The 55,957-nt window shown below is 73.2% G+C and carries 52 protein-coding genes, 1 tRNA gene and 1 riboswitch (1 of these 54 cut by a window edge); of the genes, 28 read left to right on the top strand and 25 right to left on the bottom strand.

From position 1 onward, the window contains the following. Nucleotides 1-114: 114 nt before the first annotated feature. From ACIQU6_RS09730 to ACIQU6_RS09745, 4 genes are all read right to left on the bottom strand, one after another. Nucleotides 115-705, bottom strand: a complete 591-nt coding sequence (locus tag ACIQU6_RS09730) for a hypothetical protein (RefSeq protein ID WP_403481233.1) — start codon at nt 703-705, stop codon at nt 115-117. A gap of 166 nt (nt 706-871) precedes the next feature. Further along, nucleotides 872-1,942 carry a prenyltransferase gene (locus tag ACIQU6_RS09735; protein ID WP_403481103.1) on the bottom strand — a complete coding sequence of 357 codons (1,071 nt, stop codon included), beginning with the start codon at nt 1,940-1,942 and terminating at the stop codon, nt 872-874. After that, nucleotides 1,939-2,766, bottom strand: a complete 828-nt coding sequence (locus ACIQU6_RS09740) for a class I SAM-dependent methyltransferase (RefSeq protein ID WP_403481104.1) — start codon at nt 2,764-2,766, stop codon at nt 1,939-1,941. Before ACIQU6_RS09740 ends, ACIQU6_RS09735 begins: the two co-directional genes overlap by 4 nt. Nucleotides 2,767-2,841: 75 nt before the next feature. Next, on the bottom strand, nt 2,842-4,260 hold the full coding sequence (locus ACIQU6_RS09745; protein ID WP_403481105.1) for a glycosyltransferase family 4 protein: 1,419 nt from the start codon (nt 4,258-4,260) through the stop codon (nt 2,842-2,844). A gap of 238 nt (nt 4,261-4,498) precedes the next feature. Here ACIQU6_RS09745 and ACIQU6_RS09750 point away from each other — a divergent pair, with 238 nt between their 5' ends. Next, nucleotides 4,499-5,122, top strand: coding sequence for a TetR family transcriptional regulator (locus tag ACIQU6_RS09750; protein WP_403481106.1), 624 nt, complete (start codon nt 4,499-4,501; stop codon nt 5,120-5,122). Nucleotides 5,123-5,222: 100 nt separating this feature from the next. Here ACIQU6_RS09750 and ACIQU6_RS09755 read toward each other — a convergent pair whose 3' ends face one another. Together ACIQU6_RS09755 and ACIQU6_RS09760 are read right to left on the bottom strand one after the other, a co-directional pair. After that, nucleotides 5,223-5,456 carry a ferredoxin gene (locus ACIQU6_RS09755; protein ID WP_403481107.1) on the bottom strand — a complete coding sequence of 78 codons (234 nt, stop codon included), beginning with the start codon at nt 5,454-5,456 and terminating at the stop codon, nt 5,223-5,225. Next, nucleotides 5,456-6,907: an aldehyde dehydrogenase gene (locus ACIQU6_RS09760; protein WP_403481108.1), complete on the bottom strand. Its 1,452-nt coding sequence runs from the start codon at nt 6,905-6,907 to the stop codon at nt 5,456-5,458. The genes ACIQU6_RS09755 and ACIQU6_RS09760 overlap by 1 nt, the downstream gene beginning before the upstream one ends. 340 nt (nt 6,908-7,247) lie before the next feature. Between ACIQU6_RS09760 and ACIQU6_RS09765 the strand changes: the two genes are divergently transcribed. The 6 genes from ACIQU6_RS09765 (at nt 7,248) to ACIQU6_RS09790 (ending at nt 14,793) form a co-directional block, all read left to right on the top strand. Continuing rightward, nucleotides 7,248-8,327, top strand: coding sequence for an MBL fold metallo-hydrolase (locus tag ACIQU6_RS09765; protein WP_403481109.1), 1,080 nt, complete (start codon nt 7,248-7,250; stop codon nt 8,325-8,327). 347 nt (nt 8,328-8,674) lie between these two features. Further along, nucleotides 8,675-8,759: riboswitch (cobalamin riboswitch) on the top strand. A gap of 196 nt (nt 8,760-8,955) precedes the next feature. Then, nucleotides 8,956-10,305, top strand: coding sequence for a prenyltransferase/squalene oxidase repeat-containing protein (locus tag ACIQU6_RS09770; RefSeq protein WP_403481110.1), 1,350 nt, complete (start codon nt 8,956-8,958; stop codon nt 10,303-10,305). Then, complete coding sequence (locus ACIQU6_RS09775; protein WP_403481111.1) at nt 10,305-10,970, top strand: SCO2322 family protein; 666 nt, start codon at nt 10,305-10,307, stop codon at nt 10,968-10,970. Before ACIQU6_RS09770 ends, ACIQU6_RS09775 begins: the two co-directional genes overlap by 1 nt. After that, complete coding sequence (locus ACIQU6_RS09780; RefSeq protein ID WP_403481112.1) at nt 10,967-12,127, top strand: CbiQ family ECF transporter T component; 1,161 nt, start codon at nt 10,967-10,969, stop codon at nt 12,125-12,127. Before ACIQU6_RS09775 ends, ACIQU6_RS09780 begins: the two co-directional genes overlap by 4 nt. Before the next feature lie 96 nt (nt 12,128-12,223). Beyond that, nucleotides 12,224-13,852, top strand: coding sequence for an ABC transporter ATP-binding protein (locus ACIQU6_RS09785; RefSeq protein ID WP_403481113.1), 1,629 nt, complete (start codon nt 12,224-12,226; stop codon nt 13,850-13,852). Further along, on the top strand, nt 13,849-14,793 hold the full coding sequence (locus ACIQU6_RS09790) for an ECF transporter S component (RefSeq protein WP_403481114.1): 945 nt from the start codon (nt 13,849-13,851) through the stop codon (nt 14,791-14,793). The genes ACIQU6_RS09785 and ACIQU6_RS09790 overlap by 4 nt, the downstream gene beginning before the upstream one ends. Here the strand turns inward: ACIQU6_RS09790 and ACIQU6_RS09795 are convergent. Then, nucleotides 14,777-15,946 (bottom strand): steroid 3-ketoacyl-CoA thiolase, encoded by a 1,170-nt coding sequence (locus ACIQU6_RS09795; protein ID WP_403481115.1) that lies wholly within the window; start codon nt 15,944-15,946, stop codon nt 14,777-14,779. The genes ACIQU6_RS09790 and ACIQU6_RS09795 overlap by 17 nt on opposite strands. Before the next feature lie 275 nt (nt 15,947-16,221). On the opposite strand from ACIQU6_RS09795, the gene ACIQU6_RS09800 reads away from it, so the two are divergent. Continuing rightward, nucleotides 16,222-17,454 carry a cytochrome P450 gene (locus ACIQU6_RS09800; RefSeq protein ID WP_403481116.1) on the top strand — a complete coding sequence of 411 codons (1,233 nt, stop codon included), beginning with the start codon at nt 16,222-16,224 and terminating at the stop codon, nt 17,452-17,454. On the opposite strand, the gene ACIQU6_RS09805 is transcribed toward ACIQU6_RS09800, so the two are convergent. Further along, a complete protein-coding gene (locus ACIQU6_RS09805; RefSeq protein WP_403481117.1) occupies nt 17,426-17,800 on the bottom strand; it encodes a hypothetical protein in 375 nt (124 codons plus the stop codon). The two genes, ACIQU6_RS09800 and ACIQU6_RS09805, sit on opposite strands and share 29 nt — an antisense overlap. An 8-nt stretch (nt 17,801-17,808) precedes the next feature. Further along, a complete protein-coding gene (gene ctaD, locus ACIQU6_RS09810) occupies nt 17,809-19,482 on the bottom strand; it encodes a cytochrome c oxidase subunit I (protein WP_403481118.1) in 1,674 nt (557 codons plus the stop codon). Between the two features lie 127 nt (nt 19,483-19,609). Between ctaD and ACIQU6_RS09815 the strand changes: the two genes are divergently transcribed. The 5 genes from ACIQU6_RS09815 (at nt 19,610) to ACIQU6_RS09835 (ending at nt 24,321) form a co-directional block, all read left to right on the top strand. After that, nucleotides 19,610-20,149 carry an RNA polymerase sigma factor gene (locus ACIQU6_RS09815; protein WP_403481119.1) on the top strand — a complete coding sequence of 180 codons (540 nt, stop codon included), beginning with the start codon at nt 19,610-19,612 and terminating at the stop codon, nt 20,147-20,149. Continuing rightward, nucleotides 20,142-21,182: a CU044_5270 family protein gene (locus ACIQU6_RS09820; RefSeq protein ID WP_403481120.1), complete on the top strand. Its 1,041-nt coding sequence runs from the start codon at nt 20,142-20,144 to the stop codon at nt 21,180-21,182. The genes ACIQU6_RS09815 and ACIQU6_RS09820 overlap by 8 nt, the downstream gene beginning before the upstream one ends. A gap of 420 nt (nt 21,183-21,602) precedes the next feature. Further along, the gene (proP, locus tag ACIQU6_RS09825; protein WP_403481121.1) at nt 21,603-23,081 is read left to right on the top strand and encodes a glycine betaine/L-proline transporter ProP; all 1,479 of its coding nucleotides are present in this window, start codon (nt 21,603-21,605) and stop codon (nt 23,079-23,081) included. Between the two features lie 199 nt (nt 23,082-23,280). Further along, nucleotides 23,281-23,610 carry an antibiotic biosynthesis monooxygenase gene (locus ACIQU6_RS09830; protein ID WP_274915910.1) on the top strand — a complete coding sequence of 110 codons (330 nt, stop codon included), beginning with the start codon at nt 23,281-23,283 and terminating at the stop codon, nt 23,608-23,610. Nucleotides 23,611-23,757: 147 nt separating this feature from the next. Beyond that, entirely contained in the window at nt 23,758-24,321 is a 564-nt protein-coding gene (locus ACIQU6_RS09835) for a GNAT family N-acetyltransferase (protein WP_403481122.1), read from the top strand. Here the strand turns inward: ACIQU6_RS09835 and ACIQU6_RS09840 are convergent. Next, nucleotides 24,311-26,398, bottom strand: a complete 2,088-nt coding sequence (locus tag ACIQU6_RS09840) for an MFS transporter (protein WP_403481123.1) — start codon at nt 26,396-26,398, stop codon at nt 24,311-24,313. The genes ACIQU6_RS09835 and ACIQU6_RS09840 overlap by 11 nt on opposite strands. A 329-nt stretch (nt 26,399-26,727) precedes the next feature. On the opposite strand from ACIQU6_RS09840, the gene ACIQU6_RS09845 reads away from it, so the two are divergent. Then, nucleotides 26,728-27,702 (top strand): peptidoglycan-binding protein, encoded by a 975-nt coding sequence (locus ACIQU6_RS09845; RefSeq protein ID WP_403481124.1) that lies wholly within the window; start codon nt 26,728-26,730, stop codon nt 27,700-27,702. Nucleotides 27,703-27,975: 273 nt separating this feature from the next. Continuing rightward, nucleotides 27,976-28,638, top strand: coding sequence for an HAD-IA family hydrolase (locus ACIQU6_RS09850; protein WP_403481125.1), 663 nt, complete (start codon nt 27,976-27,978; stop codon nt 28,636-28,638). 38 nt (nt 28,639-28,676) lie between these two features. Here the strand turns inward: ACIQU6_RS09850 and ACIQU6_RS09855 are convergent, their stop codons facing one another. After that, a complete protein-coding gene (locus ACIQU6_RS09855; protein ID WP_403481126.1) occupies nt 28,677-29,423 on the bottom strand; it encodes an ABC transporter permease in 747 nt (248 codons plus the stop codon). A 302-nt stretch (nt 29,424-29,725) separates the two neighbouring features. Between ACIQU6_RS09855 and ACIQU6_RS09860 the strand changes: the two genes are divergently transcribed. Beyond that, entirely contained in the window at nt 29,726-30,190 is a 465-nt protein-coding gene (locus ACIQU6_RS09860; protein ID WP_403481127.1) for a DoxX family protein, read from the top strand. Nucleotides 30,191-30,341: 151 nt separating this feature from the next. Continuing rightward, nucleotides 30,342-30,974 (top strand): DedA family protein, encoded by a 633-nt coding sequence (locus tag ACIQU6_RS09865; protein ID WP_403481128.1) that lies wholly within the window; start codon nt 30,342-30,344, stop codon nt 30,972-30,974. A gap of 27 nt (nt 30,975-31,001) precedes the next feature. Here ACIQU6_RS09865 and ACIQU6_RS09870 read toward each other — a convergent pair whose 3' ends face one another. Further along, nucleotides 31,002-31,937, bottom strand: a complete 936-nt coding sequence (locus ACIQU6_RS09870; protein ID WP_403481129.1) for a universal stress protein — start codon at nt 31,935-31,937, stop codon at nt 31,002-31,004. Between the two features lie 255 nt (nt 31,938-32,192). Between ACIQU6_RS09870 and ACIQU6_RS09875 the strand changes: the two genes are divergently transcribed. The 4 genes from ACIQU6_RS09875 to ACIQU6_RS09890 all read left to right on the top strand — a co-directional run bounded on the left by ACIQU6_RS09875 (nt 32,193) and on the right by ACIQU6_RS09890 (nt 35,893). Beyond that, nucleotides 32,193-33,356, top strand: coding sequence for a methyltransferase (locus ACIQU6_RS09875; RefSeq protein ID WP_403481130.1), 1,164 nt, complete (start codon nt 32,193-32,195; stop codon nt 33,354-33,356). Nucleotides 33,357-33,557: 201 nt separating this feature from the next. After that, on the top strand, nt 33,558-34,214 hold the full coding sequence (locus ACIQU6_RS09880) for a nucleoside/nucleotide kinase family protein (RefSeq protein WP_403481131.1): 657 nt from the start codon (nt 33,558-33,560) through the stop codon (nt 34,212-34,214). Between the two features lie 156 nt (nt 34,215-34,370). Then, nucleotides 34,371-35,048: a MarR family winged helix-turn-helix transcriptional regulator gene (locus ACIQU6_RS09885; protein WP_403481132.1), complete on the top strand. Its 678-nt coding sequence runs from the start codon at nt 34,371-34,373 to the stop codon at nt 35,046-35,048. Next, nucleotides 35,045-35,893, top strand: a complete 849-nt coding sequence (locus ACIQU6_RS09890; protein WP_403481133.1) for an alpha/beta fold hydrolase — start codon at nt 35,045-35,047, stop codon at nt 35,891-35,893. Before ACIQU6_RS09885 ends, ACIQU6_RS09890 begins: the two co-directional genes overlap by 4 nt. A gap of 545 nt (nt 35,894-36,438) precedes the next feature. Here the strand turns inward: ACIQU6_RS09890 and ACIQU6_RS09895 are convergent. The 3 genes from ACIQU6_RS09895 to ACIQU6_RS09905 all read right to left on the bottom strand — a co-directional run bounded on the left by ACIQU6_RS09895 (nt 36,439) and on the right by ACIQU6_RS09905 (nt 38,147). Next, complete coding sequence (locus ACIQU6_RS09895) at nt 36,439-36,942, bottom strand: VOC family protein (protein ID WP_403481134.1); 504 nt, start codon at nt 36,940-36,942, stop codon at nt 36,439-36,441. A gap of 83 nt (nt 36,943-37,025) precedes the next feature. After that, nucleotides 37,026-37,577, bottom strand: coding sequence for a DoxX family protein (locus ACIQU6_RS09900; RefSeq protein ID WP_403481135.1), 552 nt, complete (start codon nt 37,575-37,577; stop codon nt 37,026-37,028). Nucleotides 37,578-38,072: 495 nt separating this feature from the next. Further along, a tRNA-Val gene (locus ACIQU6_RS09905) sits at nt 38,073-38,147 on the bottom strand. 161 nt (nt 38,148-38,308) lie between these two features. On the opposite strand from ACIQU6_RS09905, the gene ACIQU6_RS09910 reads away from it, so the two are divergent. The 6 genes from ACIQU6_RS09910 (at nt 38,309) to ACIQU6_RS09935 (ending at nt 44,626) form a co-directional block, all read left to right on the top strand. Then, complete coding sequence (locus ACIQU6_RS09910; protein WP_403481136.1) at nt 38,309-39,721, top strand: hypothetical protein; 1,413 nt, start codon at nt 38,309-38,311, stop codon at nt 39,719-39,721. 211 nt (nt 39,722-39,932) lie between these two features. After that, entirely contained in the window at nt 39,933-40,742 is an 810-nt protein-coding gene (locus tag ACIQU6_RS09915) for a DUF4383 domain-containing protein (RefSeq protein ID WP_403481137.1), read from the top strand. A gap of 264 nt (nt 40,743-41,006) precedes the next feature. Then, complete coding sequence (locus ACIQU6_RS09920; RefSeq protein ID WP_403481138.1) at nt 41,007-41,711, top strand: FadR/GntR family transcriptional regulator; 705 nt, start codon at nt 41,007-41,009, stop codon at nt 41,709-41,711. 193 nt (nt 41,712-41,904) lie between these two features. Next, nucleotides 41,905-43,053, top strand: coding sequence for a galactonate dehydratase (gene dgoD, locus ACIQU6_RS09925; protein WP_403481234.1), 1,149 nt, complete (start codon nt 41,905-41,907; stop codon nt 43,051-43,053). Between the two features lie 315 nt (nt 43,054-43,368). Next, a complete protein-coding gene (locus ACIQU6_RS09930; protein WP_403481139.1) occupies nt 43,369-44,316 on the top strand; it encodes a sugar kinase in 948 nt (315 codons plus the stop codon). 88 nt (nt 44,317-44,404) lie between these two features. Next, nucleotides 44,405-44,626, top strand: a complete 222-nt coding sequence (locus ACIQU6_RS09935; RefSeq protein ID WP_274915893.1) for a zinc ribbon domain-containing protein — start codon at nt 44,405-44,407, stop codon at nt 44,624-44,626. 60 nt (nt 44,627-44,686) lie between these two features. Here ACIQU6_RS09935 and ACIQU6_RS09940 read toward each other — a convergent pair whose 3' ends face one another. From ACIQU6_RS09940 to ACIQU6_RS09955, 4 genes are all read right to left on the bottom strand, one after another. Beyond that, entirely contained in the window at nt 44,687-45,346 is a 660-nt protein-coding gene (locus ACIQU6_RS09940) for an O-methyltransferase (protein WP_403481140.1), read from the bottom strand. Nucleotides 45,347-45,461: 115 nt separating this feature from the next. Continuing rightward, nucleotides 45,462-46,280, bottom strand: coding sequence for an HAD family hydrolase (locus ACIQU6_RS09945; RefSeq protein WP_403481141.1), 819 nt, complete (start codon nt 46,278-46,280; stop codon nt 45,462-45,464). Further along, complete coding sequence (locus ACIQU6_RS09950; RefSeq protein ID WP_403481142.1) at nt 46,277-48,733, bottom strand: phosphoribosyltransferase; 2,457 nt, start codon at nt 48,731-48,733, stop codon at nt 46,277-46,279. The genes ACIQU6_RS09945 and ACIQU6_RS09950 overlap by 4 nt, the downstream gene beginning before the upstream one ends. A gap of 38 nt (nt 48,734-48,771) precedes the next feature. Then, complete coding sequence (locus ACIQU6_RS09955; protein ID WP_403481143.1) at nt 48,772-49,944, bottom strand: HpcH/HpaI aldolase/citrate lyase family protein; 1,173 nt, start codon at nt 49,942-49,944, stop codon at nt 48,772-48,774. A 206-nt stretch (nt 49,945-50,150) separates the two neighbouring features. On the opposite strand from ACIQU6_RS09955, the gene ACIQU6_RS09960 reads away from it, so the two are divergent. Further along, a complete protein-coding gene (locus ACIQU6_RS09960) occupies nt 50,151-51,245 on the top strand; it encodes a TerD family protein (RefSeq protein WP_403481144.1) in 1,095 nt (364 codons plus the stop codon). A gap of 106 nt (nt 51,246-51,351) precedes the next feature. Here ACIQU6_RS09960 and ACIQU6_RS09965 read toward each other — a convergent pair whose 3' ends face one another. From ACIQU6_RS09965 to ACIQU6_RS09990, 6 genes are all read right to left on the bottom strand, one after another. Beyond that, nucleotides 51,352-52,116, bottom strand: coding sequence for a Tellurium resistance (locus tag ACIQU6_RS09965; RefSeq protein ID WP_403481145.1), 765 nt, complete (start codon nt 52,114-52,116; stop codon nt 51,352-51,354). Between the two features lie 73 nt (nt 52,117-52,189). Next, nucleotides 52,190-53,323, bottom strand: coding sequence for a DUF475 domain-containing protein (locus ACIQU6_RS09970; RefSeq protein WP_403481146.1), 1,134 nt, complete (start codon nt 53,321-53,323; stop codon nt 52,190-52,192). A gap of 209 nt (nt 53,324-53,532) precedes the next feature. Next, the gene (locus tag ACIQU6_RS09975; RefSeq protein ID WP_403481147.1) at nt 53,533-54,108 is read right to left on the bottom strand and encodes a TerD family protein; all 576 of its coding nucleotides are present in this window, start codon (nt 54,106-54,108) and stop codon (nt 53,533-53,535) included. A gap of 116 nt (nt 54,109-54,224) precedes the next feature. Then, nucleotides 54,225-54,800, bottom strand: coding sequence for a TerD family protein (locus ACIQU6_RS09980; RefSeq protein WP_383416086.1), 576 nt, complete (start codon nt 54,798-54,800; stop codon nt 54,225-54,227). Between the two features lie 156 nt (nt 54,801-54,956). Then, nucleotides 54,957-55,415: a peroxiredoxin gene (locus ACIQU6_RS09985; protein ID WP_403481148.1), complete on the bottom strand. Its 459-nt coding sequence runs from the start codon at nt 55,413-55,415 to the stop codon at nt 54,957-54,959. Nucleotides 55,416-55,562: 147 nt separating this feature from the next. Continuing rightward, on the bottom strand, nt 55,563-55,957 hold the 3' portion of the coding sequence (locus ACIQU6_RS09990; protein ID WP_274915884.1) for a DUF3052 domain-containing protein. 28 nt of this gene lie beyond the right edge of the window; the window shows 395 of its 423 coding nt (coding positions 29-423); its start codon lies beyond the right edge, outside the window; it ends in the stop codon at nt 55,563-55,565.

Raw genomic sequence — 55,957 nt, forward strand, 5'->3', positions numbered from 1 at the left:
GGCTCGCCCCGCGCAGCGGACCGGCCCCGCGCCGCCGGGCGCAAAGACAGCAACCCGCACGGCGGGACAGACGGCAACGTGGGAACCAACCGGCGCCAGCCGACAACGTGGGAGTTACCCGCCGAGCTGCGAGGCGCTCGGCACTTGGTCGGTCACCGTAGCCCCGTTCTTCTTCCCCGCGTCCTTGACGTTGCCGATGACGTTCTGGAACTTGCCGACGTCGTCGGGGCTGGCCTCGCCCTTGCGGAGCTTCGTGCCGAGGTCCTTGAGGGAGTCGATGCCGCCGTTGATCGGGGCGAGGGCCTTGGAGAGCGTCGGGTCGCCCTGGGCGTTGCGGACCGCGGCCTTGAGGCGGTTGTAGGTGAAGACGCCGGCGAGGCCGGCCTTGATCAGCGTCCGCTTGCGGTGGTCGGCGCCCTTCTTGAAGTCGCCTTCCTTGTACGGCTTGATGATCCACTTGTAGGTGGCGCCGGCCGCCAGGCCCGCGTTGGTGACGAAGCGGGTCTTGGCGAACTTCTGCTTCTCGAAGGAACTGCTGGGGCTGGGCGAGCCGCTGGCGCCGCCCTCGTCCTTCTTCGAGCCGCCGCAGGCGACGGCGCCCAGGGTCAGCGTGCAGGCCAACAGCAGGGCGACGACGGCCCGGCGGAGGGCCGCACGGTCGCGGGACGGGGCGGGGTGGTGGGCGGGGGACTGCGGATCGGTCACGGCACGCGGAACGGACACGGCACGCCTCCGGCGGGCATCTCGGCGGGGAACATCGTCCGCAGCCTGACCCGCCCGTCGGTGGGCCGCCACCGGTAAACGGCCAACCGGGGGTGGCCGGATCCCGCGCCCCGCGCTGGCTCACGCGGGGCGCGCTACGGGGGCGCCGTCAACGGCAGCAGTCGGGCGCCAGCCCGGAAGGCAGCCGTTCGCCGCCGAACACCGAGGTGGTGGCCTCGTCACCGCCGAGGGCGGCGACCGCCAACAGCAGTGATCCGGCCGTCCAGGAGGTCAGCTCCCGTGGCCATATCGCCTCGTCCTCGAAGACGTAGCCGGTCCAGTACATGCCGTTCTCGGCGCGCAGGTGCTGGATCCAGCCGAGGATCGACACCGCCCGGTCGGACTCGCCCATCGCCCAGAGCGCCAGGGCCAGTTCGGCGCTCTCGCCGCCGGTGACCCAGGGGTTGGGCGACACACAGCGCACGCCGAGGCCGGGGACGACGAAGCGGTCCCACTCGGCGTCGATCCGGGCCCGGGCCGCCGCGCCGCGCACCGCGCCGCCCAGCACCGGGTAGTACCAGTCCATGGAGTAGCGGGACTTGTCGAGGAACCGCTCGGGGTGGTGGCGTATCGCGTGGCCGAGCCGGCCGAGGGCCAACTCCCAGTCGGGCTGCGGCTCCTCGCGCTGCTCGGCCAGCGCCAGCGCGCAGCGCAGCGCCTGGTAGACGGAGGACGAGCCGGTCAGCAGCGCGTCGCGGACCGGCGTGCCGTCGTCCTCGCGCTTCCAGCCGATCTCCCCACCGGGCTGCTGGAGTTCCAGCACGTACTCGATCGACGCGTAGACCGCCGGCCACATCCGGTCCAGGAAGGTCTCGTCGCCGGTGGAGAGGAAGTGGTGCCAGACGCCGACCGCGAGGTAGGCGCAGAAGTTGGTCTCCCGGCCGCGGTCGGTGGGGGCGCCGGCGTCCCCGTCGGCGTAGGCGGCGTACCAGGAGCCGTCGGGGTTCTGGTGCCGGACCAGCCAGTCGTAGGCGGCCTCGGCTCGCTCGTGTTCGCCGGCCGCGTCCAGCGCCATGGCGGCCTCGGTGTGGTCCCACGGGTCGAGGTGGTGGCCGCGGAACCAGGGGATGGCGCCGTCCGTGCGCTGGGTCGCCAGGATGCCCGCGACCGTGCGGGCGGCCTGGTCGGCGGTGAGCACCCCCGGCAGGACGAGCCGTTCGGTGCGCCCGGGGCTCGTCACGTGGCGGCCCCGCGGGTGGCGGCGGGCTTGGTGGACCGGGTGCGCCGGGCGGCGGGCTCCGCCGCGGGCCGCGCGGCCGCCTCGGGCTCGGGCTCGGCCGCCGCCTCGGGCAGGTGCGGCTTGGTGGCGTAGGCGACGAAGCTCTTGCCGATGAGGGGGTTGAGGGCCTGCTCGGCGAGCCGGGTGGCCAGCGGCTTCTTCATGATGTCCCAGACCAGCAGCTTGTGGTACGCCTTCACCGGCAGCGCACCGTCGTTGTCCACGCCGAAGGCGCACTTGAGCCACCAGTAGGGGCTGTGCAGTCCGTGGGCGTGGTGCGTCCCGTACGGTTCGAGGCCGGCCTGGCGCATCTTGTCGAGGAGTTCGTCGCCGCGGTAGATGCGGATGTGGCCGCCCTCGACCTCGTGGTAGGCGTCGGAGAGCGCCCAGCAGATCTTCTCCGGGCCGTAGCGCGGCACGGTGACCGCGATCCGGCCGCCGGGGCGCAGCACCCGGACCATCTCGGCGAGTACCCCCTTGTCGTCCGGGATGTGCTCCATCACCTCGGAGATGATCACGACGTCGAAGCTGGCGTCGGGGAACGGCAGCGCCAGCGCGTCGCCCTCCATGGCGGTGGCGGTGGCGCCCGCCGGGGCCTCACCGGCCTCCTCCATCGCCGCGAACCACTTGGCGACCTCGCGGATCTCCTCGCCGTTCTGGTCCAGGGCGACGACCTGCGCGCCCCGCCGGTAGCACTCGAAGGCGTGCCGGCCCGCGCCGCACCCCAGGTCCAGGACGCGGTCGCCCGGGGCGAGCGGGAATCGGGAAAAGTCGACGGTCAGCACGGCGTTCGCTTTCGTCCGGCGGTCAGGGGCGGGGAGAGGTACGGCGGTGGCGGCGGGCGGTCGGCGCGGCGCGGTTCATCGGCGACCGGTGAACCGGGGGGCGGCGCCGGCCCGTTGGCGGTCCATGGCCTCGCGGTAGCGGTCGGCGGTGCCGATGGCGGCCTGCCGCCAGGTGAAGCGGGCCAGCACCCGCTCCCGGCCGGCCGCGCCCAGGCGGCGGCGCAGCGGCTCGTCGCCCAACAGCCGCAGCAGGCCGCTGGCGAGCGCCCCGGCGTCGCCCGGCGGCACCGCGAGGCAGGTCTCGCCGTCCGGCCCGGCGACCTCGGGGATGGCGCCGCCGGTGGTGGCCAGCAGCGGGGTGCCGGTGGCCATCGCCTCGGCGGCGGGCAGCGAGAAGCCCTCGTAGAGGGAGGGCACGCAGGCGACTTGGGCGCCGCGCACCAGGTCGACGAGTTCGGCGTCGGTGATGCCCTTGACGAACTCGACGGCGCTGGACAGGCCGAGCCGTTCGATGGCGGCCGCGACTGGCCCGCCGTCGGCGCGCTTGCCGACCACGACGAGGTGCGCGTCGGGGTGCTCGGTGCGGACCTTGGCCAGCGCCTCGACGAGGTGGATTAGCCCCTTGAGGGGGACGTCGGCGCTGGAGGTGGTGACGATCCGGCCGGGCACCTCGGGGACGGTCGGGTCGGGGCGGAAGAGGTCGGTGTCGGCGCCGATGGGGACGACGTGGATCCGGTCGGGGCGGACCCCGAGGTCGTCGACGATCTCCTGTCGGGAGGAGCCGGAGACGGTCAGCACCGACGGCAGCCGCCGGGCCACCCGCTTCTGCATGCGGGTGAAGCCGTACCAGCGGCGGACCGAGGCGCGCCGCCTCCAGTCCTGCGCGGCGGCCAGGTCGAGCCGGCGGTCGACGGTGATGGGGTGGTGGATGGTGGTGACCAGGGGGGCGCCGAGCGCGTCCGGGCCGCCGAGCAGGCCGTAGCCGAGGGTCTGGTTGTCGTGGACGACGTCGAACTGGCCGCGGCGGGCGGCGAGATGGCGCCGGGCACGCAGGGAGAAGGTCAGCGGTTCGGGGAAGCCGCCGGTCCACATCGTGCCGACTTCGAGGGCGTCGATCCAGTCGCGGAACTCGTCACGCCCGGGCGTGCGGAACGGGTCGGGCTGGCGGTAGAGGTCGAGGCTGGGCAGCTCGGTCAGGCTCACTCCGCCGGACGCCGTCCGGGAGGCGCCTTCCTCTCCCGGCCCGCCCTCGACGAGGAGGGGCCCGTCGTCCAGGACCGGGTACGGCTGGGCGCCGATGACCTCGACGGTGTGGCCGAGGCGGGCCAGTTCGCGCGAGAGGTGCCGGACGTAGACGCCCTGACCGCCGCAGAACGGGTTCCCCTTGTACGTGAGCATCGCGATCCGCAGGGGACGCTCACGGTCCGTCGGAGCGGAGGCCGAGGGGGTCTCCGCCGGGCGGGGCGCGGCTTCCTGGACGGCCTCAGCGGTCACGCACGGCCCCCTTCTCACTGGACTTTCGCCGGAGCGTAACCGCTGGCGGTAATCTAGAACAAGTTTCAGAACTGCAAAGCTACTGATCAGTTCACCGGTATGCGAATCTACCGGGCGGGAACGGAGCGGAAAGAGCCACACCGGGTGATTCGCGCCACGGCCCGGCCCCTGCCATGCTGTGCCGATCGCACCACCGGCACTCACCGCATCGCGGACGGAAAGCCACGGAATGGGACACATGACTACGGAATCCAAGGCGGCCAGGCCGGCGCTTCCGGCGAGTCCTCCCCTGACCGAACGTCAGGAGGCCCGGCGCCGCCGCATCCTGCACACCAGCGCCAAACTGGCCGGCCGCGGCGGCTTCGACGCCGTCCAGATGCGCGAGGTGGCCGAATCCTCCGGCGTCGCGCTCGGCACCCTCTACCGCTACTTCCCGTCCAAGGTGCACCTGCTCGTCGCCACCATGCAGGACCAGCTCCAGCACCTGCACGAGACGCTGCGCAAGCGCCCCCCGTCGGAGGAGGACCCCGGCGCCCGGGTCGCCCAGACGCTGATGCGGGCCTTCCGCGCCCTGCAACGCGAACCGCACCTGGCCGACGCGATGGTGCGGGCGCTGACCTTCGCCGACCGGTCCGTCAGCCCCGAGGTGGACACCGTCTCCCGACTGACCACCGCGATCATCCTCGACGCCATCGGCCTGGACGGCCCGCCCACCCCCGAGCAGCTCTCCGCGGTCCGCGTCATCGAACACACCTGGCACTCCGCCCTGATCACCTGGCTCTCCGGCCGCGCCTCGATCGCCCAGGTGAAGATCGACATCGAAACCGTCTGCCGCCTGATCGATCTGACGGTTCTCCGTTAACTTCCCGCCCCCACCGGGTAGTTGGCCCGCAAGGGGCCCTCGCGACCCCTACGGGTCCGCCCACCCCGCCCCCTACGGGCCCACTCCCCACCCCCGCCCCTCACTCCTCCGGCGGGAAGACCACCTCCCCGCTCCCCGCCCCGGTGATCGCGATGGCCTCCACCGGGCAGCCCTCGGCCGCCGCCAACACGCTCTCGGCGGCCTCGGTTTCCGGCTCGACGGGGTGCGACTGCCGCGCCGCGTCCAACCGGAACCGCTCCGGCGCGGTCCCGGCGCACAGCCCCGACCCGATGCACACCCCCCGGTCCACCGCCACCCGCCAGCGCTCGCCCATCAGGCACCCGCCGGCAGGTGGATCATCTTGTGCTCCAGGTATTCCGCGAACCCCTCGGGCCCGAACTCCCGCCCGATCCCGGAGTTCTTGTAGCCGCCGAACGGCCCGAGCATGTCGATGCTGAAGGTGTTCACCGAGTACGTCCCGGTCCGCACCCGCCGCGCGATCTCGATGCCGCGCTCGGTGTCCGCGGTCCACACCGACCCCGACAGCCCGTACTCCGAGTCGTCGGCGATCCGCACCGCCTCCTCCTCATCCCCGTACGGCAACAGGCAGATCACCGGGCCGAAGATCTCCTCCCGGGCGATCCGCATCCCGTTGTCGACCCCGCCGAAGAGCGTGGGCTCGACGTACCACCCCGTCGACCGCCCCTTCGGACGCCCGCCGCCGGCCAGCACCTTGGCGCCCTCCCGCTGCCCCAACGCGATGTAGTCCAACGAGCGTTGCTGCTGCCGGCGGGCGACCAGCGGGCCCACCTCGGTGGCCGGATCCAGCGGGTCGCCGACGACCAGCGCCCCCGCCGCCGCGGCGAACCGCTCGGCGATCTCGTCGTAACGGCTGCGCGGGGCGAGGATCCGGGTCTGCGCCACGCACGCCTGCCCGTTGATCATCCAGGCGAACGGCGCGATCCCGGCCACCGCCGCGTCCAGGTCCGCGTCCGGCAGGATCACCGCCGCGGACTTGCCGCCCAACTCCAGCGTCACCCGGCTGAGGTTGCGGGCCGCGACCTCCATCACCCGCCTGCCCGCCGCCACCGACCCGGTGAACGACACCTTGTCCACGCCCGGGTGCCCGACGAGGTACTCGCTCACCTCCCGGTCGGCCGGCAGGATCGACAACACCCCGTCCGGCAGCCCGGCTTCGGTCACGATCTCCGCCAGCAGATACGCGTCCAACGGCGTCTCCGGCGAGACCTTCAGCACCACCGAGCACCCGGCCAGCAGCGCCGGTGCCAGCTTGGCCGCCGCGGTGAACTGCGGGACGTTCCACGGCACCACGGCCGCGACCACCCCCACCGGCTCCCGGCGCACCAGCAGCGGTCCGAGCGCCCCGGCCCGCCGCTCCTCGAACGTGAACTCCCGTGCCACCGTGAGCGCCGCGTCCCAGACCATCATCGCGGCCAGCGACTGCACCATGACACCCGAGGTGACCGGCGTCCCGTTCTGCGCGCCGATCACCCGCGCGAACTCCTCGCTGCGCGCGGCGAACGCGTCCTTGATCCGGGTCACCACGGCGATCCGCTCGTCCAGCGGCGCGTTCGCCCACACCCCCGACGCGAAGGAGGCCCGGGCCGTCGCCACCGCGCGGTCCACGTCGGCGCGCGACGCGTGCGGCACCCGGCCGATGACGCGTTCGGTGTGCGGCGAGACGACCTCGATCGTGTCCGGGCCGGCCGGATCGACCAACTCACCGCCTATATAGAGCTTTCCGTACTCGACGAGGTCGCTCATCGCTGCCGCCTCCCGACGGTCTCGACGGTCTGGTGACACTCCGTACGCCATGGGCGGTCGGCCGGCCCCCGGGGTCGTTGAGTGACTGCTGGCGGGACCGTTGCCCGAACCGCCCACTGGCGCCTTTGCATTTCTGACGCTTCATCAGAAAGTGCTCCCAGAACTGATACCAGTTCCCTGTCCCGGAGTCCACGCCGCCGACGCGAATCCCAACCCGCCCGCCTCCCCCGACTCCGCGCCGAGACACGGACGTTCCGGATCATTCTGGAACGCGTTCTAGTTCTGTAACGCGTTCTCGTTATAGTTGACGACGACAACGGCACAGGAGGGGACGGGACCGATGGCACCTCAGGTGATCGACCACCGGGGCGGGGTGTGGAGCATCGCCGTCCCCATCCCGGACAACCCCCTCGGCCACACCCTCGTCCACCTCCTGGAGACCGACCGCGGGCCGGTGCTCATCGACACCGGCTGGGACGACCCCGACTCCTGGGACACCCTCGCCGCCGGCATCGCCGCCTGCGGCTTCGCGCCCGCCGACGTGCACGGCGTGGTGATCACCCATCACCATCCGGACCACCACGGGCTGTCCGCGAAGGTGCGGGAGACCTCCGGCGCGTGGGTCGCCATGCACGCCGCGGACGCCGCGGTCGTCCACCGCACCCGCGAGGCGCAACCGGGGCAGTGGCTCGACTACCTCGTCGCCAAGCTCACCGCGGCGGGGGCGCCGGACGCGCACATGGAGCCGCTGCGGGCCGCCCGCGCCCGGCGCCGCGAACGGAGGCTGCCCGGACCGCGACCGGCACTGCCCGACCGGGACATCGAGCCCGGCGCGCTCCTCGCCCTCCCCGGCCGCCGGGTCCGGGCGATCTGGACGCCGGGCCACACCCCGGGCCACGTCTGCCTCCACCTGGAAGAGGCCCACCCGGCGCACTCCTCCCCCACGGCCTCCGCCGCCCCGACCGGCTTCGGGCGACTCTTCTCCGGAGACCACCTCCTGCCGAGCATCACCCCGCACATCGGGCTGTACGAGGACCCCGACGACGTGCCGTCCGACCTGCTCGACCGGGGCGATCCGCTCGGCGACTACCTCGACTCCCTCGAACGCGTCGCCCGCCTCGCCCCGGCCGAGGTGCTGCCGGCGCACCAGCACGCCTTCCCGGACGCGGCGGGACGCGTCCGGGAGCTGATCGCGCACCACGAGGAACGCCTCGCCGACCTCCGCGCCCTGCTGCGCGAGCCGCTCACGGCCTGGCAGCTCGCCGCGGCCATGCAGTGGAACCGCCCCTGGGAGCGGATACCCCCCGGCTCCCGCAACATCGCCGTCTCCGAGGCGGAGGCCCACCTCCGCCACCTGATCAAACGCGGCCACGCGGAACCGCTACCGGGCTCGGACCCCCTCCGCTACATAGCCCTCTAGATCCCCTCCAGCCCCCTTCGATCCCCCTGCATCCACACACCCCCACCACCCCTCACTCCGCGAATACAATCGGTGACGGAACGTGGAACTCCCCACCGCCCCGCGTTCGTTGCCGGAATAAGGAGGAGGCGGCGGCGAGCGAGGCGGACGCCAGAGCGCGGCGGACGCCAGGACCGGGCGCAACAGGGCGGACACAGCAGAGCTGGAGGGCCGCAAAGCTGCAGACACCTCGGTCGAGGCGCGAGGGGGAGGGGGGCCTGGGCCGGGAGCCGAGGTGCCGCAACGGCGTGAGGGGCCGGCCCCCGGAGCGTTAAGGTGTGCGGGACAACTTCATCCGTACCCGATCGGGGGAAGCCGGTGGAAATCCGGCACTGACCCGCAACCGTGAGTACGGCCGCGCCTGGCGGTGCGGGCGTACGAGTCGGAGCACCCGGCCGGGCACGACCAAGGCTCCCGCCACCGGAACCGCCACGCGCGTGGACGGCCGGTGCGCGGCACCGTCGAGGTTTACGGAACTGAGCCCGGTGCCACCGCGCCGCACCCCGGGGTGCGCGCGGGCGGTCGCCCGAGTGCGGCTCGGTCTCGTGAGCCCGCCGCGACCCCGACCGAATCCGAGAGGCACCCCCCGATGGCCCCCATGGCTCCCCAGGCCCCCGCGCCGCAGTCGCATCCCGCCGCCCCCCGGGCGCGCCGCGCCGCTACGGCGTTGGCCGCCGTGGCGGCCGCCGCCGTGCTGGCCGGTGCCGCGGCCCCGGCCGCGTTCGCCGACGAGTCGACGGACGGGCAGAAGCCGAAGCAGCAGTTGCCGAAGGGGCTGTACGGGAGCAAGGACCCGCAGTACGACGGGGTGTGGCGGCAGTCGCTGGCGTTGCTGGCGCAGCACACGGTGGGGGTGCGGCCGGCGGGGTCCGGGGTGGACTGGCTGGCGGGGCAGCAGTGTGCGGACGGGGCGTTCGCCGCGTTCCGGGCCGACCCCGGCAAGGGGTGCGACGCCGGCACGATGCGGGACACCAACCAGACGGCGGCCGCAGTGCAGGCGCTGACGGCGCTCGGTGGGCACGGGGACGCGGTGCAGAAGGCCGTGCGGTGGCTGAAGTCCGTGCAGCACGAGGACGGCGGCTGGAGCTCGATGCCCGGTGGGCAGGGTGGCGAGGTGAGCGACGCCAACTCGACGGCCGTGGTGATCGGGGCGCTCGCCACGGCGGGTGAGAAGCCGGAGTCGGTGACGGCGAAGGGCGGCAAGTCGCCGTACGACGCGTTGCTGGGGTTCCGGCTGGGGTGTGCGGCGAAGGACGGGGAGCGCGGGGCGTTCACCTTCCAGTTGAAGAACGCGGCGCCGAACGCCGATGCGACGGCGGCCGCGGTCACCGGGGCGCTGGGCAGGGGCTTCGTGGTGGCGCCGGCGGCGAAGGACGCGGACCGGCCGGTGAAGTCGTTGGACTGTGCGAAGGACGGTCCGTCGGGGAGCGACGCACAGGCCCGCGGCGCGGTCGCGGACGGGGGCGCCGGGTGGCTGGTCGGGCAGTTGGACGCCGGGGGGCAGCATCTGAAGTCGGCGATGCCGGGTGCCGAGCAGCAGCCCGATGTGGGCAACACCGCCGATGCGGTGGTGGCGTTGGCGGCCGGTGCGCACGGCGCGGCCGCGCAGAAGCCGCTCGGGTGGCTGGAGAAGAACGCGGCGGGCTGGGCGAAGCAGGGCGGTCCGGCCGCCTATGCCCAGTTGATCTTCGCGGCGCACGCCGCCGGCGCCGACCCGCGGTCGTTCGGCGGCACCGACCTGGTGTCCGCGCTGAACGCCACCGGGCCCGAGCCGGCCGGCAGCGGTGCCGCGTCGCCGGCCGCGGACAAGGACGCGAAGGACGCCAAGGGCGACCGCGGCGGCATCGGGGTGTGGTGGGTGATCGGCGTCGGGCTGGCCGTCGGTGCCGGCGTCGGCTTCCTGATCAGCGGCCGCAACAAGTCCAAGACCGGGCTGTGATGCGGGCGCGGCGGACCGCCGGGGCGCTGTTGCTGGCGGGGGCGGTGGCCGGTCTGGGCGCCGGGCCCGCGCAGGCGCAGGGGCAGCAGTACCGGTACTGGTCGTTCTGGGACGGTAAGGGCGCTTCGTGGGTGTATGCCACGGAGGGGCCCGGGACCGCGCGGCCGGCCGACGGGGCCGTCGTGGGGTTCCGTTTCGCCGTGAGCGCGGACTCCGCGAAGGCGGCCACTCCGCGCACCGCCCCGGACTTCGCCGCGCTGTGCGACCGGACGCCGGCCCGCGCCGGGTCCAAGCGGGTCGGTGTGGTGGTCGACTTCGGCACGGCGGCGGATGCGCCGTCGGGCGAGCGTCCGCCGGCGCAGCGGTCGGGCTGTGCGCAGGTGCCGGCGGACGCCCCGGCCGGTGAGGCGCTGGCCGCGGTGGCCAAGCCGTTGCGGTACGACGCCAGTGCGCTGCTGTGCGCGATCGCGGGGTATCCGCGGTCGGGGTGTGCGGAGCAGGTGGCCGGCGACGGTGGGACGGGTTCGACGGCGAAGCCCGGTGCCGGCGGCGAGGACGGCAAGGACGACGACGGGGGTCCGTCGGCGGGGCTGGTCGGCGGGATCGGTGCCGTGGTGGTGTTGGGCGCGGCCGGTGTGTGGCAGGCGCGCCGGCGGCGCGGATGAGCGCCCCGCGGGCCACCCGCAGTACCGCCCTGCACGCCGGCGCCTGGTGGGTGTGGGCGCTGGGGTTGGCGACGGCCGCGTCGCGGACCACCAATCCGTTGCTGCTGGGGCTGCTGGTGGGGGTGGCCGGTTATGTGGTGGCGGTGCGGCGGACGGATGCGCCGTGGGCGCGTTCGTACGGGGCGTTCGTGAAGCTGGCGCTGGTGGTGTTGGGCATCCGGTTGGTGTTCGCGTTCGTGCTGGGTTCGCCGATCCCGGGTACCCACACCCTGGTGACGTTGCCCGAACTCCCGCTCCCGGATTGGGCGAAGGGGGTGCGGGTCGGTGGCCGGGTGACCGCGGAGGGGATGGTCTTCGCGCTGTACGACGGGTTGAAGCTGGCCGCGTTGTTGATCTGTGTGGGGGCGGCCAATGCGTTGGCGAACCCGGCGCGGTTGCTCAAGTCGTTGCCCGGTGCGCTGTATGAGGCGGGGGTGGCGGTGGTGGTCGCGATGACGTTCGCGCCGAATCTGGTGGCGGACGTGCAACGGCTGCGCGCCGCGCGGCGGTTGCGGGGGCGGCCGGACCGTGGGGCGAAGGCGTTGTTGCAGGTGGGGGTGCCGGTGTTGGAGGGCGCGTTGGAGCGGTCGGTGGCGTTGGCCGCGGCCATGGACGCGCGGGGTTACGGCCGGAGCGCGCAGGTGCCGCGGGCGGTGCGGCGACTGACGGCGGTGTTGACGCTGGGCGGGCTGCTCGGGGTGTGTGCGGGGGCGTACGGGTTGTTGGGGGATGCCGGGGGCGGCTACGGGTTGCCGTTGTTGGCGGCCGGCCTGGCGGCGGCGTTGGCGGGGTTGTGGTTGGGCGGCCGCCGGTCGGTGCGGACCCGGTACCGGCCCGAACGGTGGGGTGTGCGGGCCTGGTTGGTGTCGGGGTCGGGGGTGGCGGTGGCGGCGTTGATGATCGCGGCGAACGGCTATGCGCCGGGGGCGCTGCATCCGCCGGCGGTGCCGTTGACGGCGCCGGCGTTGCCGCTGTGGCCGGCGTTGTCGTTGTTGGTGGGGTTGGTACCCGCGGTGGCGGCGCCGGCGCCGCTGGTGTCCGGGGCGCGCGCCGGTGGGGGCGCGTCGGACGTCCGCCCGGCCTCTCGCCGCGAGGCCGACCCCGATCCGATCCGTTGATTCCGTGGATGCCGTGGATGCCGTGGATGCCGTGGATGCCGTGGCTGAAGTCGCCGGAAGTCCGAAGTTGCCGGAAGTTGTTGAAGGAGCCGTGCAGTGATCCGCTTCGAGCAGGTCTCGGTCACCTATGGGGAGGCCGCCGAGCCGGCCGTCCAGGGGGTGGATCTGACCGTGCCGGAGGGGGAGTTGTGCCTCCTCGTCGGGCCGTCGGGGGTCGGCAAGTCGACCCTGTTGAACGCCGTGTGCGGGCTGGTGCCGCACTTCACCGGCGGTACGTTGCACGGCCGGGTGACGGTGGACGGGCGGGACACCCGTACCCATCCGCCGCGGGAGTTGGCCGATGTGGTGGGGACGGTGGGCCAGGACCCGTTGGCGCACTTCGTGACCGACACCGTCGAGGACGAGCTGGCGTACGGCATGGAGTCGTTGGGGTTGGCGCCGGAGGTGATGCGGCGCCGGGTCGAGGAGACGCTGGACCTGCTGGGTCTGGCGGAGTTGCGGGACCGGGCGATCGGCACGCTGTCGGGCGGGCAGATGCAGCGGGTGGCGATCGGTTCGGTGCTGACGGCGCATCCCAAGGTGCTGGTGTTGGACGAGCCGACGTCGGCGTTGGACCCGGGGGCCGCGGAGGAGGTGCTGGCCGTGTTGCAGCGGCTGGTCCACGATCTGGGGACGACGGTGCTGATGGCGGAGCACCGGTTGGAGCGGGTGGTGCAGTACGCGGACCAGGTGATCCTGCTGCCGGGGCCGGGTGCGGCTCCGGTGATGGGCGATCCGGCCGGGGTGTTGGCGGCGTCGCCGGTGCGGCCGCCGGTGGTCGAGTTGGGGCGGTTGGCGGGCTGGTCGCCGTTGCCGCTGTCGGTGCGGGACGCGCGGCGGAAGGCGGCCGGGCTGCGGGAGCGGCTGTCGGGGGCGGCGGCGCCGTCGGCGGGTGCGGTGGGGCGGCCGGCGGCGGGCGCGGAGCCGGTCGCGGTGGTCGAGGGGTTGGCTGTCCGTCGGGGGCGGGTGCCGGTGTTGGAGGGGGTCGGGCTGTCGGTGCGGCCGGGTGAGACGGTCGCGTTGATGGGGCGCAACGGGGCGGGCAAGTCGACGTTGTTGCGGACGCTGGTGGGGATGCACCAGCCGGCGTCGGGGTCGGTGCGGGTGGGCGGTGCGGTGCCGCACCGTACGCGGCCGCGGGATCTGGTGCGTCGGGTGGGGCTGGTGCCGCAGGAGCCGCGGGACCTGTTGTCGGCGGACACGGTGGCGGCGGAGTGTGCGGCCGCGGACCGGGATGCCGGGGCGCCCGAGGGGCGGTGTGCGGAGTTGGTGGCCCACCTGTTGCCGGGGGTGCGGGCGTCGGCGCATCCGCGGGATCTGTCGGAGGGGCAGCGGTTGGCGTTGGCGCTGGCGGTGGTGCTGGCCGCGCGGCCGCCGCTGCTGTTGTTGGACGAGCCGACCCGGGGGCTGGACTACGCGGCCAAGGCCCGGTTGGTGGAGGTGCTGCGGGGGTTGGCCGCCGAGGGGCAGGCGTGTGTGTTGGCGACGCACGACGTGGAGTTGGCGGCGGAGTTGGCGCACCGTGTGGTGATCCTGGCGGAGGGCGAGGTGGTCGCGGACGGTCCCACGGAGGACGTGGTGGTCTCGTCGCCGGCGTTCGCGCCGCAGGTGGCGAAGGTGTTGTCGCCGTTGCCGTGGTTGACGGTGTCGCAGGTGGCGCGTGCGTTGGCGGGGGCGTCGGCGTGAGGGCGCCGGTGGGGCGGGTGCGGGCGGTTCGGCTCGGGCCGCGGTCGGTGGTGGCGCTGTGTCTGGTGTCGGCGATCGGGGTGGTGGCCTTCGGGTGGCCGTTGTTGGCCGGTTCCGGGTCGGGGTTGGCGCATTCGCAGGATGCGCCGTGGTTGTTCGCCGCGTTGTTGCCGTTGTTGTTGGCGGTGGTGGTGGCGACGATCGCGGACGGTTCTTCGGGGGCGGCCGGGGGCACGCCGGGGCTGGATGCGAAGGCGATCGCGATGTTGGGGGTGTTGGCGGCGGCGGGGGCGGCGTTGCGGCCGTTGGGTGCGGGCACGGCGGGGATCGAGCCGATGTTCTTCCTCATGGTGCTGTCGGGGCGGGTGTTGGGGCCGGGGTTCGGTTTTGTGCTGGGGTCGGTGGCGATGTTCGCCTCGGCGTTGTTGACGGGTGGGGTGGGCCCGTGGATGCCGTTCCAGATGTTGTCGATGGGGTGGGTGGCGATGGGGGCGGGGTTGCTGCCGGGTTCCGGGCGGTGGCACGGGCGGCGGGAGTTGGTGATGTTGGCGGGGTACGGGGCGGTGGCGTCGGTGGCCTACGGGACGGTGATGAACCTCCAGGGGTGGCCGTACATCGGCGGGTTGGCGTCGGGGGTCTCGTTCGTGCCGGGTGATCCGCTGTCGGCCAACCTGCCGCGGTTCCTGGCGTATTGCCTGGCGACGTCGTTGGGGTGGGACCTGCCGCGGGCGGTGGTGACGGTGGTGTGCACGCTGACGCTCGGGGGGACGGTGCTCCGGGCGTTGCGCCGGGCCACCCGCCGGGCGGCGTTCGAGGCGCCGGTGGCGTTCGCGGGGCCGTCGGACGCGTCGGGCGGGTCGTCGGCGGAGTCGGGGGAACCGGCGGCGTCGGGCCCGGTGGAGCGGCCGGCGCAGGACGGGCGCGCTACAGGCGCTGGATGATCGTCGCGGTGGCCAGTGCGCCGCCGGCGCACATGGTGATCAGGGCGAACTCCTTGTCGCGGCGCTCCAGTTCGTGCAGGGCGGTGGTGAGCAGGCGGGCGCCGGTGGCGCCGACGGGGTGGCCGAGGGCGATGGCGCCGCCGTTGACGTTGACCTTGGTGAGGTCCTGGTCGAAGACCTGGGCCCAGGAGAGGACGACGGAGGCGAACGCCTCGTTGATCTCGACGAGGTCGATGTCCTTCAGGGACATGCCGGCCTTGCCGAGGACGGCGCGGGTGGCGTCGATCGGCCCGTCGAGGTGGTAGTGGGGGTCGGCGCCGACGAGGGCCTGGGCGACGATGCGGGCGCGCGGGGTGAGGCGGAGGGCGCGGGCCATCTTCTTGGAGGCCCACAGCAGCGCGGCGGCGCCGTCGGAGATCTGGGAGGAGTTGCCGGCGGTGTGGACGGCGGTGGGCATGACGGGCTTGAGGCCGGCGAGGGCCGCCATGCTGGTGTCGCGGAGTCCCTCGTCGCGGTCGACGAGGCGCCACATGCCGTGCCCGGCGGCCTGTTCGTCCTCGGTGGTGGGGACCTGGACGGCGAAGGTCTCGCGCTTGAAGCGTTCCTCGGCCCAGGCGGTGGCGGCGCGTTCCTGGGAGAGCAGGCCGAGGGCGTCGACGTTCTCGCGGGTGAGGCCGCGGTGGCGGGCGATGCGTTCGGCGGCCTCGAACTGGTTGGGCAGGTCGACGTTCCACTCCTCGGGCCAGGGTTTGCCGGGGCCGTGCTTGGAGCCGCTGCCGAGGGGGACGCGGGACATCGCCTCGACGCCGCAGCCGATGCCGATGTCGATGACGCCGCCGGCGATCATGTTGGCGACCATGTGGTTGGCCTGCTGGGAGGAGCCGCACTGGCAGTCGACGGTGGTGGCCGCGGTCTCGTAGGGCAGGCCCATGGTGAGCCAGGCGTTGCGGGCGGGGTTCATGGACTGTTCGCCGGCGTGGGTGACGGTGCCGCCGACGATCTGCTCGACGCAGTCGGGCTGGAGGCCGGTGCGGGCGAGGAGTTCGCGGTACGTCTCGCCCAGGAGGTAGGCGGGGTGGAGGTTGGCGAGCGCGCCCTGGCGCTTGCCGATGGGGGTGCGTACGGCTTCGACGATGACGGGTTCGGCGGCCATGACTCAACTCGTCCTCTCCTCGCGTCCGCGGCCGTCGGGGCGGCCACGGAGGGAAGAACTAGTACGCGTTCTAGTTCTGCGAACAGTCTCGTGAGCCGCCCGGTGCGGCGCAAGAGGGCTGCAGCGCCCTTGTGCGCAAGAGGCGTTGCCGTGACCCTTGCCACTTGTGGAACACGTCATTACCTTCACCGCGAACCGCATCTGATGGATCGTCAGAGACCTGTCGGTGACGGTGCCGTCAGGGCGCCAAGCCGTCGTTGGACCAGGAGTCGCCGATGCACTGCCCCGCGCTGCCCGATGGGTTCGACTTCACGGACCCCGACGTCTACCAGTCCCGGGTCCCGCTCCCGGAGTTCGCACGGCTGCGCCGGACCGCGCCGGTGTGGTGGAACGCCCAACCGCACGGCGTCGCCGGCTTCGACGACGACGGCTACTGGGTCGTCACCCGCCACCAGGACGTCAAGGAGGTCTCCACCGCGCCGGAGGTCTTCTCGGCCCGTCTCAACACCTCGATCATCCGCTTCAACCAGGGCATCTCCCGCGACCAGATCGAGGTCCAGAAGCTGATCATGCTGAACATGGACCCGCCCGAGCACACCCGGGTCCGGCAGATCGTGCAGCGCGGCTTCACCCCGCGGGCCGTCCGCGCCCTTGCAGACGCCCTCCGCCGGCGGGCCGAGCACATCGTCGGGGAGGCCCGGCACAAGGAGACCGGCAACTTCGTCACCGACGTCGCCTGCGAACTCCCCCTCCAGGCGATCGCCGAGCTCATCGGCATCCCGCAGGAGGACCGGGCCCGGATCTTCGACTGGTCGAACAAGATGATCGGCTACGACGACCCGGAGTTGGCCATCACCGAGGAGGTCGGCGCCAACGCGGCGATGGAGCTGATCGGGTACGCGATGAACCTCGCCGCGGCCCGCAAGGAGTGTCCGGCCAAGGACATCGTCAGCCGGCTGGTGGCCGCCGAGCACGAGGGCAACCTCGGCTCCGACGAGTTCGGGTTCTTCGTGCTGCTGCTGGCGGTGGCCGGCAACGAGACCACCCGCAACGCCATCACCCACGGCATGCACGCCTTCCTCACCCACCCCGAACAGTGGGAGCTCTACAAGCGCGAGCGCCCGGCGACCGCCGCCGAGGAGATCGTGCGCTGGGCGACCCCGGTGGTCTCCTTCCAGCGCACCGCCACCCAGGACACCGAACTGGGCGGCGCGCACATCAAGAAGGGCCAGCGGGTGGGGATCTTCTACTCCTCCGCCAACCACGACCCGGACGTCTTCGACCACCCCGAGGTCTTCGACATCACCCGCGACCCCAACCCGCACCTGGGCTTCGGCGGCGGCGGACCGCACTTCTGCCTCGGCAAGTCCCTCGCCGTCCTGGAGATCGACCTGATCTTCAACGCCCTCGCGGACGCCGTGCCCGGGATCTCCCTGGCCGGCGACCCGCGACGGCTGCGCTCCGCCTGGCTCAACGGGGTCAAGGAACTCCGGGTGCGCTACCGGTGAGGCTGAACACCGCCAGGGCGAGCACCTCCAGCACGCCGATGCTGAGCAGCGCGACCACCATCCGGCGGCGCAACGTGCGGTAGGCGGCCTCGTATTCGGCCCGCAGTGTGGCGCTGCGGGCCGCGACGCGTTCCAGGTAGGAGCGGGAGGTCTCGTGCTGCTCGCGGCAGTAGTGGGCGGCGACGTCCTCCCGTTGGGCGGTGGTGAGCCAGGGCAGCCGGGCGCAGAACTCCGCCGCCCGCGTGCGGGCCCGTTCCCGCTCCGCCTCCCACAGCAGGAAGCCCTCGATCTCGTTGATCGCCTCGGCCATCCGGACGTCCCCGCCCGCGCCACTCTCGTCGTTCATGGGACCCCTCATGCCTCGATCGCGGCCGCGATGTCCGGGTGGTGCAGGTCGAACGCCGGGGATTCGGTACGGATGCGCGGCAGGCTGCGGAAGTTGTGCCGCGGGGGCGGGCAGGAGGTGGCCCACTCCAGCGAACGGCCGTACCCCCAGGGGTCGTCCACCTCGATCTTCTCGCCGTATTTGGCGGTCTTCCAGATGTTGTAGAGGAACGGCAGGATCGACAGGCCGAGCAGGAACGAGAAGATGGACGAGACGGTGTTCAGGGTGGTGAATCCGTCGGCGGCGAGATAGTCGGGAATGCGGCGCATCATGCCCTCGGCGCCCAGCCAGTGCTGGACCAGGAACGTGCCGTGGAAGCCGATGAACAGCGTCCAGAAGGTGATTTTCCCGAGGCGCTCGTCGAGCATCTTGCCGGTGAACTTCGGCCACCAGAAGTGGAATCCGGCGAACATCGCGAAGACGACGGTGCCGAAGACCACGTAGTGGAAGTGGGCCACCACGAAGTACGAGTCGGAGATGTGGAAGTCCATCGGCGGCGACGCCAGGATCACGCCGGTCAACCCGCCGAAGACGAAGGTGATCAGGAAGCCGATGGCCCAGAGCATCGGCGTCTCGAAGGAGAGCGAGCCCTTCCACATCGTGCCGATCCAGTTGAAGAACTTCACCCCGGTCGGCACGGCGATGAGGAACGTCATGAAGGAGAAGAACGGCAGGAGCACCCCACCGGTGACATACATGTGGTGCGCCCACACCGTCACCGAAAGGCCGGCGATGGAAATCGTCGCGGCGATCAGGCCGACGTAACCGAACATCGGCTTCCGGGAGAAGACCGGAATGACCTCGGAAACGATGCCGAAGAACGGCAGGGCGATGATGTACACCTCCGGATGGCCGAAGAACCAGAAGAGGTGCTGCCAGAGCAGTGCGCCGCCATAGGCCGCGTCGAAGACGTGGGCACCGAATTTACGGTCCGCCTCCAGGGCGAACAGCGCGGCGGCCAGCACCGGGAAGGCGAGCAGGACCAGCACACCGGTCAGCAGCACGTTCCAGGTGAAGATCGGCATCCGGAACATCGTCATGCCGGGGGCGCGCATGCAGACGATGGTGGTGATGAAGTTGACCGAGCCGAGGATCGCGCCGAAGCCGGAGAACGCCAACCCCATGATCCACATGTCGGCGCCGGCCCCCGGGGAGTGGACGGCGTCGGAGAGCGGCACGTACCCGAACCAGCCGAAGTCCGCGGCCCCTTGGGGCGTGAGGAAGCCGGCGACCGCGATCAGCGAGCCGAAGAGGTAGAACCAGTAGGCGAGCATGTTCAGCCGGGGGAAGGCGACGTCGGGCGCGCCGATCTGCAGCGGCATGATCCAGTTGGCGAAGCCGGCGAACAGCGGCGTCGCGAACATCAGCAGCATGATCGTGCCGTGCATCGTGAACGCCTGGTTGAACTGCTCGTTGGACATCAACTGGTGTCCGGGCCGGGCCAGTTCGGCGCGCATCAGCAGGGCCAGCAGGCCGCCGACGCAGAAGAAGGCGAAGGCGGTGACCAGGTAGAGCGTGCCGATGGTCTTGTGGTCGGTGGTCGTCAACCACTTCACCGGGTTCCGCGGCGCGGCGGGCCGGGCGGCGGCGGGCCGCCGCGCCGCGGGCCCGGTCGCCGGGGACGACATTGCGGGGAGCTTCATGCTCCGTTGGTGTCCGGCGGCCTGTGGATCGTCACTGCCGGCGGGCCCGAACCGGCCGGTGGGGCGGGTGGGATGGGTCACGTGGGTGGGGTGTGAAGATCGGGGCGTTGCCGGACACAGGGGTTTCATGAGCACGGACGACGCCTTCGCCGAGGCCTATCGCGCGCACTACTGGGCGGTCAGCCGCTTCGTGGCGCGGCGGTTGGACGCCCCGGCACACGAGGTCGAGGAGGTGGTGGCGGACGTCTTCTCCATAGCGTGGCGGCGGCGGGCCGAGCTTCCCGATCCGCCGCTGCCCTGGCTGTACGGGGTGGCCAGGAACTGCCTGGCCAATACGGTGCGTGGGATGGGCCGTTACCGGCGGCTGCTGCGCCGGCTGGGCAACCACGAGGCGGCGCACGGCCGGCAGACGGTGGCGAGCCCGGACGCCGAGCGGCCCGGCTCCTGGGTGCACGAGGCGCTGGACCGGCTCTCGGCCGCCGACCAGGAGGTGTTGCGGCTGACGGCCTGGGAGGAACTGGGCGTCGAGGAGCTGGCGGTGGCCCTCGGCTGCGGCCGGAGCGCGGCGGCCATGCGGCTGCACCGGGCCCGGCGCCGCCTTCGCACGGAGATCGACCGCACCCGGACCGCGGTGTCCGTACGAGGAGGAGGCGACGGCCATGAGTGAGGAACTTGAGCTGCTGCGCGCGGCGAACCCGGTGCCGGCCGGCGAAGGGCGGTGGCGGGACCGCCCGTTGGACGCCACCGCGGAGCGCGCGCTGAACCGGCTGCTGCACGGCGCCCGCACCCGGCGGGCCCGGCGGCGCCTGGTGTGGCGCGCCGAGGCGGCGGTGCTGGCGCTGGTCGCGGCGCTCGCCTTCCTGCTCACCGACGCCGGCAGCGGCCGGGCCGTCGCGGCGCCGGCGGCGCTGGTCCCGCGCGCGGGCGGCGCGGCCCCCTCGTTGGACGCGCTGGCCCGCCTCGCCGAGGAGCGGGCCGAGGCCGCCGACCCCGGGGACGGGCCGCGGCGCGGCAGTCATCTGCAGAGCTGGAGCCTGTCCATGGGGACCGGCCCGGACACGACGCCCCCGGTGACCGTGCCGGAGGAGCGGATCACCCGGTGGAACGCCGACGGCAGCGGCTCCGAACTGGTCGTCGCCACCGACCCGCTGCACCCGGGCCGGCCGGTCATCCACGACGACGCCGGCGGCCGCTGGCGGACCGTCAGCGACGGGAAGGTGTTGCACCGCGCGACCTATCCGCCCGGTTCCGGCGCGGACCACGGCGGCCTGGCCGCCCGGACGAGGCCGCCCACCGACCCCAAGGCGCTGCGCGCGCTGCTGACTTCGCTCTACGGCGCGGACGGCGCCGACGACGAGAGCGCGGCGGCCGTGCCGCGGCTGCTGATGGCGCTGTCCGCGTTCCGTCAGGAGTGGACGCCGGGGCCGCGGGAGACCGCCGCGATCGTGCGGGTGTTGGCGGACACCGGGGGCCTGCGGCCGGCCGGCGCGGTCACCGACCGCCTGGGCCGGCGCGGGCTGGCGTTCGTGCACGACGGCATGGACGGCGCCACCGACGCCGCGGACGCCACCCGCCAGATGGTGATCTTCGATCCGCGCACCGGCCAACTCCTCGGCACGGAGATCACCTTCACCGAGAACCTGCCCGACTTCCGGATCACCGCGGGAGAGGTGATGTCCTACGAGGCGTGGATGCCGTAGCGGGGCGTGGCTCCCGTAGGGCGGGCACCATCGCGTCCGCCCGACTGGCGCGGTGCTGCCCGCTCGCCGATCCTGGAGGAACGCGACGATCCCTCGGCGCGGCGGTGACTCCTACACCGCCGCGCCGTTTCCGTATGCGAACGCCCGAACGCGCAACGGACCTCCCAATTCCCTGTGACCCACACCACGATGCCGCCCCGGTTGCGGCCAATCCCCGCGAGATGGATCACAAACCGACCCCCGCAAAAATAGTGAGCGGATGCATGTTTACCCAGCGAGGAGCGGGTAGGCGAGTGGCTGCGCATTCGATCGCGCACTGTCCGTGATGACCCGGTCTGCCCGTATGGTCGTCCTTTGCGCCGTCAGGCCATGGCGGGGCAGTCCTTGTAGTCGTCCCAGAGAGCGCAGGCGAGCAAACACGTGCCGACGCAGTCCCCCCTCGCACCCGGGTCCCCTACCGGCGTCGGCAAGAAGACCGACGCCGCCTCCCCGCCGCAGCAGGAGGCACCCCAGCAGATACCGGGCGAGGTCACCGTCGTCGACCCCGCGATGGTGAAGCGCGCGGTGTCGGCGGCAGCCCTCGGCAATGCGATGGAGTGGTTCGACTTCGGCGTCTACAGCTACCTCGCGGTCACCCTGGGCCACGTCTTCTTCGCGTCCGGGAACTCGACCACGCAGTTGCTGTCGACCTTCGGCGCCTTCGCCGCGGCCTTCCTGGTGCGCCCGATCGGCGGGATGTTCTTCGGCCCGCTCGGCGACCGCATCGGCCGCCAGAAGGTCCTCGCCATCACCATGATCATGATGGCCGTCGGGACCTTCGCCATCGGCCTGATCCCCTCGTACGACGCGATCGGCGTCGGCGCGCCGATCCTGCTGCTCGTCGCCCGCCTGGTGCAGGGCTTCTCCACCGGCGGCGAGTACGGCGGCGCCTCCACCTTCATCGCCGAGTACGCGCCCGACAAGAAGCGCGGATTCCTCGGTAGCTGGCTGGAGTTCGGCACCCTCGCCGGCTACGTCGGCGGCGCCGGCCTGGTCACGCTGATGACCGCGCTGCTGTCCACCGACGACCTGCACTCCTGGGGTTGGCGGATCCCGTTCCTGATCGCCGGCCCGATGGGCCTCATCGGCCTGTACCTGCGGATGCGGCTCGAAGAGACCCCGGCCTTCGCCCAGTTGGAGAAGGAGGCGCACGCCAAGGAGAAGGAGCGCCGCCAGGCCGAGAAGAAGATCGGCATCCGCGAGATGATCTTCGGTCAGTGGCGCGCGATGCTGCTCTGCGTCGGCCTGGTCCTGGTCTTCAACGTCACCGACTACATGCTGCTGTCGTACATGCCGAGTTACCTCACCTCGGAGCTGAAGTACGACGAGACGCACGGCCTGTTGGTGATCCTGGGCGTCATGGTCGCGATGATGTGCGTCCAGCCGTTCGTGGGCAAGCTCTCCGACCGGTTCGGTCGCCGCCCGGTGATCGGCGCCGGCTGCGTGGGCTTCCTGGTGCTGTCGGTGCCGGCGCTGCTGCTGATCCGGCAGGGCTCGCTGGCCGCCATCGCGCTCGGCCTCGGCGCGCTCGGGCTGCTGCTGGTGTGCTTCACCGCCTCGATGCCCTCGGCGCTGCCCGCGCTCTTCCCGACCAAGGTGCGCTACGGCTCGCTGTCGATCGGCTTCAACCTCTCGGTCTCGATCTTCGGCGGCACCACGCCGCTGGTGGTCACCGCCCTCATCGGCGCGACCGGCAACAAGATGATGCCCGCCTACTACATGATGGCGGCCGCCGTGATCGGCGGCATCGCGGTCCTGCTGATGTCCGAGAGCGCCGGCAAGCCGCTGCCCGGTTCCCCGCCGGCGGTGGAGACCGAGGCCGAGGCCCGCCGGCTGACCGGCACCGCCGCGGCCCGCTGACCCGCCCCACACCTCGACGACGGCCGGGCGCCGGGACCTTCTCGAAGGTCTCGGCGCCCGGCCGTTCCGCGTTCCCTCCGGCCCTCCCCCGGCCGACCCGGGCGCCGCCCTCACGACGCCTTGACCGGCCGATGTAGGAGACTGCACGCACCCGGTCGATTACGGCGCCGGTGAGGCGCCGGTTTGTGAAAGGTGTCACGTGCCCAGCATCGTCAAGATCAATGTGCTGACCGTCCCCGCCGAGCAGCGGGAGGTCCTGGAGAAGCGCTTCGCCTCCCGTGCCGGGACGGTGGACTCCGCGGACGGCTTCGAGTGGTTCGAGCTGCTGCGCCCCGTCGAGGGCACCGACCAGTACCTCGTCTACACCCGGTGGCGCGACGAGGAGTCGTTCCAGGCGTGGATGGAGGGCCCGATGAAGGCCGCCCACCAGCACGGCGGCGAGGGCGGCGAGCGCCCCAAGCCGGCCGCGAGCGGCTCGACGCTGTGGTCCTTCGAGGTCGTGCAGCAGGCGGCGCCCAAGAGCGCCTGAGCTCTCCTCCCGTATGCCGCGGCCGGCCCCCGGAAGCAACACCGGTGGCCGGCCGCGACGTTGGGCGGCCGCACCGGCGCCCGCTACGGCCCGGCCCACCGGGAAATGCACTTGCGGATCGCCGCCCCGGCGCCGGGAGAATGACGCATGCGCGACTCCGCCGCCCGCCCCTGGACGATCGTCGCCGAGCCGGCCGGTTCGCCGGTGGCGCGCGAGCTGCTGCGGGAGTACTACACCGACGTGGCCGACCGCTACTATCTGCTCCACGAGGGGCGCCGCTCGACGCCCCAGGAGATCGACGAGGGCGTCGCGGGCTATCCGCTCGGCGATCTGGCGCCGCCGCGCGGGGAGTTGCTGGTGGCGCGGCGCGACGGGGCGCCCGCCGGGTGCGCCGGGGTGCGGCTGCTGGACGCCGGGACGGCCGAGCTGAAGCAGGTGTTCGTGCGGCCCGGCAGCCGCGGGCGGGGCGCGGCGGGCGCGCTGATGCGCGCCGTGGAGGCGACCGCGGCGCGGCTGGGCGCCGAGCGCATCCGACTGGACACCCGGCTGGACCTGACCGAGGCCGTCGCCCTCTACCGCCGGCACGGCTACGCGGAGATCGCCCCGTACCACTTCGACGACCCTTACGCCGAGGTCTACTTCGAGAAGCGGCTGACGGCCACGGCGGCCGGCGAGCCGCCCAACGGGACGGCGCCGCAGCCTACTTGGTGAGGTCCGGCGGCCGCGGCGACCGCGCGCGGCCCGGGTTCCGCGGCACCGGCTGGCGGGCGTCGCCGTCGTACGGCTCCTCCTCGTCCGAGCCGCACAGCTCCGCCGTGAGCTCCTGGACGAGTTCGGTGAGGTCGGTGGGCCGGTCCTTGGTCCACCAGTCGCCCAGCAGCTCCGCCAGCGACTCCTGACGGGCCTGGGAGAGCCGCTCCGCGACCTCCCGGCCGTCGTCGGTGAGCAGCAGCATCAGCCCCTCGCGCTCGGCCAGCCCGCGCTCCTCGATCTGGCGGACGCCCTCGGTGACCACCCCGAGCGGCACCCGGGTGCGCTCGGCGAGCAGCGCCGGCTCCACCGACCCGTAGCGGTGGATACGCAGCACCAGCCAACTGGCGGCCGGCCGGAGGTCCAACCCGGCGCGGGCGGTGATCTTCTCGTAGATGTCCTTGCGGCCCGCCATGCTGCCCAGTTTGGACAGCGCGCGGGCGACCTCCTCCCGGGAGGACCGCTGCACCGGGTTGGAACAGAGCACCTCGCTGGTGTCGGGAGCGGTGACGCTGCCGCGCAGCGGCTCCTCCTTGAGGAACCAGGCCAGTACGAAGGCGACCAGGACGACCGGGACCGCGTAGAGGAAGACGTCGGTGATGGAGCTGGAGTACGCGCCGAGGACCCCGGCGGCCTGTGCGGGCGGCAACTGGCCGACGGTGCGCGGGTCCTGGGCGATCGTCGCCGGCGTCACCCCGGGCGGGAGCGACTGCCCGGCCAGGGCGTCGGCGATCCGCGGGCCGAGCCTCCCCGTGAAGATCGTGCCGAAGAGGGAGACGCCGAACGAGGCCCCGATGGAACGGAAGAAGGTGGCGCCGGAGGTGGCCACCCCCAGGTCCCGGTAGGGGACGGCGTTCTGCACGATCAGCACCAGCACCTGCATGACCAGGCCGAGCCCGAAACCGAAGACGAAGAAGTAGACGCTCATCCGGACGACGCCGCTGGACGGGTCGAGCCGGTGCAACAGCAACAGGCCGAGGGTGACCACGGCGGTGCCGGCCACGGGGAAGAACTTGTAGCGGCCCGTACGGGAGACGATCTGCCCGGACGCGGTGGACGACAGCAGCATGCCGAACACCATCGGCAGCATGTGCACACCGGACATGGTCGGCGACACCCGCTGCACGACCTGGAGGAACGTCGGCAGGTACGTCATCGAACCGAACATCGCGAAGCCGATCACGAAGCCGATGACCGCGCAGAGGCTGAAGGTGCGCAGGCGGAACAGCCGCAGCGGGATGACGGGTTCCGCGGCCCGGCGCTCGACGAGCACGAAGGCCACGAGCAGCACCGCGCCGAGCCCGGCGAGCAGCGCGGTCTGCCAGGAGCCCCAGGGGTAGCTGACGCCGCCGAGCGAGGTCATCAGGACCAGGCAGGCGGCGACCGCGGCGATCAGGGCGGTGCCCAGGTAGTCGATGCGGTGCGGAGTGCGGCGGACCGGGATGTGCAGCACGGCGGCGATGACGGCGAGCGCGACGACGCCGATGGGGACGTTGATGTAGAAGACCCAGCGCCAGCTCAGGTGGTCGACGAAGAGGCCGCCGAGCAGCGGCCCCAGGACGCTGGTGCCGCCGAAGACGGCGCCGAACAGCCCCTGGTAGCGGCCGCGTTCACGGGGCGGCACGATGTCCCCGACGATCGCCATGGACAGCACGATCAGGCCGCCGCCGCCCAGTCCCTGGAGGGCGCGGAAGGCGATCAGCTCCCCCATGTTCTGCGCGATGCCGCAGAGCACCGAGCCGATCAGGAAGATCACGATGGCGGCCTGGAACAGCTTCTTGCGGCCGTACTGGTCGCCCAACTTGCCCCACAGGGGCGTGGCGGCCGTCGACGCCAACAAGTAGGCGGTGACCACCCAGGAGAGGTGGTCCAGGCCGCCGAGGTCGCTGACGATGGTGGGCAGCGCGGTGGCGACGATGGTCTGGTCGAGCGCCGCGATGAGCAAGCCGAGCAGCAGCGCGCCGATCGCGACGAGGACCGTCCGTCGGGAGCGGTCCCCCTCACCGGGAACGGCCGCAGCGCCGGTGTCCTGCGCCATGAGCGTCTTCTCCCTCGGGGGTGGGGGGCTTGCCGGGGGTCGTCCCGTGCGTGAGCGGTGTCCGTCCTCGGGCGGGTGGCGGTCGCGGCCGCGGCTGTCGTGGCCGTTACGGTTCGTGACTCCATCGTGGGCGGTTCCGCCCGAAATGGCCCGCCGAGGGGCGGGGCGACGGCCCGGGAGGCACGGGGTCCGGCGGCCGCCCCAGGGGCGGCGGGACGGTTCGGGCGGTACCGGGAGACGTCGGACGGATGTCGGGGAGCGCCTGCGGGGAGCGGCGACCGCTTGAATAATCGGCTGCCGGTTCACGCCTCCAGAGAGGGGACCTCGCGATGGCAGCAGCCACCTGCCCGCACTGCTTCGCCCCGGTACGCGGGGACGGCCGGCCGACCTGTCTGTGCGCGGCGATCGGGGCGGAGGACTTCGATCCGCTGCGCATCCGCCCGTACGTCTCCTTACGGGAGCGCCCCTACGAGCCGGATAGCGAGAGCGGGGAGGCCGGCGGAGGTCGGGAAAGCGGGGGTGACCGGGAGAGCGGCGCCGGTGCCCCGCCCGTCGGATGGCGGGACCGGCGGGAGGAGTTGGCCGACCTCCCGGGCCCGGACGCCGCGGTCCACCGGGCGCCGCGCCCCACGGGGCCGACTTCCAGGACCTTCCTCTCCTCAGGCGCGCCCCCGGAGGGCGCGACCACCTCCGGCCCGCCCCCGGAGGACGCGGCGCCCGCACCGCCCTCCGGGGGCGGCCCCCGCCGCCCCCGCCCCGCCGTGTGGGCCGGCGCCGGCGCCGCCGTGGCCGTCGCGGCGATCGTCCTCGGCACCGTCGCGCTCCCGGTGGGCGGGCGCGACCGCGCGGCGCCCCCGGACCGCGGTTCCGTCGCGCCCACCACGGCCGCCCCGACCCCCGCCACCTCCGCGCCGACCTCCGACCGCCCCTCCCCCGCCACCTCGCGCTCCCGCCGGCCGCCCGGCGTCACGCCCCGCCCCTACCGGACGCGGATCCCCTCGCCGCCCCCTCCGGTACGGGCGTCCGGCAGCGTGGCGGCCCCCTCGGGCGCCACCTCGCCCAGCGTGCCGCCCACCGGGCCGATCGTGCTCCGCGAGGGCTCCAGCGGCCCGGAGGTGGTGGAGCTCCAGGGGCGCCTGCGGCAGACGGCGCTCTATACGGGGGCGGCGGACGGCCGTTACGGCGCCGCCGTACGGGACGCGGTGGCGCGTTACCAGAAGACCTACGGGGTGCACGGGGATCCGGACGGCGTCTACGGGCCGGCGACCCGCGCGTCCCTGGAGGCCCGCACCGTGCGGCCGTGAGCCGGAAGGCCCGTCGTCAGGCGCGCCCCGGGCCGTCGGGCACGAGTCGTCCGGCGCGGCCGACGGGCGCCGCGGACGGACATCTCCCCCGGGCCGTGACGAATGCCATGCCGTTCCGGGGCGGTGTGCGGTTGTCGGCGCCCCGGAGCTCTTTGTATCGTGAAAAAACAAAGTGGTTCCGCCCGCACCCCCTGACCGGCGGGCGGGGCCACTTGTTCTCTTTTCCGCCGACTGACAGTCCGCTGCCAGCCCTCCGCGCCCAGGAGCCCGCCGATGACGGCCACCACCACGCTCATAGCCCGCGCACTGCTGCTGGACATGGACTCGACGATCGTGAACTCCGAGGCCGTGGTGGAGCGCTGCTGGCGGCGCTGGGCGGCCGAGCAGGGGCTGCCGGCGGAGGACGTCCTCAAGGTCGTCCACGGGCGGCAGGGCTGGGCCACGATGGCGGCGCTGCTGCCGGACCGCCCCATGGAGCGGAACCTGGCGGACAACCGCCTGATGCTGGCGCAGGAGACCGCCGACACCGAGGGCGTGGTGCCGGTGCCGGGCGCGCCCGCCTTCATGGCCGCGCTGGCCCGCCTCCCGCACGCCCTGGTCACCTCCGCCGACCGCGCGCTGGCCGACGCCCGGATGGGCGCGGCCGGGCTGCCCATGCCGGAGGTGCGGATCACCGCGGAGTCGGTGAGCGCCAGCAAGCCGGACCCGGAGGGCTTCCTCAAGGGCGCCGCCGAGCTGGGGTTCGCGCCCGAGGACTGCCTGGTCTTCGAGGACTCCGAGGCGGGCATCGAGGCCGGCCGGGCCGCCGGCATGCGGGTCGTCGGGGTCGGCGACCGCGCCGCCCGGTTCGCGCCCACCGCGCACGTCCGCGACCTGACCCAGATCCGCATCGAGGCCCTGGTGGACGGCGGCATCGCGGTGCGCATCACAGGCTGAGGCGCCCCAGGGGCGCGCACCCCGGCGTGCGCGCCCGGTCAGCCGTCCGTCGGCGCCCGGTGGAGCAGCCCGCGGGCTATCAGCTCCAGGACCACCGCGCAGGACACCGCCTGCACGGCCAACAGCGCGACCAGGACGAAGAGTTGCACGGCGCCGGCCTGTACGGGCGAGGCGCCGCCCAACAGCATGCCGACGAACGCCCCGGGGAGGGTCACCAGGCCCACCGTGCGGGTCTGGTCGAGCCCCGGCAGCAGCGCGTCGGACGCGGCCGGCCGGGCCACCTCCATGCGCGCCTCCCGCTCCAGTAGGCCGAGCGCCAGCCCCGCCTCGAACTCCCCGTGGCGCGAACGGAGTTCGTCCAGCGCCCGCCGTCCACCGAGGACGGTGGCGGTCAGCGCGCCGCCGATGAGGATGCCGACGACCGGGATCAGACTGAGGCCGCGCGGCGGCACCAGGCCGGTGAGCAGCAGCACCCAGACGACCGGCAGCACCCCGGCGGCGATCGGCACCGCGGCCCACCACCAGGTGCGGTTGGCGGTGATCCGGCGGCCCGCCGTGCGGACCGCCACCGCAAACATCAGCACCAGGAAGCACAGCAGCCACGGCAGGGCGTGCACGACCCAGCCGATGAGGTAGGAGACGGCGGCGAGTTGGGCGGCCGCGCGCAGGCCGGCGAGGGCGATCGCGCGGGCGTGGCCGAGGCGGGCCAACGCGGCGGCGGCCACGGCGGCGACGAGGAGGACGGCGAGGACGATCCCCAGGGTGGGGTTGACCGGCAGCAGCACGCGCTCACTGTAGGCGAGCGGTCACGCCCTGGTGAGACGGCCTCTTCGCGCGCACCCCGCGACCCGCAGGAAGCCCGCGCCGGCGCATCGGGCGGCCGGGAAGGGGCGCGCGTCACGACTCGGCGGCGCGGGCGGCGCCACACCGCGCGCACCCCCGACAACTGCATTGGTTCGGACCAATAGCTCCGCCTTTGATGCGGAATGTTGAACTTGCAAGCATTAATTAGGTTCCCCTAATCTACAAGACTCCGGCGGGCGCGTCGTCCCCCGCACCCGCTCGTCCCCGACAACAGGAGTCCCAGATGTCCGCTCCCTTGAGCTCCTTCACCCAGCGAACGACCCCACACGTCCTGGCGCTCTACCGGATCGTCGTCGGGCTGCTCTTCGCCTGCCACGGGGCGTCCTCGCTCTTCGGCGTCCTCGGTGGCGCGACGGGCAACGGCCACTCCGTCCCCGCCGGCGCCTGGCCCACCTGGTACGCCGCGGTCATCCAATTCGCCGGCGGCCTGCTGGTGTTGCTGGGCCTGGGCACCCGCCCGGCGGCCCTCATCAGCTCCGGCTCGATGGCCTACGCCTACTTCACGATGCACCAGCCGCACGCGCTGTGGCCGATCCAGAACGGCGGCGAGGCGGCCGCGATGTTCTGCTGGGCCTTCCTGCTGATCGTCTTCACCGGCCCCGGCTCCTGGGCGCTGGACCGGCTCTTCTTCGGCTCCCCGGAGCAGCGGCCGGAACCGGCCACCACGCGGGAGCCGAGCGCCGCCTGACGCTCTCCTGGCACCGGCGGTGGGCCGGGGCGGGCCGCTTCCCGCCCCGGCCCACCGGTCCGTTTCGGCCAGGCGTACGCTGTATGGCCGTAGTGCCGCCCCTGCCGCGCCTGAGCGACGTCGCGGCGGGGACCGGACCGGGAGCAAGACGATGGTGGAGAGCCTGGGGTCGCTGAGCGGCACCCCCTGGGTGTACGTGATCGTCGGCCTCTCCGTGGTCCTCGACGTCTTCGTCCCGATCCTGCCCAGCGGGGTCCTGGTGATCACCGCGGCCACCACCGCCGCCGGTTCCGGCACCGCCGCCGACGTCACCTCCTCCGGCGCCAACCACCTGGCCGAAATGGCCTCGTTGGTGCTCTGCGCCGCCACCGCCTCGGTCCTCGGCGACCTGGTCGCCTACCGGCTGGCCTGGCGCGGCGGCGACCGCTTCGACCGTGCCATCGGCCGCTCCCGGCGGCTGTCCGCGGCCCAGGCGCGGCTGGGTGCGGCGCTCACCCGGGGCGGCGGCTCCATCGTCGTGCTGGCCCGTTTCGCGCCCGCCGGGCGCTCCGTGGTCAGCCTGGGCGCCGGGGTCGCCCACCGGACGGCGCGCGAGTTCCTCCCCTGGTCGGCACTGGCCGGCCTGCTGTGGGCGGCGTACAGCGTGAGCCTGGGCTACTTCGGCGGGCAGTGGCTCGGCGCCTCCTGGGTGAGCACCGCCCTCTCCGTCCTCGCGCTCTTCGTCGCCGGCTCGGTGGCCGCCTACGTCGTCCGCCGCCCGGAGCGGGAGACCGCCGCGCACTGACCGGCGGCCGCCCGCCCCGCGCCCGCCTCAGGCCGCGGAATCCCCGTCGTCGGCCGGGGCGTCGGCCGCGTCCTCGTCGGTGGTCTCCGGCACCACGGCGACCGGGCAGACCGCGTGCAGCAGCACCGCGTGCGCCACCGACCCCAGCCGCGGGCCGATCGGCAGCCGGCGCCGGTGCCGGGCCACCACGACCAGATCGCTCGCCACGGACGCCGCCACCAACTGCCCGGCGGCGTCCTCGGCACGCAGTTGCACGGTCACCTCGACCTCGGGATGGCGGGCCCGGTGCGGCGCGAGCGCGTCCACCAACTGGACGCCGAGCGCGTCCTCGTACTCCTCCTGTGTGGCCTCGTAGACCGCCGCGTACTCGAAGGCGGGCGGCAGCAGCATCGGCCAGGTGTAGCCGGAGACGACCAGGAGGCGGGCGCCCCGCCGCGCGGCCTCGGCGACCGCGAAGCCGATCGCGGCGGGCTCGTCGGAGGACGCGTCCACGCCGAGGGTCACCCGCCGCACGGCCGGCGGCACCGCCTCGCCGTCCGGACCCTGCCGGGTGCCGGCGCGGTCCGGCCGCGGCACCACCACGACCGGGGAGGCGGAGCGGGCGGCGCAGGCCAGCCCGTTGGAGCCGAGCAGCAGACTGGTGAAGCCGCCGCGGCCCCGCGATCCCAGGACGAGCAGTTGCCCCTCGGCCCCGAGGGCGGGCAGTTGGTTGTCGGCCAGCCCGCTCAGGCCGCGGAACTCCACGTCCGAGAGGTCCGCGAGGTAGGGCCGGTCCCGGAGGTCGGCCAGGACCGGGTCGCCGCCCCGTTCACCGGCCGCGGCCCGCTCGGCGGTGGCATACGGCCACACGTGCACCACCCGTAGGGGCGCCGACCGCGCCCGGGCCGCGTCGGCCGCCCAGCGCAACGCCCGCTCGCTGTCCGGGGATCCGTCCACGCCGACGATGACCGGCAAGCTGCCCATACACGCCTCCACCCTTGAACCCGTATACGCGGGCGTCTCGCCCGAGTACGACCGATCTGACCGTACTGCACGCCATTTGCCCGGCTATCCCCATCCTGCCCCTGCGCCCACGGGCGGAGCAGGGCCGAAGGGCCCGCCCCCGGAACCGAGTAGAGTCGAACGTCATCACCACCCCACCCCTCTCCCCAGGGCGCGCTGCCGCACCCGGCGGCACCAGGGCGCGGGTTTCGAACCACTGACGCGAGGCACACCGTGGTGAACCACCCCCCGGTCGTCGAATGGACCGAGGACGACCAGGTCCGCACCGCCCGTTGGCGTTCCGAGAACGGCGCCCGGCCGCCCCACCGGATCGCCCTCGCGGACGACCGCACCCGGGCCGACGACGCCTACCGGCTCGCCTGCGAGGGCACCGCGCTCCTGTGGCGCGGCGACTTCCACAACGCCCGCCAGTTGTTGACCGCGCTGGCCCGCCGGGTGGACCGCCGCCCGCGCAAGGCGCCGCCGGCCGACGTCACCCAGGCGTTCCACCTGCACCGCGCCGCCCAGAACCAGCGCGCCCGCATCCTGGGCATGCTGCTGATCCCCTTGGACGCGCGGCTGGCCGTACCGCTGCACCGGGCGCCCGACGTCCGCGAGGCGTGCGCCCGGGCCTACGGCGCCCCCGACGAGGCCGAGTTGCCCGCCGGCGCCACCGGGGACACCGCCTCCCTGGTCTCCCTACGGGAACTGCTCGGCGTGATCGGCGCCGACGAGTGGCGCCGCAAGGGCGTGGAGATCCCCGCCCTCGGGGGCGACCGGATCCATCCGCACTACGGCGTCTTCTCCCCGGCCCGCGGCGAGTACGTCGACCTGGTCGCCGAGGCCCCGCTGCCCGGCCGGGAGCTGGCGTTCGACATCGGCACCGGCACCGGCGTCCTGGCGTCGGTGCTGGCCCGCCGCGGCGTCCGACGGGTGGTGGCCACCGACCAGGATCCGCGCGCCCTGGCCTGCGCCCGGGAGAACACCGAACGGCTGGGCGTCGCGGACCGGGTGGAGATCGTCGAGGCGGACCTCTTCCCTGCCGGCCGCGCCCCGCTCGTCGTCTGCAACCCCCCGTGGGTGCCGGCCAAGCCCACCTCCCCCGTGGAGCGCGCGGTCTACGACCCCGGCAACCGGATGCTGCACGGCTTCCTGGCCGGTCTGGCCGACCATCTGCCCCCGGACGGCGAGGGCTGGTTGATCCTCTCCGACCTGGCCGAACACCTCGGACTGCGGCCGCGCGCCGCGCTGCTCGACGCGTTCGCCGAGGGCGGCCTCACCGTCCTCGACCGGCTCGACGTCGCCCCCCGCCACCCGCGCGCCCGCGACACCTCCGACCCGCTCCACGTGGCCCGCGCCGCGGAGGTCACGTCCCTGTGGCGCCTGGGCGCGGAACGCTGAGCGGGGCGAGGACGCGGGAGCGTTGCTGACGGACGGGGGCTCGCCCCGTTGCTGACGGGGCGACGGCTCGTCAGCAACGGGGCGGTCCGGGGGGCGCACCACCGATGCCCCAACCGCACACCGGGCGCCCCGGGTTCCGCCCGTACGGTCCCGTCGGCCGCCCGGCGGCCACCCCGGCCGATCAGGCACGATGGACCCATCATGAACCTCGACGACCTCGTGGCCCGTGCCCGCCGGCTCGCCGCCTCCGCGACGCCCGGCCGGCGCCGGCTGCTCGGCATAGCCGGGCCGCCGGGCGCCGGAAAGTCCACCCTCGCCGTCCGGCTGGCGGCGGAATTGACCGGCCAGGCCGCGCTCGTCCCCATGGACGGCTTCCACCTCGCCGAGGCGGAACTCCGCCGCCTGGGCCGCACGGAGCGCAAGGGCGCGCCGGACACCTTCGACCCCGCCGGTTACGTCTCGCTGCTGGCCCGGCTGCGCGCCCCCGAATCCGGCACGCCCGTCTACGCCCCGGCGTTCGACCGCCGCCTGGAGGAGCCGGTCGCCGGCAGCATCCCCGTGGCGCCGCACATCCCGCTCGTCATCACCGAGGGCAACTACCTCCTGCTGCACTCCGACCCCTGGGCACGGATCCGTGAACTCCTCGACGAGGTCTGGTACATCGAGCTGGACGGCCCGGAGCGGGTGCGGCGGCTGATCGACCGGCACGAGCGGTTCGGTCGACTGCGCACCGACGCCGAGGACTTCGTGCGCACCTCCGACGAGGCCAACGCCCGCCTCGTGGCCGCCACCCGGCCGCGCGCCGACCTCGTCGTCACGTTCACCGACGACGAGGCCCCGCGCCCCCTGGACGGCTGAGCCGCCCCGCCGGCGTCCCGCCCCGCGCGCCAACTCCGCCCCGCCGCACCGCCGTTCCGCACCCGACGGCGGTTCCGCGCGCTTTTCCACACGCCTTCCGAAACGACATCGCGGATGTCATCATGACATCATGAGTGTCGATGAGGGGGGTTCATCATGAGCACCATCGAAGGGGGTTCCGGTCCGCGCGATCCGCGCGACCGGACCGGTCACCACGTCGAGGACGGCGGTCACGGCGCGACCGAGGACCTGCTGTACGACGTCATCCGGCGGCTGTGGCCGCTGCACCGGACGATCGTGCGCGCGGTGGAGCGCGAGCTCGAAGGCACCGGCATGACCGCCGGCGAGCACGCCCTGCTCGACGCGCTGCGCGCCCAGGGCCCGCGCACCGTCCCGCAGTTGGCGCGCTCGCTGGGGCTGGACCGACAGCCGGTGCAGCGCTGGGTGAACCACGCGGCGGAGCTGGGCCTGGTCGTGACGGCCCCCAATCCCGAGCATCGCCGCTCGTCCCTGATCCGGCTCACCGACGAGGGCTCGGAGGTGATGCGCGGCATACAGGACGCCGAGGCCGCGGAGCTCCGGCGCAGTCTGGCCGACCTGTCGAGCGGCGAGGTCCGCACGGCGCTGCGGGTCCTGGACCGGCTCGGCGAGGAATTCCGGCACTTGGCGGACGGTTCGCGCGTTCCCCCGGAGGAAAGCGGCAATCCCGAAAAGCGGGGCGCCGCGGCCCTGGACGCCACACCAGCCGCCATACCGCCCGCAATCGGGCACCGGCCCCCGGCGCCCGCCCGTCCGACCGACCGCCCGTCCCACACAGAACGGCCTGCGCGATGACCCACGACTTCCAGGCATGGTCCGAGATCGACAACGACACCGTGCCGGTCGACGACGGCGAGTTGTTCTACGAGACGGCCGGCTCGGGGCCCGCGGTGGTACTGATGCACGGCGGGATGCTCGACCAGCACATGTGGGACGAGCAGTTCGCCTGGTTGGCGAACTCCGGCCTGCGGGTGGTCCGTTACGACTCCCGCGGCCACGGCCTCTCCTCCACGGTCACCGGCGACTGGGCCAACCACGACGACCTGGTCGCGCTGTTGGACGCGCTCGACATACCGCGCGCCGTCCTGGTCGGCCTCTCGCACGGCTCCCGGGTCGCGCTGGACACCGCGCTCGCCCACCCGGACCGGGTCACGGCCCTGTTCCTCGCCTCCCCCGGGATCAGCGGTCGCGCCTTCACCGACCCCTTCGTCCTGGAGCACATCCGGGAACAGGTCGCCGCGATCGGCGCACCCGACGGCGCGGAGCGCTACGTGGAGCACTTCCTGCGGATGTGGGTGGACGGGCCGTACCGCGCACCCTCGGCGGTGCACCCCGGTTTCCGGGAGCGGATGCGCGCCTCCGCGTGCGCCAACGTGGAGGTGCACGCCGACGGCGTGGGCGTGGGCATGCCCCAGGAGGTCGGGGCGTTCGACCGCCTCGGCGAGATCCGGGTGCCGACCACCGTCCTCGACGGCGACCTCGACTCCACCGACATCTCCACCAACGCCCATGCGATAGCGCTACAGGTCCCCGATGCCCGCCGCATACGCATCCCGGGCGCCGGCCACATGGTCAACCTGGAGAACACCCCGCTCTTCGACCAGGAGCTGCACGCCTTCCTGTCATCCCTGGCGCTCTGACACGGACCAGGACATGACCCCGGGGCCGGGCACATCCGGCTCCCGGGGGCGCGGCCGCCGACTCCCGGGGCGTGGAACGACTTCCGGGACCTGGCCGACTCCCGCGTCACGACCGATCCCCGAGAGGCACGGCTGGTTCTCGACGGCGCCCGCTGGAGCAACCGAGCCGTGGCACTCGGGCAGACCGGTGACGGACCTCGCCCCAGGCCGGCGCGGCCCTCACCACTGTGACGAGGAGTTTCCGCCCTCTCCGTACGCGCGACACCACCGGCCAGTCGAACGTCGTCGCGTTCCTCGTCGACGCCGTCGGCCGGGGCCCCCGCACACCCCCGCCCACCCGGCCGGCCGAGACCGCCACCCCGCCGGCTTCTGCCGCCATCGACGAGACGACCGCCCTTGGGCAACCAGTCGCCCCGCCAAGGGCGGTGGTGACAGCCGCGGCGGAGGCGCCCCCACCCACAGACATGCCGCGACCCTCCCCACCCATCCCGGTGGAGAGAGCCACGGCACGTCCAAGGGGTCAGCCGGTCCTCCCCCGTAACGCCTCAGGTGGCCGAGCCGGCCGCCGCGCCCGTCAGCAGATCGGGGCCCCAACGCTCCAACTCCGCGGCGAGGTCGAGCGGCAGCACCCGGGCCGCCGCGTCCTCCGGCCCCGGCCAGTCCTCCTTCGGCACCCGCCACATCACCTCGAACTCGTTCCCGTCCGGGTCCCGGGCGTAGAGCGACTTGGAGACGAGGTGATCGCTGGCGCCGACCAGCGCGCCCCGCTCCCGCAGCCGCGCCCCGACCGCCGCCAGATCGCCCAACGTCCCGACCTCCCAGGCCAGGTGGTACAGCCCGATCCGGCCGCCCTCCGGCCCGGGCGCGTCCCGCCCCACCGCGAACAACCCCAGATCGTGGTCGTTCTGCGAACCGGGCGCGCTCAGAAAGGCCGCCCGCCCGGGAATCTCCCCGTCCACCGTGAACCCGAGCACCTCGGTGTAGAACGCCACCGACCGCGCCACCTCACGGATGTACAACACCGCATGATTGAGCCGCCGTACGGACATCGGCCCTCCGATCTTCCCTCAACTCGTTCCCCGCTCCTGCACCACCGCCGCGGCCGGGCCCCCGACTCCTGGAGGCCCGGACCTCACTTGCGGAGCACCAACACGACCGCCGCGAACACCACGGCCAGGACGAGCGCGCCCGCGCCGTACACCAGCCGGTGCGCGCGCAGTACGGGCAGGAAGCGGTCGACGGCGTAGCGGCCGGGCCCGGTCAGCGCCAGCGCGGCCGCCCCGGTGACGAGCAGCAGCTCGTACTCCACACCCTCGGGCGCGAAGAAGCCGCCGCCCCACTTCACCGCCAGCGCATTGATCATCGTGCCGACCACCGCCGCGGCGGCCAGCGGCGTCAGCAGCCCGAGCACCAGCCCGAGCCCGCCGAGCGTCTCGGTGAGACCGGCGCACACCGCCATCACCCTGCCCGACGGGTAGCCGCTCGCCGTGAAGAACTTCGCGGTGCCGTCCAGCCCGCCTCCGCCGAACCAGCCGAACAGCTTCTGCGTCCCGTGCGCAGCCATGGTCAGCCCGAGGACCAGTCGCAGCACCAGCAGCCCGACGTCATAGCCGTGCGGAGAAGGGGCATGCCGCACCGCGACGCCGCCAGGCTCGGCCGCGGACGCACTGTGGGGGGTTGTCATGACAAACGCTCATTCCATCCGAACCGTCCGACGGACCGCCCATGCGGACCGTCGCGCTAACTACTCCCAAGCAATTTACTTGAAAGTTCAAGTCTTGCGCTCCACGATACACATACAGACAGGAACCCCCAAGGATCAATCCACCCATTTCACCCCCTCCCGGAACCGGAACGCCCGCCGGCCCCGCGCACACCCGAAGCCCAACAGGACGCCATCACAAGGAAGTTGAAGCCTCGCGAGCATTGAGGCTCCGCGGGGCCCGAAGGCACGCAGATGCAGACCTCGACGACGCATGGATCTCGGGGCCGTACGGATCCTGAAAGCGCACGGCCCATGGAAACGCGCGGATCTTGAAAGCGCACGGCCCCTGATCGACCGATCGGCGGGCTCGCGAGGCCGGCCCGGAGGAGGGCGCCACGCGGCGGGCGCAGGAAAGACGAAGGCCCAGGCTCCCCATGGGGGCCTGGGCCTCGATGACGTCGGTGCCGATGGCACTGGTGGGCACAGACGGATTTGAACCGCCGACATCTGCTTTGTAAGAGCAGCGCTCTACCGCTGAGCTATGCGCCCTGGACGAGCCGACAGACTACCTTGCCGCAGGGGCGGACCTGCAAACCCGGCCGTGCGGCAGCGGGTGTGGTGGGTGGGCGCGAACTCTGCGGGCGGGATGTTCGTTCGGGTGGGTGGGAGAATGTCAGCCGGTCCTGGGGCGATCCGATCGGGAGAGGGATGTGACGGGGACACACATGGAGCCGTGGTCGCGGCCGTCCGGGCGGCGGGACCGCCGTCGCACCCGCGGGAGCCAGGTCCGGCAGACGGCCCGGGAGTTGGCGGGGCTCGTGCTGTTGCCGCTGCCGCTGCTGGTGGCGGTGGCACCGATGGCGTTCGCCGGGGGCGGCACCCGGCGTTGGTTCGGGGGACGCGGGGAGAGCCAGCGGGCCGATGCGCAGGCCGCCAAGGACGCCGCGGCGGCCGCGTTCTACGACCTCGACACCGCCCACCGTGACCTGCGGATCTCGGTGGAGACGGTCACCGCCGTCGACAACTCGCCGCGGGGCCGGCAGGCCGCGGCCGAGTACCAGAGCTTCGGGGCGCGGATCGACCAGGTCAGCCAGGGGTACATCACCGCGGTCGACTCCCATGATCTCGACCGGGACGACATCGACGGCGCCGCGCTGGCGCGGGCGCGGGCGGATCTGACGCGGGCCCGCGAGGAGCTGGAGCGGGTCCGGTCGGAGCTGGACTGGTTCGCGCAGAGCCTCGCGCCGCTACTGGAGAGCGCCGAGACCCAGTTGGCGCGGGTCGCGCCGGCCGTGGAGCAGGCCCGACAGGCGCTGCTGGCGGCGAGCAACGCACTGGACGCGGTGCGGGCGCAGGGCCTGCGGGCCGACGACCTGGCGGCCCGGTTGGCGGCGCTCGGGCCCGAGTTGACCAAGCTCAACCAGGGGGCGGCGCAGCACGGCGTACCGGAGACGATCCGGCGCGCGGAGGAGGTGCAACGGCAGGCCGGGGCGCTCCGGTCGGAGGCCGAGCGGCTGCCGGCGACCGCGGCGGAGATCGACAAGCGGCTGGTGTCGCTGCGCACCCGTGCGGAGGCGATCACCACCCGTGCCCAGCAGGTCGCCCCGGTCCTCAGCGAGCTGCGGCGGCGATACAGCGCGGCGTGCTGGCAGGACCTCCAGAAGGTGCCGGAGCAGGCCGTGGACGCCGTCGAGCGGGCCCGGGCCGCGCTCCGGGAAGGCGAGCAGGCCCGCGGGGAGCAGCGCTGGGCGGACGCCACCAGCCGGTTGGCGACGGTGCGGGCGCTGCTGAACTCCACCGACGAGGCGGTGTCGGCGGCCGGCGACCGGCTGCGACGGCTCGACGCGGTGGCGGCCGACCGGCAGCAGGAGATCGAGCGGACCCGTTTCGCGCTCCGGGACGCGCAGCGGCTGGCGATGGCCGGGCGCAGCACGCCCGATCCGCGGCACGCCGGCCCGTTGGACGAGGCGGTGGCCCGGTTGGACCGCGCGGTCGCGGGGCTGGAGGGGCGGCACCCGGACTGGTGGCACTTCCTGACCGAGACGGAGGCGGTGCGGGAGACGGCGTCCCGGGTGGTGCAGGGAATCCGGGAGCAGCGGGGCGGGGGCGCGGGCGGGCGCTGAGGCCGGCTGCCGCCTGCCGGCACCGTTGGCGTCAGCAGGGAAGCCTCTCGTCGCGCGTCTCATCGTGCGTCCCGTCGCGCGTCTCGTCATGGGGCCCGTCGCGCGTCCTGTCGCGCGTCCCGTCCGCAATGGCATGAACGGCGCCCGTGCCCGATGCTGGAGTCGGAGTGACTACGGCCCAGGCGGCTCATCTGCGCAAGGGAGGCCGGACATGGCTGCTACCGGTGCAACAGGCCAAACGCTGCACAGGCCCACGAACTTCCTCAACCGGTTCACGAAGCGCCGCGCCCAGTTCAACAAGCACCTACCGGTGGATCATCGGCTGAACCAGGTCTACCGCGTCGGCGCCGGGCTGATGGGGCTGGTGCTGGTCGCGTTCGGCGTCCTCGGCCTGACCCACAACATCGGGTTCTTCGACACCGGCGGCGCGACCGTGGCCGGGCTGAACACCAACGGCTCGCTCAGCGTGCTCTCGATCGCCATCGGCGCGCTGCTCATCGTCGGCATGACGATCGGCGGGAACTTCGCCTCCACCCTCAACATCGTGCTCGGCGGGCTCTTCCTGTTGAGCGGCTTCGTGAACCTGGGGCTGCTCCAGACCGACTCCAACTTCCTCGCCTTCAAGATCCAGAACGTCTACTTCAGCTTCGTGGTGGGGCTGCTCCTGCTGGTGTTCGGGATGTACGGGCGGGTCAGCGGCGGGCTGTCGCACGACAACCCGTACTGGCGCGCCCGGCACCCGGAGGAGGCCGAGCGGTTCGAGAGCGGGCAGTTGCACCCGGTGTCCGGGATGACCGCGGGGCGGCAGTCGGCGCGGGTGCGGATGCAGGGCGCCTGGCACGGCGGCATGGGCTCGCTCGGTCCCGGTACGAGCGTCACCGGCCCGCGTCATCGGCGCACCACGGGCGCGCACGCCGAGACGAGCCCGGCGGAGAGGGGCGCGGCGGGATTCGGGGCCGAGCCGGGCGGCAGCGGCGGTGCCGGCGGTGCGCCGCCGGCCGGCAGCACCAGGGAGTTGTGACGGCGGCGAACTCCGGCCGGTGCCGGGCTTCGGGGCCTGGCGGGACGCGTATCGGGACGCGTACGGGGTGGGTGGGCGTGCGGTGCGCCGTGGCGTGACGGCCGCGGGAGCCGGGCCGACGGGCGACCGGCGGCGGACGGCGAACGACGGCGGAGCGCACTCCCCGCCCCGCCGCACCGCTCGCCCACTACCGCCGCGCCGCTCCGAGACCGCCGGCGCTCCGGCCCACCGCCGCACCTCACCACCCGGTACCTGGGAGCAACGATGGGGCAGTTGGGGAATCCCGGCTCGTACGCGGGGCACGGGCAGCACGGGGCGGCCGTCGAGGCGCTCGCCCAACGGATCGTCGCCGGCACCTACGGCGAGGGGGAAGTGCTCGCCCTCCAGAAGGTGATGGCGGAGCTGGACGTCAGCCAGACCGTGCTGCGCGAGGCGGTGAAGGTGCTGGCCACCAAGGGGCTGCTCGCCACCCGGCAGAACCACGGCACGTACGTCCGCCCCCGGGAGGAGTGGAACCTCCTCGATTCCGACGTACTGCGCTGGAAGTTGGCCGCCGGCGCCTCGTCCGACTTCTACGCCGACATGCTCGAACTGCGCCGGTCGATCGAGCCCGCGGCGGCCGCGCTGGCCGCGGAGCGCCGCACCGACGACGACCTCGAAGCCCTCAACGCCGCGCTCAGCGCGATGTCCGCGACCGAGGACGACCCGGTGCTGTTGGTCCGCGCGGACGCCTCCTTCCACACCGCGCTGCTGCTCGCGTCCAACAACCGCTTCTACGCGCAGATGCACCGGGTGATCGTGCCCGTGATCATCCAGCGCGGCCGGGAGGTGTACGCGTCCGGCGGCGCCTTCGCGCACCCGTACCCCGTGCACGCGGCGGTGGCCGAGGCGGTGCGCGACCGGGACCTGGACGGCGCGTACATGGCGATGCTGGAGCTGCTCGACAAGTCGGCGCGCGAACATCCTTGAGCGCGCTCGGACCCGCACCGGCACGCGTACCCGTACTCGGCCCCAGCACCGGACCCGGCCCCGTACCGACAGGTGCCGTCGAGCGGCATGGGTAGACCACGAGGGAACAGGAACACACCCCGACTCCCCCGGTTGTCTCCCCTCTCTCGCCTCTCCTCGGTGGAAGGACGGTCGCCGCGTCATGGCCCGACCCATGAAGATCAGCCGTATCGAGACCTTTCTCGCGCCGCCGCGCTGGCTGTTCGTGCGGGTGGAGACCGACCAGGGGGTGGTGGGCTGGGGCGAGCCCGTGGTCGAGGGGCGGGCGGAGCCGGTCCGGGCGGCGGTGGCGGTGCTGGCGGAGTACCTCCTCGGGCGGGATCCGGCGCGCATCGAGGACCACTGGCAGGTGCTGACGAAAGGCGGCTTCTACCGGGGCGGCCCGGTGCTCTCCTCCGCCGTCGCCGGTCTGGACCAGGCGCTGTGGGACATCAAGGGGAAGCAATGCGGGCTGGCCGTGCACCAGTTGCTGGGCGGGCCGGTCCGCGATCGGGTGCGGGCCTATGCCTGGGTCGGCGGCGACGAGCCGGCGCAGATCCGGGACGCGGTGACCGCGCAGGTCGAGGCGGGCTTCAGCGCCGTCAAGATGAACGGCTGCGGACGGATGTCCCCGTTGGCGACCCGCGCCGAGGTGCGCGACTGTCTGCGGCGCGCCGAGACCGCTCGTGAAGTCCTCGGTGAGGACCGGGACTTCGCCCTGGACTTCCATGGTCGTGTCACCCCCTCCAACGCCCGCAGGCTGCTGCCGCTGCTGGCGGAGTCCGCCCCGCTGTTCGTCGAGGAGCCCGTCCTCCCCGAGCAGTTGGCCGCCCTTCCCGGCCTCGTCACAGCGTCCGGCGTTCCGCTCGCACTGGGTGAACGTCTCTACACCCGCCGTGAGTTCCTGGCCCCGCTCCAGGCCGGCGTCGCCGTCGTACAGCCCGATGTGTCGCACGCCGGCGGGATCTCGGAGCTGCGCCGGATCGCCGCCCTCGCGGAGCCGTACGGAGCGCTGCTCGCCCCGCACTGCCCGCTCGGGCCGGTCGCCCTCGCCGCCAGCCTCCAAGTCGCCTTCACCACCCCGAACTTCCTCATCCAGGAGCAGTCCCTGGGGATCCACTACAACCGGGACGCCGAGCTGCTGGACTACGTCGTCGATCCCACGCCGTTCCACTTCGACCGCGGGGCGCTGCTGCGGTCCGACCGTCCGGGGCTCGGGGTGGAGGTGGACGAGGCCGCCGTCCGGGCGGCCGACGCGGCGGGCGGGCACGCCTGGCGGAACCCGGTCTGGCGGCACGAGGACGGTTCGTTCGCGGAATGGTGAGAGGGGGGGTGGGGGAAGGGGGAGCGGAATGGCGAGAGGGAGGGTGAGGGGACGGGGACGGGGGAGGAAAGAAGTGGCGGGAGGGGCGCGAGGATTCCCGGCCGTCCATCGGGGCACGGGCCGGCACGCGGAGAGGCAACACCCAGGGGAGGGCACGTGGAGGGCGAGCGGGTGGCGAGCGGCGCAGGAACCGACGCACAGGACGGCATGACGGCACCACCCTCACCCCTCACACCACCCTCACCCTTCGCACCACCCTCGCCTCTCGCACCGCCCGCGCCATCTCCGCCGTCCCCGCCGCCCGTTGGCGGGGACGTGCTCACCTTCGGGGAGACCATGGTGGCGCTGCGCGGCAGCGGCCCGCTGAGGCTGGGCGGCACGATGCGGGTCTCGGTCGCCGGCGCGGAGAGCAACGTGGCGATCGGCCTGGCCCGGTTGGGCCATCGCGTCCGGTGGACGGGCGCGGTCGGCGCGGACGAGGCGGGGGAACTGGTGCTGCGGACGCTGCGGGCCGAGGGCGTCGAGGTGTCCGGCGCCACCGTCGACCCGGACGCGCCCACCGGGCTGCTCCTCTTCGAGCCGCGGCTACCGGAGCTGACCCGGGTCCACTACTACCGCGCGGGATCGGCCGGTTCGCGCCCCTCGGCGGCCGCCGTCGAGCGGGCCTTCGCCGCGGCGCCGCCCCGCGTGCTGCACCTGACCGGCATCACCCCGGCGCTGGGTCCCGCGGCCCGCGCGAGCGCCGGCCTCGCCCTCGACCTGGCCCGCCGGCACACCGCGCTCGTCTGCCTGGACGTCAACTTCCGCGCCCGGCTGTGGAGCGCCGCCGAGGCCGCCGACGTGCTGCGCGACTGGCTCCCCTTCGTGGACGTGCTAATCGCCTCCGAGGACGAGCTGCCGCTGTGCCTACCGGCAACGGGACGCCACTCCGAAGGCCCGCCGCCGACCCGGCTGTTGGCCGCCGGCGTCCGCGAGGTCGTGGTGACGCACGGCGCGGACGGCGCGACGGCGTATACGGGCGACGGCGGTCCCCGCCACCAACCCGCCGTGCCGGTAAGGGCGGTGGACCCGGTGGGCGCCGGCGACGCCTTCGTGGCCGGCTACCTCTCGGCGCTGCTGGACGGCGCGGACGTCAGCGGGCGGCTGGCACGGGCGGTCACCACCGGGGCGTTCGCGGCCGCCTCCCCGGGTGACTGGGAGGGCGCGCCGACCCGCGCGGAGCTGGACCTGCTGGCCGCGCCGCCGGGCACGGTCGTGCGCTGAGCCCCGGCCGCGGTCCGCCCCGTACCGCTCCGGCCGGCGGGGCTGACGACGGCGGCGGGACTCCGCGGCGAAGCCATACCCTGTGCCCATGCCCCGTTACGAATACCGCTGCCGTCCCTGTGGGACCACCTTCGAGCTGAACCGGCCGATGGCCGAGTCGTCCGCCCCGGCGGCCTGCCCGGAGGGCCACCAGGACACCGTGAAGCTGCTGTCCACCGTCGCCGTCGGCGGGACCGCGTCCGCCCCCGGCCCGTCCGCCGCGCCGGGCGGCGGGGGTGGTGGCTGCTGCGGGGGCGGCTGCTGCGGCTGACCACCGGCCGTCGGCCGCCGCACTACGGCCACGGGCCCCGGCCCGGTCGTCGCCGCCGCCCTACCGCCTGCGGGCCAACGTCACCCCGTCCGCCACGGGGAGCAGCACCGCCTCCATACGGGCGTCCGTGAGCACGTGGTCGTTGAACTCCCGGATGGCCAGGGCCGGTCCGGTGGCCGCGGGGTCGGTGACCCGGCCGTGGAAGAGCACGTTGTCGGCGACGAGCAGGCCGCCGGGGCGCAGCCGCGGCACCAGCTCCTCCCAGTAGCCGATGTAGCCGCCCTTGTCGGCGTCGAGGTAGGCCAGGTCGATGTGGGGTTCGGGCGGCATCGCGCGCAGGGTCTCCAGTGCCGGTGCGATCCGCAGCTCGACGCGGTCCGCGACCCCGGCCTTCGCCCAGGCTTCCCGGCCGTAGGCGGTCCACTCCTCGGAGACGTCGCAGGCGATCAGCGTGCCGTCGGCGGGCAGCGCTCGGGCCATGGCGAGCGTCGCGAAGCCGGTGAAGGTGCCCACCTCGACCACGTGGTGGGCCCCGGTCAGCCGGATCAGGAACGCCAGCAGCAGCGCCTGTTCGGGGGCCGACAGCATGCCCGCCGCGGTAGGGAACCGCTCGCGGGTGCGGTCCGCGAGCTCCTCCAGGGCGGGGTCCAGCGGCGGGTTGTGCGCCAGCACATAGGCGTACAACTCCGGTGTCAGCGGGGTGTTCTTGGGCTCGGCCAAGGTGCTCTCCTCCCGATCGCCGGCAGCCTACGGCCGGCCCCCGCGACCTGTCAGCCGCCACGCTCCGGCCCGCCGCCGGCGCACACCGGCGCGCGGACGCACACCCCCGCGCCCGTCAGCGCGCCCCGACGGCACCCACCATCGCTCGCACGATCGCCTCCCCCGCGGCCACGCCCCGCTCGGCGAGCGCCGTGACGTGCGGCGCGCCCCAGTCGGTGTCCGCCAACTCGCCGTGCCCCGGCCGCCACCCGCGGTCCGCGGCCAGCAGCAGGTCGGTGTCGAGCAGCGAGTCGCCGGCGCCGAGGAACCCGGTCGCGCCGGTGCGGCGGGCCACCTCGGCGACCGCGGCGCTCTTGGTGAGCGGGCGGGGCACGACGTAGAGCTTGCGGCCCTGGAGGGAGACCGTCCAGCCGCGCTCGGCCGCCCACCCGGTCAGGTCGGCGACCCAGTCGGCCGGCAGCAGCGGGCGCTCCACGACGAGGTAGGCGAAGAGGTCCTCGGCGGTGCGTCGGCTGCGCAGCCACACCGGGTCGGCGGTGCGGGCCAGGTGGGCGTCGATCTCGTCCGACGGGGCGCAGTGGGCGGCGAGCCGGTCGGCGACGGTGCGCTGCCAGTCGGGGTCGGAGACGCCCTGGACGAGCAGGTGGCCGCCGTTGGCGCAGACCGCGAACTCCGGGGGCGGGCCGGGGAGTCGGACGCGCCCGTACTGGGCGCGGGTGCGGGTGGTGGCCGGGACGAAGGTGGCGCGGCCGGCCAGTTCGGTCAGCAGCGCGGCGGCCGTCTCGGTGAGGTAGGAGAGCGGCCGGCCCTCGTAGACCTCGACGCAGAGCAGCCGGGGGGCGGCCTCGTCGGGTCCGGTGAGGTGCAGCGCGGCGGCCGAGTAGATGAGCGTGCGGTCGAGGTCGCTGGCGACCAGCGGGGCGGGCGTGGTCATCGGCCGGCCACCGCCGTGCCGTCGGCGCCGGTGGCGGCGCGGGTGTAGCGGGGGTGGATCAACCCGACGCAGGTGTAGGGGAGTTCGTCGACCTCCTCGATGGGCACGCCGCGCTGGTCGGCCAGCAGCCGGACGTGGTCGAGGTCGGCGCCGGCGCCGCGGCGGGCGAGGATCCGCCAGGGGACCCGGCGCAGCAGCACCCGGGTGGTCTCGCCGACGCCGGGCTTGACGAGGTTGATGTCGTCGATGCCGTACTCCGCGCTGATCCGCTCGACGGCCGCCCAGCCGGCCCAGGTGGGGGTGCGGTCGGCGGCGGCCAGTGCCCGCGCGTCGGCGGCGGCCTCGCCCGCGACCGCGTCGAAGTGGGCGGTGACGGTGTCCAGGAACTCCCCGGACAGGTCGCTGCCGGCCAGTTCGCGGTAGAACTTGGCGCCGTGGAAGTCGTCCGGGCCGATCAGGTCGGCGCGCAGCACGGTGCGCGAGACCAGCCCGGAGACGGTGGAGTTCAGGCAGGCGGACGGGATCAGGAAGTCGTCGCGGGTGCCGTAGGTGGACACGCAGCCGCCGGGGTCGGCGAGGACCGCCAGGCGCGGGTCGAAGCCGGGGAAGTCGGCGAGCGCCGCGGTCAGTTCGCCCGTGATGGCGCCCTTGCCCGTCCAGCCGTCGACGAACACCACGTCCGCCGGGTCGTGGTGGGCGGCGAGCCAGCGCAGGGCGGTGGGGTCGATGCCGCGGCCGCGGACGATGGAGACGGCGTAGTGCGGCAGGTCCAGGCCGCGGTGGTGGCGGGCCCAGCGGCGCATCAGGATGCCGACGGGGGTGCCGGCACGGGCCAGGGAGACCAGGACCGGGCGCGGGCCCCGTTCGGCGAGCACGGTCTCGGTGACGGTGCCGACGGCGCGGGCCATCCGGCCGGCGCCGGTCCGCAGCGCGCTGCGGAACAGCTCCTGGTATTCCGCGCTGGGTTGGTACTCGACCGGCAGCGACTCCGCGTAGTGGGCGCCGCCGCGCTGGATCGCCTCCTCGCGCTCCTCGGTGGGCGTCTCCAGGGTGACCCCGGAGAGGTCCTTGAGCAGCCAGCCGATCTCGTCGGGGGCGTAGGAGGAGAACGCGGGGCCGCGCAGCGGGCCGGGGAGGGCGGCGGGCGGGGTGTGGGCGGGGACGACGGCGAGCAGCAACCGGTCGGTGTGGCCGGCCAGTTGGGCGAGCAGCCCGCCGGGGGCGTGGAGTTCGGGGCGGTCGCCGGCGGAGTCGACGACCGCGACGACGGCGTCGAAGCGGCGCGCCGGGTCGCCGCCGGGGGCGACGTTGTAGGCGTAGCGCTCGCCGGGGCCGTCCGCCGGGCGGTCGTGAGCGGGGAAGGTCAGCCGGGTGCGGATCGCGTAGCCGGGGTCGTCCACGGCGAGGACCGGGGAGCGGGTGGTGGTGGAGAAGCGGACCGTGCCGCCGGCCGGGGCGAGGTGCGCGTCCAGGGCTCCCGCGAGCCGCAGCGGGGCGTACATCAGCTCCTCGTTCCCGAGGACGAGGACGCGGCGGGCGCCGTCGAGGCGCGCCGCCATGCGGGCGGCCATGGCGGGCAGGTGCTCCTCCAGGACGGCGCGGTGGGCCGGGGTGAAGCCGTGCCGGCCACCGTCGGGCAGCCCGGCGGGCCAGCCGAGGTCGATGCGTATCGCCTCCGGGCGGGCCGCCGCGCCACGGGGTGCCGGGGTCAACGCCTCCTGGACGGCGACCAGTTCGCGGCCGCGCTCCAGGACGTCGTCGGGCAGGTGGACGCCACCGCCGGCCAGGGCGACCAGGTCGATGCGGGCGCCGAGGTCGGCGGCGCACTTCGCCAGCGCCTCGCGGTCGTCCTCCGCCCGCAGGTCCACCAGGGCGACGAGGACGTAGCGCTCCCGGGGGTGGTGGGCGTGCAGCGCCCGGACGGTGTTGCGGACCGTGCGCCCGGTGGAGAACTCGTCGTCGACGAGGACCAGGGGGCCGTCCCCGGAGAGCAGGGTGCGGTCCTCGGGGAGCAGCAGGTGCGAGGTGGCGTGGCTGTGTTCCTCCTCGAAGCCGGCGGCGCGCGGCACGCCCGGCACCGGGCGGCGGGTGGAGTGCAGGTAGGGGGCGAGCCCCAGCCCGTCGGCGACCGAGTGGCCGAGCCCGGTGGCGGTCTCGGCGTAGCCGAGGACGACGGCGCGGGCGGCCTCCTCGTCCCCGAGCAACGCGCGCACCCGGCGGCCCAGTTGGACGCCGGCGCCGTGCACCACCTCGGGGCGCTGCGGTACGTGCTTGCCGAGCACGTTGGAGACCAGCAGGTGGGCGCGCTTGGGGTTGCGACGCAGCGCCAGCCCGAGCAGTCCGGGCAGTTCGTCCGCGCCACTCAGGGTGACCCCGAGCCGCTCGGCGACCCACGCTCCGCTCCACGCCTCGCGCGCGCCGCGCTCCGTCGTCGGGTCCGTACCGTCGTTCATGCCGTCGCTCTCCACTGGGGGTTCGGGGCCGTCGGGCTTCAGGCCGGCGTCAGGCTGGCGGTCAGCAGTTCCACGAAGCCGACGTCCTCGCGGGCCACGCCGAACGCCTCGGCGCGCAGCAGCGTCCGCTCGGCCCAGGCGCGGTGCGGCTTCACCTCGTTCATCTTGTTGGTGTACGAGGAGCGCAGCACCCCGCCGGCGTCGCGCTCGGGCCGCAGGATGTCGGAGGCGTCGCTGTATTCCTCGTGACTGACGACCGACAGGGCGTGCACGGGGGCGACGTGCGAGGGGTGGATGCAGGTCTTGCCGGTCAGGCCGTTGGCGCGGTCCAGTTCGATCTCGCGCAGCAGCCCGTCCATGTCGTGCGCGATCAGGTCGGAGCGCAGCTCCTCGGCCTCGCCCAGGAAGGGGCTGCGGCGCAGCTGCGGCTTGAACATCCGCTCGTGCAGCCGGAAGTACTCCCAGACCGGGCCGGTGACGGTGAAGCCGGTGCCGTCCGCGCGGCCGAGGACGTTGACCACGTCGGCGATCACGGAGGCGACGATCTGGACGTCGTAGGCGGTCATGTCGGGGGCCCGGCGCAGGCCGTAGGCGGAGCAGAAGTCGGTGACGCCGAGGCGCAGGGCGAGCACCCGGTCGCGGTAGCCGGCGACGGTGCGGGCGATGCCCGCCAGGGTCGCGGCGCGACTCTCCAGGTGGAGCAGTTGGGGGGACTCCAGTACCGGCATCGCGAACAGCCGCCGCCCGCAGGCCGATTCGGCCTCCGCCAGCGCCTCCAGGAAGGGCAGCCCGTGCTCCGCGGTGAACTTGGGAAGTACGAATCCGGACAACCGCCGCACGGCCCGGCCCATCCGGCGCACCAGGTCGGGTATTTGGGCCGGCGCGCGGACGCGGATGAAGAGCAGGGGGAGGTCCGCGCCGCCGCCGGCGGCCTCGTCGAGCAGGGCGAACTGCCGGACGAGGTTCTCCTCGCCGGCCGCCACGTCGCCGTCGCCGATGGCGTCCTCCAGGCACAGCACCATGGATGTCACGCCGCGGGCGGTCTGCTTGCGGACGTCGTCGGCGAGGCGGGGGCGGGTGGCGGGGCTGTAGAGCGTGGCGCCGAGGGCGGTGGCGAGCACGCCGGCCGGGGATTCCGCCGTGAACTCCACCGGTTCCTTGTGGAACAGAGCCTTCCGGAAATCGGGCGCAAGATGCCCAAAGTGCCGCATACAACTCCCCGTATCAAGCGGTTCTCGGGCGCCCCCGCCGCGTTCCGCTGTCTGGATCCAGCCGATAATCGTACGTGCGTGGGGGGCTCGAAAGTTCCCGCCGGTCCGAAATCCCCGTGACACCAGGGGATCCGAGGGGCGTCCGGGAAGCGTGCCGCCTGGCCCCCGCGTTGTGGCCGCCACCGGCGGGAAGGCAGGATTGCGGCATGACGCACGCGATGCTGAAAGGGTCGAACGTACCCCTGAACGCCACGGCCGTCCGGGCCGTGCTGCGCTGGACGCCAGGCGCCGGCGTCCCGGACGTCGACGCCTCGGCCCTGCTGGTGGGGCCGGACGGACGCGTGCGCTCCGACGAGGACTTCGTCTTCTACAACCAGCCGCGGCACCCCAGCGGCCTGGTCCGGCACCTGCCCAAGACCCGACTGTCCGACGCCCTGACCGACACCATCGAGGCGGAACTGACGCCGCTCGACGCGTCGGTGGCGCGGGTGGTGCTCGCCGCCTCCTCCGACGGCGGCCCGTTCGCCGGGGTGCACGACCTGCGGGTGCTGCTCTACGACGCGGCGGCGGACGGCGCGGAGCCGCTCGCGGTCTTCGACGTGGTGCCCGACACGGGCGAGGAGACCGCGCTGATCTGCGGGGAGCTCTACCGGCGCGGCGACGGCTGGAAGTTCCGCGCCCTGGGGCAGGGCTACGAGAGCGGACTGGTCGGCCTGGCAACGGAGTTCGGCATCTCGGTGGACGACACGGACGGGGACGGTGCGACGAACGGGGCCGGCGGTACCGACGCGGCCCACGACGAGCAGCCCGCCGCCGCCCCGTCGACCACCGACGCCCCCTCCCCCGAGGCGTCCGCCGCGCAGCCGCCGGAGCCGGGCCCCACCGCGGCGGTCGAACGCCCCGCGGACGACGCCGCGGCCGGCCCCGCACCGTTCCCCGCCCCGGCCGGCCCGGTCTCGCCGCCGCCCGGCGCCTGGCCCGAGGAGGCCGGCGCACCGCCGGCCGGCGGCCCGCACACGGACCCGGAGGCGGTCACCCAGCACGTCCCGGACCGGATGCCGGAGCCGTTCTCGGCCGCCCCGCTGCCGCCCGCGCCCACCGGCGGCTACGGCTATCCGGCCAACGTCCCGCCCCCGCCGTCCCAGCCACCGGCCGGCTACCCTGGCCTGCCCCCGCAACCGCCCCTCTACCCGCCCCAGCAGCCGCCCGCCCCCGCCTACGGCTACCCGGCGCCGCAGCCGTTCGCCCCCGACCCGTCGTTCGTCCTGCCGCCCCAGGGGCCGCAGTTCCAGCGCCGCTGACGCAACGCGGGGCGGCCGGGCCCGGGGCGCATCGCGCGCACCCGGCGGCCCGGCCGCCCTGTCCGTCAGCCGCCCGCCGCGCGCGGGCCGGTCGTGAAGTCCCGGCTCAGACCTGCGACTTGTAGCCCCGGCCCCACTGGAGCCCCCAGCCGTAGAGCCGGTCGAGCTCGGCCTGGAAGCCGTAGACGTACTTCACCTCGCGCCGCACCGTGAGGCCGTCCTTGCCGTTCTCCAGCATGAAGATGGCGCAGGACCGGGCCTGCGGCGCCCGCTCGTCCAACTTGACCTCGACCCGCGGGCCGGTGCTCGGGTAGAGGGTCACCACCGCGTGCGTACGGTCGAACGCCGGGGTGCCGTCGTAGATGTAGACGAAGATCAACATCCGCTTGATCTCGTCCCGGTGGTCGAGATTGACGTACAGCGTCTCGCCGGAACCGGAGCCGAACCGGTCGTCGCCGCTGAGCTTGACGAACGGCGGGGCGTTGAGGTCGCCGAGGAAGTTGCCCAGCGGCTGCACCACGCCCTTGGAGCCGTCCTTCAGCTCGTACATGCAGGCCAGGTCCAGGTCGACGTTGACCACGGCCTGGCCCTGCGCCTGGACGACCTCGGGCTTGAACAGCCGGCCGGGATTGCGCAGCAGGCTCCCGGAGCGCTGCCCGGCGCGCTCACCGAAGTCCGAAGTGCGCATCTGCCAGCTCAGGTTGACCCGCAGATGCCCGGCGGCCGCCCCCTGCTTCGTCAGGGAGACGACCGGATTCCGCTTCGTCAGCTCGACGACGTACGACGCGCCACCGCCGTCGAACTGCGGCGCATTGCCGCGCCACAAGTTCCCCAGGAACGACACCTTGCCCACCCCATCGTTGTGGCCCATGAACCCTGCGGGGCGGCCGTTGGGTGTGTCCCCGTGGCCGCCCCGCAGAAAGCGTTCCTCATTCAGAGCCCGGTCACACTCGGGACGTCATTTCCGAGTGTGTCGGGACGTCCTGCCCGGGCCTGCCCTCCCGCCGGTTGCGCAGCACCGAGGAGCCGAAGGAGAGCGCGATCAGCACCACGCCGACCAGGCCGGTGATGACCTCGTTGACCTCGTACCGGATGGTGACGAGCAGGATGACGCCCAGCGCACCGATCGCGTAGTGCGCACCGTGCTCCAGGTAGACGTAGTCGTCCAACGTCCCCTTGCGGACCAGGAAGACGGTCAACGAGCGGATGTACATCGCGCCGATGCCCAGACCCAGCGCCATCTCGAAGATGTCGTTGGTGATGGCGAACGCGCCGATGACGCCGTCGAAGGAGAACGAGGCGTCGATGACCTCCAGGTAGAGGAACATGAAGAACGCGGCCTTGCCGGCCAGCCCCACCACGGAGCCGCCGCCCTTCTTGGCTACCTCGGCCCGCTCCGCGCCGTCCTCATCGTCCGCCTCGTCGTCCTCCAGGCGGCCCTCGAAGTAGCCCGAGACGCCACCGACGACGAGATAGGTGATCAGGCCCGCGATGCCGGCCAGCAGGACCGTGACGGTCTTGTCCCCGCCGCCGTGCGCCGCGTGCGGCGCCACCGTCAGGGCGCTCACCAGCAGGGCGGCCAGGGCGACGATGATCGAGAGGGTGTCCAGCTTGCCGATCCGGGCGAGCGGCTTCTCGATCCACGACAGCCAGGTGTGCTCGCGGCCCTCGAAGAGGAAGTCGAGGAAGATCATCAGCAGGAAGATGCCGCCGAAGGCCGCGATGGCCGGGTGGGCGCTGGTCACCAGTTCCTGGTAGTGCGCCTTGTCGTTGATGGCGAGTTGGACCGCCTCTATCGGCCCCATCTTCGCGGTGACCGCGACGATGACGACCGGGAAGACCAGCCGCATGCCGAACACCGCGACGAGGATGCCGATGGTGAGGAAGATCTTCTGCCAGAAGGCGTTCATCTTGCGCAGGATGCCCGCGTTGATGACCGCGTTGTCGAACGAGAGCGAGATCTCCAGGATGGAGAGGATCCCCACGACCGCGAGGCCCTGCCACCCCCAGAGAACGCCCGCCAGGCCGAGGCCGAGCACCGTGATGGCGAACGACCAGCCAAACGTTTTCAGGAGCACTGCCCTACCCAATCCTTCGCTGTGAGGGTCCCCCGCGCCCAGTGCGCGGCGCTTTGCGAAACATTGACCGAAGTCTAGAGCTCCCGCCCCCCGGCCGGGGCGGTCGGCCCCCATCCGGCCGGAGAACCGCAGGTCCGTGCCCGGTCAGCTCCGTGGTACCCCCCGCACCGGGTTCGGATGCGCGGGGGACGACACCGGTAGCACCGCGTTCACTCCACATTGACCCCGAAGTCCAGGGCGATACCGCGCAGACCGGAGGCGTAACCCTGGCCCACGGCGCGGAACTTCCACTCGCCGTTGCGGCGGTAGACCTCGCCGAAGATCATCGCGGTCTCGCCGGCGGCGTCCTCGCTGAGGTCGTAGCGGGCGAGCTCGCCGCCGTCGGCCTGGTTGACGACCCGGATGAAGGCGTTGCTGACCTGGCCGAAGCTCTGGCCGCGCAGATCGGCCTCGTGGATCGAGACCGGGAAGACGATCGCGTCCACCCGCTCGGGGACCTGGGTGAGGTCGATCAGGATCGTCTCGTCGTCGCCCTCGCCGTCACCGGTGAGGTTGTCACCGGTGTGCTCGACGGACCCCTCCGGGCTCTTGAGGTTGTTGTAGAAGACGAAGTACTCGTCGCCCAGCACCCGTCCGGACCCGCACAGCAGCGCGCTGGCGTCGAGGTCGAACGGTGCGCCGGTGGTGGAGCGCGCGTCCCAGCCGAGGCCGACGGTGATCTGCGTGAGGTTCGGCGCGGCCTTGGACAGGGAGACGTTGCCCCCCTTGGCGAGCGTGACGCTCATGGTGTGGTTTCCTCCCCGGTGTCGGTGCGGGGCACCACCGGCGCCCCGCCAAACGCGCCCGGCGCCGCACTCCCCGGACGGGGGCGTACGGCGCCGGACGCGAGTCGCGTGTGCGGTCAGACGTTGACGCCGAAGTCCTGCGCGATGCCGCGCAGGCCGGAGGCGTAACCCTGGCCGATGGCACGGAACTTCCACTCCGCGCCGTTGCGGTACAGCTCGCCGAAGACCATGGCGGTCTCGGTCGAGGCGTCCTCGCTGAGGTCGTAGCGCGCCAGCTCCTTGCCGTCGGCCTGGTTGACCACGCGGATGTAGGCGTTGCGGACCTGGCCGAAGCTCTGCTGACGGGTCTCGGCGTCGTAGATCGACACCGGGAACACGATCTTGTGGACGTCGGCGGGGATGCCGGCGAGGTTCACCTTGATCGCCTCGTCGTCGCCCTCGCCCTCACCGGTGAGGTTGTCACCGGTGTGCTCGACCGCGCCGCACGGGCTCTTGAGGTTGTTGAAGAAGACGAAGTTGAGGTCGTTGTCGACCTTGCCCTGGTCGTTCGTCAACAGGGCACTGGCGTCCAGGTCGAAGTCCGTACCGGTGGTGGTACGCGCGTCCCAGCCCAGACCGACGAGGATGGCGGTCAGATTGGGGGCTTCCTTCGTCAGCGAGACGTTGCCGCCCTTGCTGAGGCTGACTCCCACGAGTCCTCCCGTGAATTCGAGGGGTACGTGCTGTGCGCCCCCATCGTGCATGGCATCGGATCAACGAACCGATCCTAGTGACGGGTTCCCGCCGAACGCAGATATCGCGAACGGATCCCGCACGCACACCCGTCGGGCCGCCACGCACCACCCTCCCTAGAGGGCTTCCAGCGCCTTGACGTAGTCGTTCAGGTCGCGGGCGTCCGGCAGGCCGTTGACGACTGTCCAGCGCACCACGCCCTCCTTGTCGATGACGAAGGTGCCGCGGACCGCGCAGCCCTTCTCGTCGTCGAAGACGCCGTACGCTCTGGACGCCTCGCCGTGCGGCCAGAAGTCCGACAGCAGCGGGTAGGTCAGCCCCTCCTGCTCGGCGAAGATCCGCAGCGAGAACGGCGAGTCGTTGGAGACCGCCAGCAACTGCACGTCGTCGTTGACGAACTTGGGCAGCGCGTCGCGCAGCGCGCACAGCTCACCGGTGCACACGCCGGTGAAGGCGAACGGGTAGAAGAGCAGGACGACGTTCTTCGCGCCGCGGAAGTCGGAGAGCCGGACCAGCTCGCCGTGCTGGTTCTTGAGCTCGAAATCCGGAGCCTTGGTGCCGACCTCGATCGCCATGGGCCTTGCGTCCTTCCGCGTCACTGACCAACTGGACGCGACCACCCTACGCGCCCGCCCAAACGGCCCGCGCACCCCGTCTGAACTGCGTCGAGCCCCCTCCGGCGGCGGCCGGAAGGGGCTCGACGAGGGACGTCGGTGGCGCGGTCAGCGCTTGGGCGAGATCAGCCGGCTGCCGGTCCAGTCCTTGCCCGCGTTGATGCTCCGGGTCTGGGACAGACCCGAGGTCTGCGCAGCCTCGTTGATGTCGCTCGGCTCGATGTAGCCGTCGCGACCGGTCTTGGGCGTCAGCAGCCAGATCTGGCCGCCTTCGTCGATCAGACCGATGGCGTCCACCAGCGCGTCCGTGAGGTCGCCGTCGTCGTCCCGGAACCACAGGAGGACGACATCAGCGACGTCGTCGTAATCCTCGTCCTCAAGTTCCTGGCCGATGATGGCCTCGATGCCTTCGCGGAGCTCCTGCTCGACGTCGTCGTCGTAGCCGATCTCCTGGACCACCTGTCCGGGCTCGAACCCCAGCTTGGTCGCAGGGTTGGTCCGCT

Source organism: Streptomyces sp. NPDC090442, from assembly GCF_044769405.1.
GTDB lineage: Bacteria > Actinomycetota > Actinomycetes > Streptomycetales > Streptomycetaceae > Streptomyces.

Coding starts and splice junctions, on each gene's coding strand:
- ACIQU6_RS09750 (WP_403481106.1), top strand. CDS start 4,499: ATGACTACGGAATCCAAGGCGGCCAGGCCGGCGCTTCCGGCGAGTCCT.
- ACIQU6_RS09755 (WP_403481107.1), bottom strand. CDS start 5,456: ATGGGCGAGCGCTGGCGGGTGGCGGTGGACCGGGGGGTGTGCATCGGG.
- ACIQU6_RS09760 (WP_403481108.1), bottom strand. CDS start 6,907: ATGAGCGACCTCGTCGAGTACGGAAAGCTCTATATAGGCGGTGAGTTG.
- ACIQU6_RS09765 (WP_403481109.1), top strand. CDS start 7,248: ATGGCACCTCAGGTGATCGACCACCGGGGCGGGGTGTGGAGCATCGCC.
- ACIQU6_RS09770 (WP_403481110.1), top strand. CDS start 8,956: ATGGCCCCCATGGCTCCCCAGGCCCCCGCGCCGCAGTCGCATCCCGCC.
- ACIQU6_RS09775 (WP_403481111.1), top strand. CDS start 10,305: ATGCGGGCGCGGCGGACCGCCGGGGCGCTGTTGCTGGCGGGGGCGGTG.
- ACIQU6_RS09780 (WP_403481112.1), top strand. CDS start 10,967: ATGAGCGCCCCGCGGGCCACCCGCAGTACCGCCCTGCACGCCGGCGCC.
- ACIQU6_RS09795 (WP_403481115.1), bottom strand. CDS start 15,946: ATGGCCGCCGAACCCGTCATCGTCGAAGCCGTACGCACCCCCATCGGC.
- ACIQU6_RS09800 (WP_403481116.1), top strand. CDS start 16,222: ATGCACTGCCCCGCGCTGCCCGATGGGTTCGACTTCACGGACCCCGAC.
- ACIQU6_RS09805 (WP_403481117.1), bottom strand. CDS start 17,800: ATGAACGACGAGAGTGGCGCGGGCGGGGACGTCCGGATGGCCGAGGCG.
- ctaD (WP_403481118.1), bottom strand. CDS start 19,482: ATGAAGCTCCCCGCAATGTCGTCCCCGGCGACCGGGCCCGCGGCGCGG.
- ACIQU6_RS09815 (WP_403481119.1), top strand. CDS start 19,610: ATGAGCACGGACGACGCCTTCGCCGAGGCCTATCGCGCGCACTACTGG.
- ACIQU6_RS09820 (WP_403481120.1), top strand. CDS start 20,142: ATGAGTGAGGAACTTGAGCTGCTGCGCGCGGCGAACCCGGTGCCGGCC.
- ACIQU6_RS09835 (WP_403481122.1), top strand. CDS start 23,758: ATGCGCGACTCCGCCGCCCGCCCCTGGACGATCGTCGCCGAGCCGGCC.
- ACIQU6_RS09840 (WP_403481123.1), bottom strand. CDS start 26,398: ATGGCGCAGGACACCGGCGCTGCGGCCGTTCCCGGTGAGGGGGACCGC.
- ACIQU6_RS09845 (WP_403481124.1), top strand. CDS start 26,728: ATGGCAGCAGCCACCTGCCCGCACTGCTTCGCCCCGGTACGCGGGGAC.
- ACIQU6_RS09850 (WP_403481125.1), top strand. CDS start 27,976: ATGACGGCCACCACCACGCTCATAGCCCGCGCACTGCTGCTGGACATG.
- ACIQU6_RS09860 (WP_403481127.1), top strand. CDS start 29,726: ATGTCCGCTCCCTTGAGCTCCTTCACCCAGCGAACGACCCCACACGTC.
- ACIQU6_RS09865 (WP_403481128.1), top strand. CDS start 30,342: ATGGTGGAGAGCCTGGGGTCGCTGAGCGGCACCCCCTGGGTGTACGTG.
- ACIQU6_RS09870 (WP_403481129.1), bottom strand. CDS start 31,937: ATGGGCAGCTTGCCGGTCATCGTCGGCGTGGACGGATCCCCGGACAGC.
- ACIQU6_RS09880 (WP_403481131.1), top strand. CDS start 33,558: ATGAACCTCGACGACCTCGTGGCCCGTGCCCGCCGGCTCGCCGCCTCC.
- ACIQU6_RS09885 (WP_403481132.1), top strand. CDS start 34,371: ATGAGCACCATCGAAGGGGGTTCCGGTCCGCGCGATCCGCGCGACCGG.
- ACIQU6_RS09890 (WP_403481133.1), top strand. CDS start 35,045: ATGACCCACGACTTCCAGGCATGGTCCGAGATCGACAACGACACCGTG.
- ACIQU6_RS09895 (WP_403481134.1), bottom strand. CDS start 36,942: ATGTCCGTACGGCGGCTCAATCATGCGGTGTTGTACATCCGTGAGGTG.
- ACIQU6_RS09900 (WP_403481135.1), bottom strand. CDS start 37,577: ATGACAACCCCCCACAGTGCGTCCGCGGCCGAGCCTGGCGGCGTCGCG.
- ACIQU6_RS09915 (WP_403481137.1), top strand. CDS start 39,933: ATGGCTGCTACCGGTGCAACAGGCCAAACGCTGCACAGGCCCACGAAC.
- ACIQU6_RS09920 (WP_403481138.1), top strand. CDS start 41,007: ATGGGGCAGTTGGGGAATCCCGGCTCGTACGCGGGGCACGGGCAGCAC.
- dgoD (WP_403481234.1), top strand. CDS start 41,905: ATGAAGATCAGCCGTATCGAGACCTTTCTCGCGCCGCCGCGCTGGCTG.
- ACIQU6_RS09935 (WP_274915893.1), top strand. CDS start 44,405: ATGCCCCGTTACGAATACCGCTGCCGTCCCTGTGGGACCACCTTCGAG.
- ACIQU6_RS09945 (WP_403481141.1), bottom strand. CDS start 46,280: ATGACCACGCCCGCCCCGCTGGTCGCCAGCGACCTCGACCGCACGCTC.
- ACIQU6_RS09950 (WP_403481142.1), bottom strand. CDS start 48,733: ATGAACGACGGTACGGACCCGACGACGGAGCGCGGCGCGCGCGAGGCG.
- ACIQU6_RS09955 (WP_403481143.1), bottom strand. CDS start 49,944: ATGCGGCACTTTGGGCATCTTGCGCCCGATTTCCGGAAGGCTCTGTTC.
- ACIQU6_RS09960 (WP_403481144.1), top strand. CDS start 50,151: ATGACGCACGCGATGCTGAAAGGGTCGAACGTACCCCTGAACGCCACG.
- ACIQU6_RS09965 (WP_403481145.1), bottom strand. CDS start 52,116: ATGGGCCACAACGATGGGGTGGGCAAGGTGTCGTTCCTGGGGAACTTG.
- ACIQU6_RS09975 (WP_403481147.1), bottom strand. CDS start 54,108: ATGAGCGTCACGCTCGCCAAGGGGGGCAACGTCTCCCTGTCCAAGGCC.
- ACIQU6_RS09985 (WP_403481148.1), bottom strand. CDS start 55,415: ATGGCGATCGAGGTCGGCACCAAGGCTCCGGATTTCGAGCTCAAGAAC.